The 55,348-nt window shown below is 43.4% G+C and carries 37 protein-coding genes; 19 read left to right on the top strand and 18 right to left on the bottom strand.

Features of this window, described 5'->3' with window-relative positions:
* Positions 1-163 precede the first annotated feature (163 nt).
* The 5 genes from J8M00_RS22115 to J8M00_RS22095 all read left to right on the top strand — a co-directional run bounded on the left by J8M00_RS22115 (position 164) and on the right by J8M00_RS22095 (position 7,794).
* The gene (locus J8M00_RS22115; RefSeq protein WP_211012635.1) at positions 164-922 is read left to right on the top strand and encodes a class I SAM-dependent methyltransferase; all 759 of its coding nucleotides are present in this window, start codon (positions 164-166) and stop codon (positions 920-922) included.
* The gene (locus tag J8M00_RS22110) at positions 919-2,184 is read left to right on the top strand and encodes an MFS transporter (protein WP_211012634.1); all 1,266 of its coding nucleotides are present in this window, start codon (positions 919-921) and stop codon (positions 2,182-2,184) included. The genes J8M00_RS22115 and J8M00_RS22110 overlap by 4 nt, the downstream gene beginning before the upstream one ends.
* On the top strand, positions 2,171-3,469 hold the full coding sequence (locus J8M00_RS22105) for a CapA family protein (protein ID WP_211012633.1): 1,299 nt from the start codon (positions 2,171-2,173) through the stop codon (positions 3,467-3,469). Before J8M00_RS22110 ends, J8M00_RS22105 begins: the two co-directional genes overlap by 14 nt.
* A 189-nt stretch (positions 3,470-3,658) precedes the next feature.
* Positions 3,659-4,705 (top strand): efflux RND transporter periplasmic adaptor subunit, encoded by a 1,047-nt coding sequence (locus J8M00_RS22100; RefSeq protein WP_211012632.1) that lies wholly within the window; start codon positions 3,659-3,661, stop codon positions 4,703-4,705.
* The gene (locus tag J8M00_RS22095) at positions 4,702-7,794 is read left to right on the top strand and encodes an efflux RND transporter permease subunit (RefSeq protein ID WP_211012631.1); all 3,093 of its coding nucleotides are present in this window, start codon (positions 4,702-4,704) and stop codon (positions 7,792-7,794) included. Before J8M00_RS22100 ends, J8M00_RS22095 begins: the two co-directional genes overlap by 4 nt.
* 121 nt (positions 7,795-7,915) lie before the next feature.
* Here the strand turns inward: J8M00_RS22095 and J8M00_RS22090 are convergent, their stop codons facing one another.
* Positions 7,916-8,110 (bottom strand): hypothetical protein, encoded by a 195-nt coding sequence (locus J8M00_RS22090; protein ID WP_211012630.1) that lies wholly within the window; start codon positions 8,108-8,110, stop codon positions 7,916-7,918.
* Positions 8,111-8,940: 830 nt separating this feature from the next.
* Here J8M00_RS22090 and glmU point away from each other — a divergent pair.
* The 7 genes from glmU to thpR all read left to right on the top strand — a co-directional run bounded on the left by glmU (position 8,941) and on the right by thpR (position 19,582).
* Positions 8,941-10,302, top strand: a complete 1,362-nt coding sequence (gene glmU / locus J8M00_RS22085; protein WP_211012629.1) for a bifunctional UDP-N-acetylglucosamine diphosphorylase/glucosamine-1-phosphate N-acetyltransferase GlmU — start codon at positions 8,941-8,943, stop codon at positions 10,300-10,302.
* A gap of 134 nt (positions 10,303-10,436) precedes the next feature.
* Entirely contained in the window at positions 10,437-11,681 is a 1,245-nt protein-coding gene (locus J8M00_RS22080) for an HlyD family secretion protein (RefSeq protein WP_211012628.1), read from the top strand.
* Positions 11,682-11,709: 28 nt separating this feature from the next.
* Complete coding sequence (locus J8M00_RS22075; protein ID WP_211012627.1) at positions 11,710-13,839, top strand: peptidase domain-containing ABC transporter; 2,130 nt, start codon at positions 11,710-11,712, stop codon at positions 13,837-13,839.
* A 200-nt stretch (positions 13,840-14,039) separates the two neighbouring features.
* Positions 14,040-15,260, top strand: coding sequence for a lanthionine synthetase C family protein (locus J8M00_RS22070; protein ID WP_211012626.1), 1,221 nt, complete (start codon positions 14,040-14,042; stop codon positions 15,258-15,260).
* Positions 15,261-15,270: 10 nt separating this feature from the next.
* On the top strand, positions 15,271-18,417 hold the full coding sequence (locus J8M00_RS22065) for a lantibiotic dehydratase (RefSeq protein WP_211012625.1): 3,147 nt from the start codon (positions 15,271-15,273) through the stop codon (positions 18,415-18,417).
* A gap of 116 nt (positions 18,418-18,533) precedes the next feature.
* Positions 18,534-19,055: a hypothetical protein gene (locus J8M00_RS22060; RefSeq protein WP_211012624.1), complete on the top strand. Its 522-nt coding sequence runs from the start codon at positions 18,534-18,536 to the stop codon at positions 19,053-19,055.
* Entirely contained in the window at positions 19,055-19,582 is a 528-nt protein-coding gene (thpR, locus tag J8M00_RS22055) for an RNA 2',3'-cyclic phosphodiesterase (RefSeq protein ID WP_211012623.1), read from the top strand. The genes J8M00_RS22060 and thpR overlap by 1 nt, the downstream gene beginning before the upstream one ends.
* Here thpR and J8M00_RS22050 read toward each other — a convergent pair.
* Genes J8M00_RS22050 through J8M00_RS22040 form a run of 3 tightly spaced genes read right to left on the bottom strand, consistent with a single transcriptional unit; the run spans position 19,572 to position 22,190 of the window.
* Positions 19,572-20,222, bottom strand: coding sequence for a pesticin C-terminus-like muramidase (locus J8M00_RS22050; protein WP_211012622.1), 651 nt, complete (start codon positions 20,220-20,222; stop codon positions 19,572-19,574). The genes thpR and J8M00_RS22050 overlap by 11 nt on opposite strands.
* Positions 20,201-20,884 carry a hypothetical protein gene (locus J8M00_RS22045; protein WP_211012621.1) on the bottom strand — a complete coding sequence of 228 codons (684 nt, stop codon included), beginning with the start codon at positions 20,882-20,884 and terminating at the stop codon, positions 20,201-20,203. The genes J8M00_RS22050 and J8M00_RS22045 overlap by 22 nt, the downstream gene beginning before the upstream one ends.
* Positions 20,885-20,906: 22 nt before the next feature.
* The gene (locus J8M00_RS22040; protein WP_211012620.1) at positions 20,907-22,190 is read right to left on the bottom strand and encodes a LysM peptidoglycan-binding domain-containing protein; all 1,284 of its coding nucleotides are present in this window, start codon (positions 22,188-22,190) and stop codon (positions 20,907-20,909) included.
* Positions 22,191-22,367: 177 nt separating this feature from the next.
* Here J8M00_RS22040 and J8M00_RS22035 point away from each other — a divergent pair, with 177 nt between their 5' ends.
* Positions 22,368-22,664, top strand: coding sequence for a DUF6482 family protein (locus J8M00_RS22035; protein ID WP_211012619.1), 297 nt, complete (start codon positions 22,368-22,370; stop codon positions 22,662-22,664).
* Between the two features lie 33 nt (positions 22,665-22,697).
* Here the strand turns inward: J8M00_RS22035 and J8M00_RS22030 are convergent, their stop codons facing one another.
* From J8M00_RS22030 to J8M00_RS22015, 4 genes are all read right to left on the bottom strand, one after another.
* Entirely contained in the window at positions 22,698-24,689 is a 1,992-nt protein-coding gene (locus J8M00_RS22030) for a hypothetical protein (RefSeq protein WP_211012618.1), read from the bottom strand.
* Between the two features lie 158 nt (positions 24,690-24,847).
* Complete coding sequence (locus J8M00_RS22025; RefSeq protein WP_211012617.1) at positions 24,848-25,597, bottom strand: LytR/AlgR family response regulator transcription factor; 750 nt, start codon at positions 25,595-25,597, stop codon at positions 24,848-24,850.
* An 89-nt stretch (positions 25,598-25,686) separates the two neighbouring features.
* The gene (locus J8M00_RS22020; RefSeq protein ID WP_211012616.1) at positions 25,687-26,991 is read right to left on the bottom strand and encodes a sensor histidine kinase; all 1,305 of its coding nucleotides are present in this window, start codon (positions 26,989-26,991) and stop codon (positions 25,687-25,689) included.
* A gap of 3 nt (positions 26,992-26,994) precedes the next feature.
* The gene (locus J8M00_RS22015) at positions 26,995-28,374 is read right to left on the bottom strand and encodes a sigma-54-dependent transcriptional regulator (protein WP_211012615.1); all 1,380 of its coding nucleotides are present in this window, start codon (positions 28,372-28,374) and stop codon (positions 26,995-26,997) included.
* A gap of 210 nt (positions 28,375-28,584) precedes the next feature.
* Between J8M00_RS22015 and J8M00_RS22010 the strand changes: the two genes are divergently transcribed.
* From J8M00_RS22010 to glmS, 5 genes are all read left to right on the top strand, one after another.
* On the top strand, positions 28,585-29,847 hold the full coding sequence (locus J8M00_RS22010; protein WP_211012614.1) for an efflux RND transporter periplasmic adaptor subunit: 1,263 nt from the start codon (positions 28,585-28,587) through the stop codon (positions 29,845-29,847).
* A gap of 24 nt (positions 29,848-29,871) precedes the next feature.
* The gene (locus tag J8M00_RS22005) at positions 29,872-30,573 is read left to right on the top strand and encodes an ABC transporter ATP-binding protein (RefSeq protein WP_211012613.1); all 702 of its coding nucleotides are present in this window, start codon (positions 29,872-29,874) and stop codon (positions 30,571-30,573) included.
* Between the two features lie 15 nt (positions 30,574-30,588).
* Complete coding sequence (locus J8M00_RS22000) at positions 30,589-33,000, top strand: ABC transporter permease (RefSeq protein WP_211012612.1); 2,412 nt, start codon at positions 30,589-30,591, stop codon at positions 32,998-33,000.
* A gap of 351 nt (positions 33,001-33,351) precedes the next feature.
* Positions 33,352-34,128, top strand: a complete 777-nt coding sequence (locus J8M00_RS21995; protein ID WP_023398964.1) for a DeoR/GlpR family DNA-binding transcription regulator — start codon at positions 33,352-33,354, stop codon at positions 34,126-34,128.
* A gap of 30 nt (positions 34,129-34,158) precedes the next feature.
* Complete coding sequence (gene glmS / locus J8M00_RS21990) at positions 34,159-35,979, top strand: glutamine--fructose-6-phosphate transaminase (isomerizing) (RefSeq protein WP_211012611.1); 1,821 nt, start codon at positions 34,159-34,161, stop codon at positions 35,977-35,979.
* A gap of 340 nt (positions 35,980-36,319) precedes the next feature.
* Here the strand turns inward: glmS and J8M00_RS21985 are convergent, their stop codons facing one another.
* From J8M00_RS21985 to pabB, 10 genes are all read right to left on the bottom strand, one after another.
* Positions 36,320-37,099, bottom strand: coding sequence for a class I SAM-dependent methyltransferase (locus J8M00_RS21985; RefSeq protein ID WP_211012610.1), 780 nt, complete (start codon positions 37,097-37,099; stop codon positions 36,320-36,322).
* 297 nt (positions 37,100-37,396) lie between these two features.
* Positions 37,397-37,570 carry a hypothetical protein gene (locus tag J8M00_RS21980; RefSeq protein ID WP_211012609.1) on the bottom strand — a complete coding sequence of 58 codons (174 nt, stop codon included), beginning with the start codon at positions 37,568-37,570 and terminating at the stop codon, positions 37,397-37,399.
* Positions 37,571-37,581: 11 nt separating this feature from the next.
* Complete coding sequence (locus tag J8M00_RS21975; RefSeq protein WP_211012608.1) at positions 37,582-38,136, bottom strand: DUF6932 family protein; 555 nt, start codon at positions 38,134-38,136, stop codon at positions 37,582-37,584.
* 506 nt (positions 38,137-38,642) lie between these two features.
* Positions 38,643-39,962 carry an MATE family efflux transporter gene (locus J8M00_RS21970; RefSeq protein WP_211012607.1) on the bottom strand — a complete coding sequence of 440 codons (1,320 nt, stop codon included), beginning with the start codon at positions 39,960-39,962 and terminating at the stop codon, positions 38,643-38,645.
* Positions 39,963-40,259: 297 nt separating this feature from the next.
* Positions 40,260-45,827: a beta-ketoacyl synthase N-terminal-like domain-containing protein gene (locus J8M00_RS21965; RefSeq protein WP_211012606.1), complete on the bottom strand. Its 5,568-nt coding sequence runs from the start codon at positions 45,825-45,827 to the stop codon at positions 40,260-40,262.
* Positions 45,828-45,864: 37 nt separating this feature from the next.
* Entirely contained in the window at positions 45,865-46,212 is a 348-nt protein-coding gene (locus J8M00_RS21960; protein ID WP_211012605.1) for a hypothetical protein, read from the bottom strand.
* Positions 46,213-46,242: 30 nt separating this feature from the next.
* Positions 46,243-47,844 (bottom strand): AMP-binding protein, encoded by a 1,602-nt coding sequence (locus J8M00_RS21955; protein WP_211012604.1) that lies wholly within the window; start codon positions 47,842-47,844, stop codon positions 46,243-46,245.
* 279 nt (positions 47,845-48,123) lie between these two features.
* Entirely contained in the window at positions 48,124-48,858 is a 735-nt protein-coding gene (locus J8M00_RS21950; RefSeq protein WP_211012603.1) for an SDR family oxidoreductase, read from the bottom strand.
* A 166-nt stretch (positions 48,859-49,024) separates the two neighbouring features.
* Positions 49,025-49,858: an aminotransferase class IV gene (locus J8M00_RS21945; RefSeq protein ID WP_211012602.1), complete on the bottom strand. Its 834-nt coding sequence runs from the start codon at positions 49,856-49,858 to the stop codon at positions 49,025-49,027.
* A gap of 167 nt (positions 49,859-50,025) precedes the next feature.
* Positions 50,026-52,173 (bottom strand): aminodeoxychorismate synthase component I, encoded by a 2,148-nt coding sequence (gene pabB / locus J8M00_RS21940; protein ID WP_211012601.1) that lies wholly within the window; start codon positions 52,171-52,173, stop codon positions 50,026-50,028.
* Positions 52,174-53,576: 1,403 nt separating this feature from the next.
* On the opposite strand from pabB, the gene J8M00_RS21935 reads away from it, so the two are divergent.
* Positions 53,577-55,073 carry a cytochrome-c peroxidase gene (locus J8M00_RS21935; protein ID WP_023398976.1) on the top strand — a complete coding sequence of 499 codons (1,497 nt, stop codon included), beginning with the start codon at positions 53,577-53,579 and terminating at the stop codon, positions 55,071-55,073.
* Positions 55,074-55,348: the final 275 nt, after the last annotated feature.

Below are 55,348 nucleotides of genomic sequence, written 5' to 3'. Positions count from 1 at the left end.
GGTACTGACGGTACAAAAAAGGATTAACAGAATGAATATTAAAACAAATTATAACTTGGAGGCTGTCATGGTAGAGCGCGTAATCATCATCGACTAATTGTTTTTATTGTAGTGGCCTGAGGTGTTGAACACCTCAGCCCTATCTTTTATTAAGGAGGAAAATATGATTGAGGAAAAAACGCAAGGTGATTGGGGTAGTATGCTCAATGAGTATTATCAACTTACCAGACACCCATTGCCAGGCGAGTTAGATTTCTGGAAAGGGCAGATCAGTAAAGGGGATTCGGTGATTGAAATTGGTGCCGGGCAAGGTTTCATCACAAAACACTTAGTTGAAAAGCAACCGAGCCAGCTTTTATTGGTCGAGCCTTGTGAGTCATCAGCACGGTATCTAGAACCGCTTTCCAAGCAAACCAAGTTCATTGATATTTCATATGACCTATTTGAAACATGTGAAAACCTGCGTGTATCAGATTGCATCTTATTTCCATATGACTCGTTACCCATGGTGAATTTTGACTCATATGATCAGTTTTTTGCCAAAATCAGAGATAATTTAACGGATAGCGGTAAATTTGTATTCCATATTAGTACAAAAAAGTGGAACGAAGAGTACATTAGCAAGTTTGAAAAGACTTACCGTACCACTAAAACATTTCCTTCTGGCCGTAATGTGACCATTCTTGCATGGGCCGAAAAACATTCAGATAGCGGCTACACCAAATTCTTCTGCTTTATTGATTGTGAAACCCGTGAGTCCGAATACTATCAGATGACTACTAATATCATTGATGAGCAATTTGTTCAGTCAATGTGCCACAAGCATCAACTGTCTATTTCTGATGTAAAAACATCATTTGATGGCTTGCCTGGAGAGGATGATTTGGTGATCACCTTAACCAAACAAAGAGCGGCATCATGAATGCAGATATCATCAAAAAGAGAAACTTCTTCTTATTGTGGCAAGGCAGCTTGGTCAGTTTTATCGGCAGTCAATTGCATTTGATAGCCTCACTGGCGTGGTTGAAGTCACACCCTGAATATACCTCCGCGATCCCGCTTTATTTAATCGCGGCTTCGTTACCGATCGCATTAATGGGATTGTTTGGTGGCGCGCTGGTGGATCGCAGTTCAAGTAGAAATGTGGTTATATTTGGCGATCTTATATCGGGTGTATTAGCTGTGTTACTGGGCGCACTGTTTATATTTTCAGACTTGTTTGCCAAGCAATGGTTATTGATGGCATTAATTTTAATTACGATAGGAATTGGGGTGTGCCAGTCACTACACAAACCTGCCACACTTAAGCTTATCAAACTCACTGTCGCTAAGGATGAATTGTGTGATGGGCATGCTTGGTATGAGTTTTCAAATCGTATTTCAGCCCCTATCGGTCATGCAATTGGTGGTTTTTTTATTACGATTGTGAGTTTTGGTGCGTTATATCTGGCGAATGGACTTAGTTTTATTGCATCAGCCTGGAGTGAATCAAAGATATCGCGTTCACTAGAACAAGATGATAAAGCCAATGAGCAGAAAAAATTGAGTCTGAAAGACGTTTTTTCTGGGATCGGTAAAATATTAAATAACTCACAGTACAGCGGAATTAAATCTATTGTTTTGTTGGTTTTCATGTTGAATATATTTGTTGCGCCTATACCTGCATTAATGCCATTTTTGGCAGTAGATATATTAGGCATGGAAATTAATTGGATTGGTTACTTGTTTTTTATTTTAGGTCTTGGTTTATTTGTTGGTGTATTAATTTCTAGTAAAATATATAACAAAAAAATGCTCGGCTTTTGTATTGAGGATTTGCAGATATTTATTATGTGTAGTGCTTTTTTGTTGCTGTATTCTGCAAGCAATTGGGTCGGTGTTGGGTTTGGGTTGTTTTTGGTTGGTTTGATATCTAGCTCGTTAAGTATCCACCTAACAACGCGATTGCAAGAAATGATCCCTGTGGATGCTACGGGTGTGGTAATGGGGTTTATTGTTTCAATGGCATACATCTGCACACCTTTGGCACTGTTGGGTGTTGCAATTGCGCTTAAGTTGGTTACACCTCAAGCACTTACTTTGTTCTTTTTATTTTCTGCGTGCTGTTTAGGTGTGTACATCATCATAAAAACAGTAACAAACCGAACGGATTGGATTGGGGGATCTGAAAATGCCAAAAATTAATGTCATTGCAGCAGGTGACTGTTTTATCAATAGAGATCTACCCAAAGGCACTGAGTTTGAGCAGTTGGCTAGGTTTTTTAACCAAGCAGATGTACGGTTTTGTAACTTTGAGTCCACCTTATGTGACACGACGAATACATTGTTTCCAGCAGCCAGTTCCGGAGGGACATGGGCTCAAACTCATCACCGTATTTTAGATAACTTATCTGCTTTAGGTATAAACACCTTGTCTTTGGCCAACAACCATATTATGGATTATTCGCATGCTGGGTTGCAGATGACGACAAAGCACCTTGTCGAGCGGGGATTTAAAGTGGCTGGAGCGGGCAACAACCTCAGAGAAGCTGCTGCGCCTACCTACCTTGAAACACAAGGGGGGCGAGTGGCGATGGTTGCAGCAACGACAACCTTTCATGATCATAATCGCGCAGGTGAACAAACGCCTGACCTGTCGGGGCGTCCAGGTTTAAACCCGCTGAGAGTAGAAACTGTACATCAGATATCTGCTGATGCCTTAGCGGTGCTGAAGCAGATAGCGCAATCTACAGATATCAATGCCGAGCTGGCCTATGCCGCGCAAAAAGGCAGTCTCATTAGTGACGATCCGGATCAGGTATTTTATTTTGGAGACTATGACTTTCAGCAAGGGCCAGAAAGTAAAAGTATCCATACTCTCAATGCCCATGATGTCGAGCGTATCTTCCAGTCTATTGACGAGGCAAAGAGCCAAAGTGATCTCGTTATGGTGAGCTTACACTCTCATCAAATGAAATTGGGAGATGCACATACCCCCCCTGAATTTTTGCAGCATTTTGCTCGCCAGTGTATTGAGCGAGGCGCACACATCTTTCTTGGTCACGGCCCGCACCACAACCGTGGAATGGAAGTGTATCAGGGTTGTCCAATCTTTTATGGATTAGGCAATTTTATATTCCACAACTTGACTGTCGCCAAGCAACCTTGGGAGATGTATGAGCTACTTGGCTTAAGACATGGGAATCGAGTGACAGATGTATTGGATCGGCTCGATGGCAATGGTAGCAAAGGGTATAAAAAGCACCGTGAATATTGGACTTCATTCTTACCGGTGTGTGAATTTGAGCATGGCAAGATGACGAGTCTTAAGATTTATCCATGTGACCTTGGCGAAGGGGAGCACAGGCATACGTTGGGTACGCCTAGGTTGAGTTCAAGCCTAGCGAGCTTAGAAATGTTTGCACAACTTTCCCGTCAGCTGGGTACAGAGTTACAATTTGGTGAAGACCACCTAACTGTTTCAATATAATCATCAATAATACAGATGGCATTGCAGTGCCATCTTTTTCTTTGTGATCGATATCATTCCTGATAAATATTTCAGTTACTTTACATGTTGCTTTTATGTTAAATTTATAGTGTGCTAGGAAGATAACACTGAGGGAATATCATGTATCAACGACCACTTATACAATCACTTAGTTTATTGATACTAAGTATGTTTATTTCTTTTAATGCGTATGCAGAAAAGCAAGTGATGGTCGCAGAGGTAAAGGATTGGCAGCAGGGCGCTACAATACCACTTTGGTGCCACGCTCGAGCACTTCATAAATTTCACATTACCAGTCATAGCGAAGCGCAGCTCAAGTGGATTAAGCCTCGCGGCAGTTATGTCGAGCAAGGTGAAGTCATCGCACTACAAGACGCTTATTACCTTGCCAAACAAAAAGAACTTCTGGAGCTTGATTTACAAACTGCCAAGTTAACCTTCCAACTAGAGCAAAGCGAGTATCAGCGGCTTCAGGATTTAAGCCGAGATCATACGTCTGAACAGCAGCTGATGTTGAGAGCAAATAAGGTTAAAGCTGCTCAATTGGCAAAGCATCGACTGAAATCACAACTATCAGTGATCTCGCATAAAATTGAGAAACTTAGCCATACGGCACCAATTTCAGGGCAGATCATCCAAATTGATGCCCAACCAGGGCAATTTCTTAGCCAAGGGGAGCTGTTAGCTATCATTGAGCCGCAACAAGCCCAAGAGTTGAGTTGCGATATGCCAATGCACGCGTATCAGGCAATAGGAGGGGGCCAAGGTTTAAAGCTCGCAACCTTTAATGCTGTAGGGCTGAGCGCAATGCACTTTTTGCGAGGCAGTAAAATATCGTCCGAAAATAAGCAAGTCGTAAATTTTATCCTCGGATACGATATGACTCCAGAGGTTGGGCTACTGGTGGGGGAAAGTAAAAAAGTTCACATCAGCATGGAGCAGGAAAATTTAACTCAAATTCCGCATGATGCATTGCAAATAGACTCCGCAAATCAATTTGTATGGCGTTTAACGAATGGTGTTCGTGTTGAACGGATCAAAGCTGAGGTGGTATATCACCTGCGCGATCAGGTTGTTGTCAGGTCTGCGCTCAAAGTGGGTGAAAAAGTCGTGACTGTAGGAAAACAAGGCTTGAATGAGCAAGATCTTGTCGAGGTCTCTGAATGGAATGCTGGAGCCTTAACTCAGGCTCAAAGGGAAATTGATCAACTATGACAACACCACGACCTTTTATCCAATCTGAGCAGGTGATCCGAGTTATTTTGTGTTTGGCACTGATGTCAGTAGTGATTGCTGGCTATCAGGTTTTCTCGCTTAAAAGCGCTTTACTCCCACCCATCGAAAAGCCACGTATAACTTTGCATACTAGTTGGCAGGGGAAGGGGGCCGATGAAATCGAGCAAACTCTAGTGACGCCTTTGGAACAACAATTGCGAAGTTTAAATGGCTTGAATCGGATCGAGTCAGTGGTATCAGAAAGCTTTGCAGCCACAGAGTTATTTTTTCATCCGGGGAGCGATCTTGATCAACTGTATCTAGAGGTATTGTCGCAAATTAATCAAGTACCAAATTGGCCAACGCAAGTGCTACCTCCGCGTGTGATCAACCAGTCTTCTGGTGCGAATTTGACCCTGGCTTCGGCTATGTTGTATGGCGAACAAATGCACACCAAACAAGACTATATTCATGTGATGGAGAAAATTATAGAGCCAGCACTGGCCAAGGTTCAGGGAGTTGCACGTATTGAAACTGGCTTTAATAGTACTGAGCAACGCATTGATATTCGATTTCAGCCGCAACAATTGACCCAATTGGGCTTAACCACTCAAGATATTGCAGCGGCATTGACTGCACTAAAAGATCAGTCAGGCGGTCAAATGGTAATTGGTTCCCATGATTACAGCTTGCACTTTAACGGGCAAGTACCACTGGAGGAGCTGGGTAATGTGAATGTCGCTGTGCGTCAGGGGCATGTGATCCAATTACACGAAATTGCCAAGATAGTGCGTCGGCCTGCATCGCCATGGGGTTATGCGGCGTTTAAAGGTAAGCGCGCGTTTTATTTTACTCTTGAGCCAGGTGCAAATATAGATTCATTGGCCACCATGGCAGAGGTAAAAGCGGTTTTTGAACAGCTTAATGACGATGTTTTACCACGATACGGCATGCAATTGTCATTGAGCCGTGATGACGCCAAATCTATTAATTCCGCTTTGCTGCAAGTCTATGGCAACTTATTACTTGGTATTGCACTGGCAGGCATGATGTTGGTGCTATTCTTTGGCGATTTGAGGTCTGTCGGCTTGATCATGCTTGCCGTGCCTGTGTGTTTGTCTCTGGTTATATTGGGGATGAAAATAGGAGATTTTAGTCTCAATGTAATATCTTTGGCTGGCATGGCATTGTCAACCGGTTTGCTATTGGACGCAGCCATTATTGTGATTGAAAATATAAATCGTCACCTAGCTTCAGGCAAAGCTGTGCATATGGCTATTGCACAGGGGACACGTGAGGTTCGAGGTGCCATTGTCTCTTCTACGCTATCAAGTATTCTGGTGTTCATACCTATGGTTATGATGGAGTCGGTAGAAGCACAATTATTTGTTGATTTGGCTTTTACTGTGTCCAATGCATTGTTGGCTTCAGTCATCGTTGCGCTGGTGGTTTTGCCTGCGGTGGCTCGATATTTTCTACGTCAGCGGCCCGTTCTCAAAGCTACCCGCAAAGATGTAAATGTAAGGTGGCATAGTGCGCCAATACATCACACAGGCGTGCGCCACGGTGTATTATTTTTAGGATTGCCTTTGGCCGTAGTGCTGAGCGTGGTGTGGTTGCCTGATTTTGATGTGCTCCCCAGTCCAAAGCAACAGAAAGTCAATGCTGTAGTGGTGTTTGAAGCACCACTATCTAGTCAAGCTGCTGAGCTGCAAATCGCGCAAAAAATTCAAGCGCGTTTACTGCATGCGCAACAAACAAAACTTGCGCCAGAATACGGCGCATATGGCATGTTTTGTAGTACTCAGCTGTGTCAGTTGTATTTTTACCCCGGTGATGACTGGGATATGAGCCGTTTTAGGAGCTGGCTAAAAACGGATATTTTGGCCGATTTACCAGGCACTGTCAGTTATGTGATGCAGGCCAAGTTATTGAATTTTGCCTTACCTGATAACCGCACTATTGAACTGCAATTGTCAGGTGCTGCACTACCTGAATTGCAGTCGATGGGAAAAACCTTAATGTCTCAGCTGAGAAGTTTGTATCCGCTTGCCAAAATAACTGAGAAGTCGCCTTTGTCTAATCATATGACACGCATTGAGTTCACAGTGCGACCGAATGCACTTGCACGTTTAGGTTTAACCAGAGCGACACTGAATGATTTTTTGGTCACGCTGACGGATGGGTTGTATTTAGGTCACTATTATACGCAAGGTGCATCCTTACCCATGTATTTAAGTGGTGAACAAGTAAAGGATGTCGACAGTTTATTAAACACCGCCATTTTGGTGCCCGATCATGGCTTGGTATACCTGCACCAATTGGTAACAACACAGATGGTACAGGTGCCATCAGAGTGGCTTAGGGTGAATGGCGATCAGGCTGTTGCATTAGCAATCGAGCCGCCCGAAGGAGTGGCGGTTGGTCCATTTGTGGAAAAAATGAAGGCGAGTGTACAAGCGCAGTTAAATCAGCTAGATCCGCAGCAGACGGTATTGGTATCGTTCCAAGGGAGTGCCGATAATCTCAGCATATTTCTGCGTGAGTTTCTGTTACTAATTTTGTGCGCGTTAGCCGTGTTAAGCGTGTTGTTGTGGTTAACACTTAAATCTTGGCAGCTCGCGTTAGCGGTTTTAATGAGTTTGCCTATGGCTTTATTTGGCGGTGTTTTGGCACTCAATGGAGTAGATATTGTTTATGGACAAAGCCTAGATATGATCACCATGATTGGGTTTATCATCTTGCTTGGTTTGGTCATCAATAATGCCATTTTGATTGCAGAGCAAGTACGCATTGGCCGGGCGAATGGATTAGCGCAAGCCCAAGCTATTGTATGCGCGATTAAAAACCGCAGGCGACCGATATATATGAGTACGGGAACAAGTATTCTAGGTATGTTGCCACTATTGTTAAGCCCTGCTGAGGGCGCTGAAATTTATCGCGGGTTAGGCGCTGTGATTGTCGGGGGAATGACGATTAACGCGATACTTGGCATGCAGTTTATGGCTGCCCTGTTATCGACGCCTTGGTTTGCAAATGCGAATATTGATAAACCCGCGAATCAAATTAAACAGGCGGTACAACAATAACGCCAAGTAAAAATGGTGCTGTGCTGGGGTCGCAAGTACAAAAAAGGCGGTTTGGAGCGAGCTCCAAACCGCGATTGTATGGGGCGGCTGGCCAAGTGCGGCTGGCTAAGTGCGACTGCTATTAGTGTGCAGGGCATGCACCGTTGCCGAGAGAAAAACACAAATCATCACCGTGGATTTTGTTAACACGACAAGCACCACCACCACCAAATGACGGACAGTCTGTACCACCACCAATTTGATCTGTGACATCAATAGGTAGACTAGCTTTTTTAGAAAGGGCTTTGAGCTGATGCTTTTTCAATGTTAGTTTCATTTTTGTATTCCTGCTGTTGGTTATTAATTAACCTAACTGTATATGAGGTATATCAGGAATTTAACTGACCGTTCTTACAGGTATAAATGATGCCCATTTTTTCCTTATATACAGGCGAACATTGGCTGGTGATTTGAGCTTTGAGTGATGAAGATGAGATAAAAAGGCCTTGCTTCCTTGCGAAGCCTATTAGGACACTCAGTACTAAATTATCAGCTTTGCTTTGATACAAAGCTGAGACGAAATAGCTTCCTTACTCATTCAATCCTTGAACGACAGATAGTGAGAGCTTGTGTCCTTGTCTTATGTTGACGCTCTTTTCTTATTATTATGCTGCTCTGTTATTGCTATATGCTGCGCTCCCAGGGTGGTAACCGCAGATTAAAGCAATCGAAGATATCTGCATTTGCTATAACAGAACCTCTGTTATTTCAATGAGGTAAATAATACTGAGTTTTTAATTGGAGGAAAGCCGTCAGTTATTACAGGTATACAAAAAGCAGGATTTGATCAATAAAGTTAGGGCTATCACGTGGTTATCTATGAAGAATTGAGAAAGCCTCCAGAGCCTATTCTTACGTAATATAAGAGCATGCGCATTTGCAAGGTTGTTAGAATGTGTGGCGATTTTTCTCACCATTTTATATCAATTCTTTGACGTAACTTATCTTTATGACTATCAATCTGGATAAATCGAGTTAAAATATCGGCAATAATTTCTGAACGATATTTCACCCTGCGATTGAGTTTGGTTGGGCACACGGAGTGACAACCTTAAAGTGAGAGGTATAAGTGAAGAAATCTTAAGCTCAAAAAAGGATTCATCACTGATGGCATTAAATACAGTTATTCTCGCTGCGGGTAAAGGTACTCGTATGCGCTCTAAATTACCTAAAGTTCTACACTCTATTGCTGGTAAGCCAATGGTTCAGCATGTAATAGATAACGCAACAGCGCTTGGCGCTAAGGCTACTAACCTAGTTTACGGCCATGGTGGTGAGCAGCTAAAAGCGCGTTTATCTCACAATCAGGTGAACTGGGTATTGCAAGAAGAGCAATTAGGTACGGGTCACGCAGTGGCTGTTGCCAAAGAGTATATAGGTGATGATGACACCGTACTGGTTTTGTATGGTGACGTACCACTGACTAAGCAGTCTACGTTAGAGAAATTGTTGGCAGTGACGCCTAAAGCAGGATTAGCTGTGCTGACAGTGACACTGGATAACCCAACCGGTTATGGCCGAATGGTACGTGAAAACGGCAAGTTAGTAGGTATTGTAGAGCAAAAAGATGCTTCGCAAGAACAACTTAAAATCCAAGAGATCAACACTGGAATTATGGCTGCCAACGGAGAACTGTTGAAAAAGTGGCTTGGTCAGTTGTCTAACAATAATGCACAAGGTGAATATTACCTCACAGATATTGTGGCAATGGCACATAATGAAGGCGTTGAGATCAATTCAACACAGCCAGATGATGAGATGGAAGTTGAAGGTGCTAATAACCGTGTTCAGTTGGCTGCTCTAGAGCGTGCTTATCAGGCACGTCAAGCAACCGAATTGATGATTAATGGCGCTAGTTTAGCTGATCCTGCACGCATTGATGTACGTGGTGAAGTGACTACCGGTGAAGATGTTGAAATTGACGTAAATGTCATTTTCGAAGGAAAAGTTGTCATTGGCAATGATGTACGCATCGGTCCTAACTGTGTGCTAAAAGACTGTACTATTGGTGATGGTGTAGAAATTAAAGCTAACTCAGTGGTCGAGGAAGCACAGGTTAAAGCCAATTGTACACTTGGTCCGTTTGCGCGATTGCGCCCGGGTGCCGTGATGGAAGAAAATGCCCACGTTGGTAATTTTGTCGAGATGAAAAAGTCACGACTTGGATCTGGGTCGAAAGCGAACCACTTTACTTACCTTGGCGATACGCAAGTTGGCGAGAAAGTGAATATTGGTGCTGGTACAATTACCTGCAATTATGATGGTGTGAATAAATCACAAACAATCATTGGCGATGGCGCATTCATTGGCTCAAATTCGTCATTGGTTGCCCCTGTAACTATTGGTGCACAAGCTACTGTCGCAGCTGGCTCCGTGATAACAACCACAGTACAAGATGAACAGTTGGCTGTTGCACGAAGTAAGCAACGAAATATTTCTGGTTGGCAAAGACCGGTAAAAAAATCGTAGCGATAAGATGAAAAGGGGAATTTATTTCCCTTTTTTTGTACCAGATTCCTTTCTGGATTCTAAAGTGATACATTAGCGTAGGGGTTAATTAATATTTAACAATAAAAACAATTAATTCGGGTGTACAAGTTATTATGGAAAATCTCTTTCGCAAAGAAGTACTTGAGAACAAGCGACACCGATTAGAAGGAGCTGTGAGCTTAGTTCAGCCACCTGTGTTTAAAACACTCACCTTTCTGATCTTATTTGTAGTGATCGTCAGCATTATTTACCTAACTTTAGGAAGTTACGCCCGTAAAGAGCGGGTTACTGGCGTTTTAGAACCCAATACAGGGGTATTAAGCATGGTTGCTTCACAGGAAGGGATCATTGCAGAAGTATTGGTTGAAGAGGGGCAGTTTGTTGCTGCAAATCAGCCCATCTTGCGTATTGCATCTGCCAAACACAGCACCCAAGCGTTAGAGCTGAATCAAACGCTACTCAATCAATATTCATTTCAATTGAAAAATCTTGAACGTTTAATAGCTCAACAAGAGCAACAATACCGCCTTGATTTGACCGAGTTAGAACAACAAAAAACGACAGCGCAAAAACGCTTAGTGGAATTAAATCATCAGTCGCAGACATTTACTAAGCGATTGGAGTTAAATGAGCAAATGGTGGGTCAAATCAGTACTTTAAAAGGTACTGGATATATTTCAGAGTTGGAACTGCAAAGACAAAAAGACACCTTATTATCGCTGCAACAGCAATCGTCGAGTATTCGCTCTGAAAAATTGAGTCTACAGGCGCAAATAGAGCAATACGATACGCAACTAGAAAAGCTGCCACTGCAACATGCAGAGCGTATCAATCAATTAAATTCGCAGCGTGCAGACATGGAAATCCAGCTTTCATCAGTCGAGCAACAGCGTTTAGGTGAGCTGAGAGCACCGAAAGCAGGCGTCGTGACAGGTTTATTAGCCAAAGTGGGGAAAAATGTAGTCACTGGAGAGCGTTTGCTCAGTGTGATCCCCGAAAACAGTCAGATGCAAGCGGTTATTTATGTGCCTACTTCAGCCTTTGGTTTTATAGAGTCGGGACAAGAAGCTAAATTGCGTTATCACGCCTTCCCATACGAAAAGTTTGGAATTTATGGTGGGCAAATAAAACAAATTAGTAACTCATTGATTTTACCTGAAGAAGCCATTGTTCCAGGCATGATAAGTGAGCCAGCTTATCGTGTCATCGTGACGCTATCTGAGCAAAATATACAGGCATATGGTAAGTCGACACCACTGCGACCTGGCATGATGTTGGATGCAGATATCATTATCGAAGAGCGATCACTGCTACGTTGGTTGTTTGATCCGGTATTTAGTATTAAAGGACAGCTATAGCTGCAATAACGATAATAAAAGGCTTTATATGCACCAGGAAGATAACTCACCGGTACAAAAATTACAGTTTTGGTCAAGGAATTCGCTACCGGTCATTTTGCAATCAGAGGCGGCTGAGTGCGGCTTAGCGAGTCTGGCAATGGTCGCGGCGTATCACGGTTACCACAGTGATCTCACAACACTGAGACAAAAGTTCAGTATTTCCATTGAAGGCGCAACGCTGCTCGATATCATGCATTTTGCAGAGCAATTGGAACTCAGTTCTCGACCTCTGCGCATAGAATTAGAAGATCTTGATGCGCTACAAACACCGTGTATTTTACATTGGGATATGAACCACTTTGTGGTACTCAAAAAAGCCAATGAAAAACGCATAGTGATCCATGACCCCGCCTCGGGCGAAAAAACTTTTACTCTTGAAGAGGCGTCAAAGCACTTCACGGGTGTTGCGCTTGAACTAACACCGACAAAGAGCTTTGAGAAACAAGAAAAGAAACCTAGTTTAAGGTTTGCCGACTTCTGGAGTCGGATAACTGGCCTTAAACGTTCTCTAATATTGATCTTTTTACTGTCTATTTTGCTGCAAGTATTTACCCTTGCCGCCCCCTATTATATTCAACTTGTCATCGATGATGTGGTTTTGACTGGTGATACCAATCTCTTAACAGTGTTGGCGACAGGCTTTTTCCTCGTACTGGTGTTTGAAATTGCTACCAATGCGCTGCGTGGGTTTACGTTGTTGCACTTTGGTAACCAAATGAATATTCAGCTGGGAGCTAATTTGTTCCATCATTTAGTGCGTTTACCTATCTCTTATTTTGAGAAGCGGCATATGGGGGATGTGGTATCACGTTTTGGCTCACTGCAACAGGTAAAACAGATCCTGACGACAGGCGTAATTGAAGCCATCATAGATGGTTTAATGGCCATTATCACATTGGCGATGATCTTCTTTTACAGCCCCACGCTGTCGGTAGTTGTATTGACCGCCGTCATTGCCTACGCGCTTGTGCGGATCGCCATGTATAAACCATTTAGGAATATTAGTGAGCAAGAGATCATGGCGCGAGCGGAGGAAAACTCAAACTTCATGGAAACCGTACGCGGAATTCAAACGATCAAGCTCTTTGGCTCGGAAGTGAAGCGTGAAGGACAATGGCAAAACCGCTATGCCAATGCAATTAACCAAAGCATTCGTCTGGGTAACTTCCAAATTGGATACGATGCCATTAACCGCGCGCTCTTTGGAATTGAAAACATCCTTGTGGTGTATTTGGCTGCGCATCTAGTACTAGAAGGTGGATTTAGTACCGGGATGCTCTTTGCGTTTATGTCGTATAAGCGTCAATTTATGGACAAGACAGCCAACCTTATTGAAAAGCTTATCGAGTTTAAAATGGTTGGGTTGCACTTTGATCGTATCGCAGATATCGCCTTGACTGACAAAGAAACGTTGCAGCCCGAGCAGCTTAAAAAACATGTCGTTGAAGGTAAAATTGAGCTGAAAAATATTTGTTTTGCATACTCAGATGCAACACCTGATGTCCTGCACAAGTTAAGTTTAGATATCGCACCAGGTGAGTCAGTAGCCATTACCGGCCCGTCAGGCTGTGGTAAATCAACGCTGCTTAAAATTATGCTTGGGTTAAATCAGGCTAAAAGCGGTGATGTATTGATTGACGATGTGCCGATTGATCAAATCGGGGCGCGTCAATACCGCCAGCAAATCGCGGCAGTGATGCAAGACGATGAATTACTATCTGGGTCGGTCGCGGACAATATTGCGTTCTTTGATACACCCATTGATATGGAACGTGTCGTGTATTGTGCGCAACTTGCTGCAATTCATGATGATATCAGTCAAATGCCGATGGGCTATGACAGCTTAATCGGTGATATGGGCTCATCGCTATCTGGTGGTCAAAAGCAACGTATTATTTTAGCGCGAGCGCTGTATAAGCAGCCCAAAATTCTCTTTATGGATGAGGCGACAAGCCACCTTGATACGTCTTTAGAGTCAGACATCAACGAAGCGGTTAGTCGATTGGATATGACTCGAGTGATCATTGCGCACCGCAAAGAGACGATTGCCTCAGCAGATAGGGAGATCCGATTACAAAAAGTACACGCGGAAGAGCTTGAAGCACAAAGCGAGTAGCTTGTTTTTGCGAAGTTCACCTATACCCAGAAAGCATTGCGTATAGGTGAAAGCAACAGGCTGCAGGAAACACATATAGATACAATATAAGCGGTATAAATGAGGATAAGAAGAACGCTCTCTATTGAGCTACCTCATGATTTAAGTTAGCTTTTATTGATACAAGAAAAAAAATAAAGATTTATTAATTAAGGAAGACCATGTCAGAGCAACTACTAATTACAGACAGCCAACGGCAGGAAATTGGTGACATCATCACTGTTCTAGCGCAAGAAGTCAGCCGTAATATTCAAACCGACACAGAATTAAAAAACGGTCTACTGAGCGGGCTTGCTGGACAACTTTTGTTTCTCTTTAAAGCGCATCAGTTGGATCCTAACTCCGTTGATGAAGCACTTTTCTCAGAGAAGCTGGAATTATTACAAGAGCAGTTAGCTGAGCAAAGCTTTGAGTTGAGTACGGGCCTTGCGGGTCAAGCTTGGGTATTAGAGTATTTGAATCAAGCGGATCAAGATGATTATGACGCCGAGTTGCTTGAAGATGTTGATGAGCTGTTTACACAAGCTCTAGATTACAACCCGTGGCCTGGTGAAATTGAAATGGTGCTGGGCTTATCTGGCTATGCGCCTTACGCTGCCAGACGTAGTAAGTACTCAGACCAAACTAAATTGTTCGATATTATTGTGTCTGGACTTGAGAGCACCGCGACGTATTTTGACAACGGTCACATCGCTTGGTCACAACCTAAAGAATCAGTATATCGATTTGATACTGATGACAAAGAGAAGCCTGAGTTCAATTTGGGGCTTGCGCATGGTGTACCTGGCATGATCGGGGCGCTCCTACCGGCACTGAAAGTCCCATCACTACAAGCGCGCGTTGCTAAATTGGTATCAGGCGCATGTGATTGGCTATTGGAAAACCAAACTGGGCACAATCATGCGCCTTCGTGCTATGGCTCATGTGCTGGCGAAGATGAGCCGAACTCGCGTTTGGGCTGGTGTTATGGTGACATCACGATTGCCTTGATACTGGCAAGAGCGGGTCAGGCGTTAGATCGCCCAAGCTATGTTGATCGCGCGCTGGAAATTGCCTTACATGCAACTAAACGAGACGCTAAAAGCGGCTATATCAATGATGCAGGGTTATGCCACGGATTTGTTGGGCTGGCACTTATCTTCCAAATTGTGAATCAATGCATGCCAAACCCGCAGTTAGTGAAAGCAACGCAATACTGGGTTGACTACAGCTTAAATGAATACCGTGAACGCGGACTTGAAGCTTTGTACTCGTTTAACGGCTTGACCAAAGAGCATGAAGTTGACTACGGCTTTTTAATGGGCTTTGCGGGCATAGGGTGTGGGCTAGTTAGTTTGTTAGATGACGATGTTAGTTGGACAGACTGTTTGTTGATGGTATAGGAGTACAAATATGTCTAGCAAACAATTAAAAAATGATAACTTTTTTGTAATACGTACACCGCGTTTGGCTTTAGAGCAGCTGGTGGCATTTGGCGATGAAAACCAAGACACAAACACGCTTTTAAGTGCGTGGTTGGCGACACCGGGTGTGGAAGAAGCGATTTATCTGGCCAGTCCTTCGCTGCTGGAACGCATCGAACAATGGCGCACTAAACCAGACTCTAAGCAGGGTAAAAAAGTCGCTCATGCACTGATTAAATACATGGTACGCATGTGTTCGCGCCCTACGCCATTTGGTTTGTTTTCAGGTATTCACCAAGGGAAGGTGGATAGCCAAACCACTTTAACACCAGCGTCGCACACTAAAGATACACGCAAAACCCGACTCGATATGTTTTATTTGTCGGCGTTAAAAGAACATTTTATCAAACATGCCTCTCGCTCAGATCACCTGACTTACAAACCAAATTCATCACATTATTTTATTGCTGAGCAGTGTCGCTATATTGAGACTTACTTGTCTGATGACACCATGCAGTATCGGCTGAGTGCCGTTGAAAGCGATGAGTATTTTAAGTTTGCGCTGGAATTGGCTAAGCCAGGTTTAAGTTTCAATGAACTAGTTACGCGTTTTCTTGCTCACTATCAAGAAGCGGATCAAGAAGAAGTTGAAAGTTATATTCAAGACCTGATTGATGAAGGTGTGTTACTGGCTGATATTCCACTACCATTGACTGGCGATTCACCAGATCAGGCATTACTTAAATCTATTGAAGGCATTAAAGAGCTGGATGCGGCAGATAAGCTCGCAACGGCACTGAGCCAAATAGAGCAACTTGATAACGCACGCAGTGGCGAGATCGCGCCGTATAAGCAGCTGTTGTCTCACCTTGAAAGCTTGCCGGTGAAGGCACAAGAAAACAAATTATTCCAAAGCGATATTTATCGCGAGTTTGAGCAGTGCCAAATTTCTGAAATGGAAATCAAGCGTGTGCAAAAGCAATTGGAAGTGATTGCTGGATTGACTATCACCAGCCCTAGTTCTGGTTTAAGTCAGTTTATGACGCAGTTCAATAGCCGTTTTGAAGGCCAGTTTGTGCCTCTAGATGTGATTTTAGACGATGAATCAGGCATCGGTATTTCTACCGAAACAGGTTATGAAGCACCGTTAGTGGCTGGGTTAAACTTGGCACGCAATGGTTCTAGTCAGGCGACAGCGCCTGAAGTGAGCATGATTGAAAACATTGTTGAACGCGCGCTGAGCTTACCTGAAAACCGGGGTAAAGATTGTGTGGTGTTGAAGAGCAAAAAGCTTAAAGGAAAAATAAACAACAAAGACGCAGTTAAGAATTTTCCATACTCTTTTGGCACCATGCTGAGCCTGTATCAAGATGATAGAGGTAACCCTGTTTACAAATTTAATGGTTGTTATGGTCCTTCTGCAGCAAACTTATTGGGTCGATTCTGCCACCTTGATGCGCAATTAAAAGAGTCAGTCACCGAGCATTTAGCGCATGAACAGTCACACAGTGAAGACGTCATTTTTGCAGAAGTGGTGCATATGCCTGAAGGGCGGCCTGGTAACGTGATCGCTCGACCGCACTTGAGACAATATGAAATTGTGTTTATGGCTGACAGTGCATTGAGTGACGAGTTCCAAATTCCACTCAGTGATTTACATGTGTGGGTTGAAGGTCAGAAAGTGAAGCTCTGGAGTAAGCGCCTAAATAAGCAAGTTATTCCACGTTTATCGAGTGCACACAATTACTCTGCGCGCAGCTTAAGTGCATACAAGTTCCTATGTATGCTGCAACACCAAGAGGGACGTGCGCCGCACTTTAGCATGCCATCCAGCACAGAGCGTGCTTCATTTGTACCTCGAGTGATGTTAGATAATCTGATCCTCAGTGAGAAGATTTGGCGTATTGAGCGTACAGAGTTGGAAGCGATAAATAAAAAAGGCCAATTCAATCGCCAGCAGCTTGACGAGTTAATGAATAAATATCAGTTGGATGCGCAAGTAAGCTTTGCTATGGCAGACAATGTGTTGCAGCTGGATTTACGCAACCCGGATATGTTTGCCATTTTATTGGGAGAAAGCAAGGGCCAAACGACAGTCGAGCTAAAAGAAGTATTGACGAGTGCTTATCGCTCTCGTGTTGTGGATAGCGCTGGTCACCATTATAACAATGAAGTGATAGTGCCGTTTTTCAACGAACATGCTGTGGTACACAGTCATTTCTCAGATGATCCTATTGCAAATATTACCGCTGCGCCGATCAAGCGTCGTTTTAGTGCTGGATCCGAGTGGCTTAGTTTAAAAATTTATTCAGGTAACTCATTGGTCGAACAGTTATTGACGGATGAATTATTACCTTTGATTGAGCAAAATGCAGAGCTATATGATAAGTGGTTCTTTATTCGATATGGTGATCCTGATTGGCATATTCGTCTGCGTTTCCATGGTGATCCGCAACTATTGTGTGGTCAATTGTTGCCGCGCTTAAATGCACTGCTTGATCCAAAAATTGAATCAGGAGAGCTTCACAAGGTTGAGCTAATGACCTACGAACGAGAAGTTGAGCGTTACGGTGGCCCTGAATCAATGAGCTTGGTTGAATCACTGTTTATGTTTGATAGCCGATTAATTGCTCAATCATGTGCATTAGTAGAAGAGTATGGTGAAGATATTCGTTGGCGCGTTGCGCTGGCATGCACCCATCGACTGTTGAGTATGTTTGAGTATACGGATGAAGCGCGTTTTACTTTGGTGAGTCAATTGCGTGAGGGTTTTGGTCGAGAGTTCAATGAAACCAGTACGTTGCGTAAGCAGCTGGGTAACCGTTATCGCGAATACCAAGAGAAGCTAGACGATGATTTTATCAAGTTAGTACCCGAACAGGCGGCTCAATGTGATGAAGCGCAATCTGCGATATTGAATATTTTAGAGCAATGGCAAAACAGTGCAGCCCCGGTGATCGAAGTTTTAAATCGTCAGATCACAGAAAAGCAACTGAATTGTACTCGAGATTCATTGCTGAATTCACTATTGCATATGCACAACAATCGCATGTTCAAGGCGTATGGTAGAGAACAAGAGCTGGTAATACACGATCTATTGCGTCGTAAGTACTTTTCCGCAGATAAAAAAGCATAATTGCGAATGTGAACGAAAAAGCGCTCACTTGAGCGCTTTTTTTGTGCTTTACATATAGGCACACTAAAGTTAAAGCCATGCAGAATAAATTACAGTCTAAAAAAATGAGGAATAAAATGATGAAAACTCTGCGTTGGTTGTTATGTTTGGCATGTATATACAACCCGTCTATTTGGGCGGGTGAGTTGGCAAGCGAACTTAAAGTGTTTAAGCCTTATTTGGGAACTTGGCAAGCCAGCTTTAGTATGTCGGCAGATGCGCCTGCAGTGCAAGATGTTAGTCGCTGGGAGCGCGCACTCAATGGAACCGCTATCAGAACATTGCACTCAATCAATTCAGGCGACTACGGTGGCGAGTCTTTGATCTTTTGGGACAAACAAAAGCAGTCTTTGGTGTTTTACTACTTTACCACCGCGGGGTTTTACACTTCAGGGCGCATTGAAGTGATCAACAAGTATGAGTTTGCGGCTTACGAGCAGGTTGTTGGCAATCAAAATGGTATTACCGAAGTCAAATCTACCAGTCGCTATGAAGATGGCAAATTTACTGTTGCAACTCAATACTTTAAACAAGGAAAATGGACACAGCCAGAAACCCGTACTTACAGGCCAAGCGATAAAAGCGTGGTATTTAAATAGTGGCAACTAAGCGATTATTTTTTGGAATTGGCTTGGCAAAAAGCGACGCTTTAGATATTCAAAGCTGGCTGGATCAGCATGTGAGTGCAAATAAAGCACCCACATTGATGCGCAACTGGCATCTGACTTTGGCTTTTTTGGGCCAAGTGGACAGCCGGCAAGAAGAGGTGCTGGTGGAGTTCGCAGAAACACTCGCTCCGCCGCCCTTTCAACTGCACTTCTCGCAAACCGGCTACTGGTCACACAACGGGATATTTTATTTGCAGCCCGATCACATAAATGCACATCAGTTATTGCAGTTAGCTGAGCCATTGCGACATTGCGCGGAGCAGCAAGGGCTGTATCGTAACCCCCATCCGTTTTCACCGCACATCACATTATTTAGAAGTGTCAAACCGACACCTCAGGTACACAGGCCTATCTTGCCTTTTTCTATTTCTGTGACGCAGTTTCACCTTTATCATTCGCATTCAATGGCAGATGGACTGCATTACACGCCTATCCACACATTTAAACTTAGCGCTTAAGCCACGCGAGTGCCTTGGTAAGCATAAAGTGACTTAGCTTTTGCAACATGCCGGTATGGCCACACTGTTTAAATAGGCGCTCTGTGGCTTGGTTGCGGGCTGTACTGACATGTTTTCGGTGACATTCTTTAGCGGCATCCTGCCAGTTTTCACTGCTGATGGCGCGCAATAAGTTGGGCCATGCTCGGCTCAAGTTAGGAGTACCTAAATTGTATGCCATGTCGAGTAGTGCGAGCTGAGCATTGGTTGGCATACGGCGAAAGGGGATATAACCATTTTTTGCACTAAATAGCGTTTCTAATTCCGCTTCAAACTCGGCAATCTTTTTCTCCAGTAGTTTGATGCACTCTTCATGTGGTAAGTAGAGTTTGCAATGTGGTTCGTACCAGCTGGCTAGCCGTCCTGGCTGGAGACGTGTGATGGTCTCAAATTCTTGGCACTTAAGTGCCCGGCTAGCGGCTTTATGCGTGGTCTTTTCTCGCAATGCTAATTTATTGAGCGCACTGGCGCTGGTGATATGAAAACCAGCGCCAAGGGTTACATTGCCCCGCGTATCAAGATACAAATGGGCAATGACTCCTTCATACAAACAAATATGTTTGGCTGCTTTTCTACGATTTACTGTATAGCGCTGGAACAATTCGCTACCTTTTTTACATCCGATGCTTTATTAACTATGTAGCATTGCTTGAGTAGAGAGCAATAGCAAGTATTTACTTCTATGTCATGGGCCATGTCGCCAATTTTCTCCCATAAACTGTTGTTAAACTGACTTCGCGCCATAGAAAACAGCACTAAATCGTTGCCATCGGCTAGCAGTGCATTATTGGGGTTACTGGTCACATACCAGCCAAACTGCTTCATGTAGTTGATGTCGGCATTGTCAGCTTGCGCCTCTTTGAGTGCAGATTGATATGCATTCAGATTGCAGCAGTCGTTTAGTAACTCGACTAAGCTGCCATACTGTGTGTCGCGGTAGGAAAAACTCATGGATTTGATCAGCGCGGGGCCGGTGCCAGAATTTTTGACTTTAACTGTCATATGCGCACGCTCTGCTTCAATATCATAATCACTGTAGCTGACCTGCAACCATGGCCATGTTTCTGCGTACAACTGCCTTTCAGCAGCAGTTACTTGCTCCTGTGCGGCTTTGGCTTGCATGTAGGTGGCGTAAAAGGAAGCCGCTGAGATTAAAATGGCACATAGCGCCAAGATACTGTTCATTTTTGAGCGTGATAAGCGCAATTTCAGTTTGGGCTTAGTGCTGGGAGGCTCAGGTATTTGGTCTGGATGAGAAGACATTATTCATTTCCTTTTGATGCGATCAGGGGGCAGCCAAAAATATGGTCAGCTGCTTGCCAATCTGCAATGTCGAGTCTGATAGTTCATTCCATTGCTTTAGCTTGTTTACCGAGACATTAAATTGCTTAGCAATACGCCATAAACTGTCTCCGGATTTGACGGTATAGGTGTAATGTTGATCTGCCAATACCGGCAATACAAGGCGTTGCCCTATACGTATGGTATCTGAGCGTAATTGGTTGAATGACTTTAATTGACTGACGCTGAGCTCATAATTGGCGGCAATGACACTGAGGCTATCACCACGACGAACTGTGTATGTTTGCCACTGGTTACTAGGCATGGTCGGTAGGTTTTGTGCATAAGCGGCCCACTCTTCGGTTTTATCTATGGGCATGATCAATCGATTGGGACCACCGAGCAAGGCCGGAAAACGCGCGTAGCCGGTGTTCAATTTAGCCAACATAGACCAGTTCGGATCTCTGTCTAAAATCGTCGCAGCAGGCAAAGAAACGACGCTGATCGCCGGTTGGTTTGCAATGGCTGGAAAGGGCATAAGCTGTTGTTTAAGCAATTGTGTTGCTGCGATGAGCTTAGGCACGTAATGACGCGTTTGGCGCGGTAGTTTAAGGGCAAAAAAGTCGGTTGATTTTCCCGCTTTACGATTGTTTTCAATAGCCCTTAAAACACGTCCTTCGCCAGTGTTATAGGCGGCAATAGCGTGGTACCAATTGCCATCAAAGCGCTTGTGCAAATAGGTCAAAAAATCCAGTGCAGCATTGGTCGAATCAATGAGGTCTTGACGCCCATCATACCAAGGGTTTATTTCAATACCATAATGTTTTGCAATCAAAGGCGTGAGTTGCCATAGGCCTGAAGCGTGTTTGTGTGAATAAGCCTGCATGTCAAAGTCGGTTTCAATCAAGGGCATCAGCGCTAACTCAATAGGGAGTCCACGTTTTTCGATTTCAGTGACAATATAGTACAGCAGCGGATCTGCGCGCTGGCTGATGGTATCCATATAGTTGGGATGTTGGAGGTACCAATTTACCCGAGTCAGTACCCGAGGATGACTTGATGGAGCGAAACTGATTTGCTGGCGGATCCGCTGCCAAACATCTTCAACCTGCATTGGCGCGATGGGAAACTCTGAAGCTACAGTCTCTTTGCTCTGCTCTGGTAAAGGAGTCGGCTCGATATGTAATTCTGGCAGAGAGTTTTGGCTATGAACTGTCAGGTCGTCTTGGGTGGATTGGCAAGCAGTCAGTGATAGTACCCAAGCAATAAGTAGCGATCGTTTAAGCATGGTGGCGCCGTATTGTTGTTATTTTTGTGGCACTATTTTATAAGTTAGTGAAATAAATACACAAGTTAAAAAAATTGGTACACCAAGCTTAATTTACATAGTTTCTGTTTATTTTTTGAACTAAACTGGGAGTGAGTGCGTTTAAGTAAGTAGTTCCATTTAGCAAGAGGTGTTTTTATGGATCGCACAGAATTGAAAGAGCAATTTGAGCATAGTTATATGGACCCTATTATTCTTAGCTATGCAGACTCCAATCATTATTTGGCTGGTGGTTTAGATGTATTAGGTAATTATCATCTGATCACAGACAAACAGGGTAAGGTAGTGACCTACAACTCATTGCGTGAAGCTGAGGTTGAACTGGCACATCTCGGTGCTACAGAAGCCACACTCGATATGGAAACTGCCTATGATGAAATGGTCGGCAGCATCAGTGATGGCCATTGCCGCTTTAAATTACCTTTAGTGCATTGACCTTAGTCGCTTAATGGGGCGCTATGCCCCAATCTACAATTGTCCCAGTAACGAAACGGCGACAACCGGGTCAACACGTTCATCAAAACGCCTTGTGCCTAGGTATGAGCCACTTCGATTATTTGCGTAAAAGTTTTGCACATAGCTGTACTTGGCCGTGTTGAGCGCAGTAACGGATATATGCATCCGTAAATCAGTGAATAGTAGATACTCTGCAAACGCATTTACTTCTATTTGGTCTTTTTCTATGTATATTTCGTCAACGTAATAATTGGTCTCTTTTTCTGGGATGTACATATCAAGCCCCCAGCTGTAGTGCTGCATATCTTGACGAAACTCGATATGAGCACTCTGGGGCGTAAGGCCATCGACTGGTCGACTGCCGGTGAGAGGGTCGTCATACTGAGCACGAGCATAATCATAGCTCACGCTCAATTGGCTCCCTTCAAGCCAGTTCTCAGTTTGCCAGGTCGCACTGAGTGACCCACCAAACTGACTCGCCTGGCCCGCATTGCCGATCATAGTGTCGCCATCGGGCAATTGTAGGTATTCATGTATGTCTTTTTGCCATTGGTGAAATACATTGAAATTCATCACTAGGGTATCGGCTAGGCGAATATTGAACTGGGTCGCCAACTCACTGTACTGGCTTGGTCTCAGTTGCAGGTTGCCAGATTGAGTGCGGTCGAATTCAGCATCTTGGCTCTGTACAAAGTCATCAAAATCGAGCTGATCTACGTGATGTTGAGCGGTAAAAATGACATCCCAATTCGATTGAGGGTCGTAACTTAATCTAGCTACAGGTTTGATAAAGCCCAAATAGGTTTTACTGCCTTGCTGAGCGCTACTGGATAACGTTGTACGCTCCGTATTTAAGCGAGTATACAATTGCCATTGATCGCTTAGTTCAGTGGTGATGGCTGCATAAGGTTGATAGCGTAACTCAGTGACTTGGCCTTGCTCAAATCCACCGTCGTAATAGGTTATTGCAGTTAATTGATTGCGACTGATTTCAATGCCCATTTCTGGTGCATAGTGCATGTTAGGCGCGCTAAAATTAAACTGTACTACTTGCTCTTGCTGAACCTTGTGCTGCTGATATACATCAGCAGTCGCGCTGTGTTGATATGTGACTTCATTGGCGTCGGTCACATTACGATTGTGCAGTGCAATAAATTGCCATTGACTATTTTGGCCGCTGTGTTGCCAGTTAACACTCATTTCATACTCAGATTCAGATAGATAGCTATCAAACTCCCAGGGAAGTTGCCGAGCATTGTTGCGACGTTGTGCTATTTGAGTGCCGTCATTTGTCGCTTTAATTGACAGGGCAAGCCGCGTGTCTGTGAGATTACGCTGACTGGTTAACGAAATTTGGCGGCTATTGAGCTTTTCAAAGAAGTCTTCATGACCATTCTCAAGCGTCTTACCGAGTTCATCGCGTTCATCATACAGTGATGTGGATTGATAGCGGTCATCTTGATAGTGCATATTGACCTGATGTTGCCACACATCTGCAGGTAACGAAATTTGTGTTGCTAACTCACTGGGTCGATAAGCTTGATAAGCTGACGTGAGTTTACTGCGCGCTTGCCAGTGTGCGCTGAGTTTAGGCGCACGGGTGATCACATTAACCAATTGATTAAATTGATTTGCAGTGCCAAAGGGATGACCGCTGTTGTATAGATGGATAGCGGCAATTTGGTCACTTGGCAGCTGTCTTAAAATATTCGTGAGCGACTCAGACTTAGAAACAGCAGCAGCGCCATTGATCAGCACATTGCCTGCGGCAGCACTGAGCCCACGCTGTGAGTTTGATTGCGATAAGGTAAAGCCAGGTAGTTGGTTGATTTTATCTAACGCATTTTGTCCATATAGGTTGTCGAGTGCCGAATCAGTAAATTGTATGACGGCAAATTGCTCACTGTGCATAGGCGGTATTTCTGATGCAGCAGAGGCACCAAAATAACACGCACCTAGGCAGTATACACTGAGTGAAATGGCCCGGTAGTTACGAAATGTCATGGTTGATTGAGTCCCTTGTCAACTTACTTGCTGAACTTATTTGAATAAATCAATCTATGCTAATCAATAACCTAGGGATAGCTGGTCGCTTTTTGGGACGAATGGACTGGTATTGTTCACTCGTCCCAAGTGGCGTGGGACGAGTGCCATGCTGGCTGTTAAGCTACATGTTTGAGTTTGGCTTTGAGCGCGGGCTTAAATGCCTTGCTCAGCGCAACGGTTTGGCCGCTTTTGAGTAATACCAGTCCGCTGCCTGAAGGCTTGATTTGAATACGCTCAATGTAATTCAAATTAACCAGATGAGAGCGGTGGGTACGGATAAATTGAGAGTTGGGCAGCTGCTGCTCAACTTGCTTTAACGTGATGCGTTTAAGGAAATGCTGATGCTCAGTATGCAGCTCAACATAATTGCTGGCAGAGTTAATATGGGTGATATCGGCATAACTCAATAGTGCGGTTTTGCTGCCTGCATCTACTTCAAATACATCGTGTTGTTCAGTTAAGTCTGTGCGTAAAAAAGTATGCCAAAGATAGCTGATCACGCCTAATACCAATGGATGCGATGGCGCGAAATAGAGCATGGTATAAGGGATCGGATCGCAAAGTACCAAGAAGTCAAAAATGGCTTGATAAGTCATTGAAATGCAGAGCATGAGCGAGAGGATGCCAATCAGTTTTTGTTTAGTTAAAAGCTTGGCGCCGTGGTATTGGCTGAGTAAACGAAATACGATAGGTGTCAGCACATACCAGATCCCCCATTCTTGTAAAGCCCATCCAGGTCGATTGTTGATCTCCTCAGCGGGTGGCATAGCCCAGTCGTAAAGTACATAGGTTGCTGTCATGAAAAAGATGAATGCACTCCAACCTGCACAGGAGATCAGCCATTCCTTTTTAAGTTGTTCAGTCATCATGTAACCCTAAATCAGAAACGCGGTAGTAGTTTACTAGAATTATTCTATTTGCCTATAAAAATGTGATGATATTTTAAGCAGCTTGTTTAACCAAATACACAGCGAAAACAGGCGCCTTTTGGACGATTTAAATAAATAAGCTCACCACCATGTTGAACCATTATCTGTCTCGATAGGCTGAGGCCAATACCTGAGCCTTGCTGTTTGGTTGAAAAAAACGGCACAAACATCATTTTGCTGGCTTGTTCACTGACGCCCGGACCATTGTCACTGATATCGACACACAGCTGACCTTGTTCGTTAACTAAGCTTGTTAGTTGGATTTTTGGGGCGATATGTGTGGTTGTGGTCATCGCTTCAATGGCATTTTTACCAAGGTTGATTAGAACTTGCTCAATTTGCTTCACATCGAGTGTGCACATGGTGTGTGTTGCACATGTCACCTCAAATTGCACGTCGGGGTGTTGAGCTGTAAACAACTGTTTTATCGAATTTAGCAGCTCATTCAGGTTTGTGGGCTGCAACTTGGGGGCAGGTAAATTACTCAATTGCCTAAACTCTTGTATAAACTCACTTAAATGTGTGCTTCTGGACGCCAAAGTCGTCAGAGCAAGGGATAAGTCTTGTTTGTCTTCCTGCTCATCAAATGTCAACCCCTCGGGAAGTAAGGTTAAGCAAGTTTGCGCCATAGATGCCAAAGGTGTAATTGAGTTTGCGACCTCGTGTGTCAGTACTTTGGTTAATTGTTTATACGCTTGCTGCTCTTTGGCATTGAGTTGTTCAGTAATAGGTTGCAGTGTCACCACTTTGTATTCTTGATACTGTACGCGCAAGGTACTTACTTGTATATACAGGGTGTCTGGCTGCTCTTTGTGTTGCCACGTAAAGGTGCCATGTTGGTTCGTATTGGCCTCTGAAATGAATTTATATACCTCGGCACTTCCTGCATTTAGTGATTTTAAATGTTTGATTTTAATTCCCAGCTGCTTACTTGCTGCGGTACTTTGCTCAATCACTTGCTCATGTTCATCACAGATCAACATCGGTAGATCCATATGATTGAACACCGCGTTGATAAACTGAACTTGTCGTTCGGCATCTATTTGCGCGGCTTGCATATGCGCTCGAGCTTGCTCGTAACTTTTGCGCAGCGGGTGAGCCAGCGGCAATCCGAGCGTGTGATCGCCATTGGCTAAAGCGCGAAACAGTTGCTCGGGATATCGCAATGTTTGTTGAAAGAGGCGACTGATCCAAGCTATTTGCATGATGGCAATAAGTAGCATGACCGCCGTAACTGCGCTCACGCCGTAATGAGTAATGGATAAATAAAGTAAAGCGCCACTAAACAGTAAACTGATTGTGCCAAGCATAGCTTTAATCTGTATATCCATATGCTACAGCCCGTACTTATCTAATCGGCGATACATCGCGCCTCGAGTCAGCCCCAGTGCTTTGGCTGCATGACTGACATTACCTTGGTGGTGCTTTAGTGCCGCACGGATCGTGCGCTGTTCAATAATTTCTAGATCAAAGGTATCTGGCTGTAAAGCCTCTGTGGGCGTATTAGCCGTTTGCTGTGGCGAAACCAGTACGTGATGGATGGCAAGTTCGCTGCCTTCGGATAAGATCACCGCACGTTCGATGGTGTGTGCTAGTTCACGCACATTGCCGGGCCAGTGATATGCACAGAGTGAACGCATGGCACTGGTAGGCAGGGTTAAATCACGGCGGTACTTTTGCTGATAGATATCGACATAGTGCTGCACTAGCAGTGGGATGTCTTCTTGACGTTCTCTGAGCGGAGGAAGACGGATTTCAATGGTGTTTATTCGATATAGCAGATCTTGGCGAAACTGCCCATTTGCAACGGCTTCAGGGAGTGCTTCATTGGTTGCACATATGAGGCGAATATCAGTATCAATGACCTTATTAGCGCCAATTGGGGTGATCTGCCTGTTTTGGATAGCAGCAAGCAATTTTACCTGCTGTGCGAGAGGCATATTAGCGACTTCATCTAAAAATAAGCTGCCGCCATGAGCCAGTTCAAAACGACCGACACGATCTGCTTTTGCATCGGTAAATGCCCCCTTCTTGTGGCCAAAGAGTTCACTTTCAAATAAGTTTTCTGATACAGCACCCATATCAAGACTAATAAATGGCATGTGCGCACGTGGGCTTTGGGCGTGAATGGCGTGTGCCGTGAGCTCTTTACCTGTGCCACTTTCACCTGTAATTAAGATGTTTGCGTCGGTTTTAGCTGCTTTCTCTAAGGTATCAAATACTTGCAGCATAGCGTCACTCTGACCCAAAAACTCACTTTGGGGGGAGCTGAGTGCCTGACTGAGTCCTTGCGTTTGTCGTGATAGCTGACTGAGTGCTTTTTTGTCTTGCGCATGTGCAAGCGCGGTGGCAATGACTGTCAGAAGTTGATCGTTTTGCCAAGGCTTGGCAACAAAGTCGGTTGCGCCATTTTTGATGGCTTCGACGGCGAGCTGTACGTCACTATATGCGGTCATGAGTACGACGGCTACGCTCTGATCTTGGGTGTGGATTTTTTTTAGCCAGTAGAACCCCTCTTGGCCACTGATGGCATCTCGATCAAAGTTCATATCGAGTAAAATGACATCAACAGAATGGCTGTTAAGTAGTGGCTCGACGTCAAACGGGTTGTTTGTCGTAATGATTTTTTTATGATGTTTTTTCAGCAGTAATTTTGCTGCAAGTAAGACGTCTGTGTTGTCATCGACGATAAGAATGGTGCCTTGCTTGTCCATGCGTTGAGCTCGTAATTGTTATTTTTTGACCTTTAGAGCTTAACGTAAAACCCATTTAACTGTCCAATTATGGACATTAAGCTGTTCTGTTTTCGGACACTTATAAAAATAGCATTTAGAGAAATTATTTATTGCTTTGATTTATAAGGAATTAATTTTTGGCATTAAACTTGTTGTAGTTAAGGTATCGAAGCCAAAGGAGCCGATACCATGGACAAAAAAATTACTACGCCGACACGTCGCAGATATTTAAAACCTGTAATTGCAACGACGGTTGCACTGCTGATCGGGTTTGGTGCGTACAGCATGAGTCAATCGGCGCAACAACAAGGGCAGTCTCAAACGGTGAATATGGCTGGCCTGACGGTCAGTGAAGTTGTCAGCGGGGGGTTTAAAGATGCACTGAGTGTGCGTGGACAGGTCATCCCTAAAACGACCATTTTTTTAGATACTGTTTCGGGTGGCCGTGTTGAAGCGCGATTGCTAGAGCAAGGCACTTATGTTGAGCAAGGACAGCCTTTGGTACAGCTCTCTAATACCAATTTACAGTTGGACGTAATGAGCCGTGAAGCACAGGTGACTGAGCAGTTAAACTTTTTGCGCAATACGCAAATGACCATGACCACCAATGCGCTCAATTTAAAGCGTGATTTATTAGATATTGAATTGGAGATCAGCCACTTAAAAAGGAAATTAACGCAATCAGAAGCCCTCTTGATCAAAGGTTTGATCAGCCAAGAGGAAGTCGATGAAGTGCGCGAAAACCTACAATATAACCGTGATATTCATGCGCTAACTATAGAGCGCCAAAAACAGGAAACCAGCATTCGCAAAGTGCAGTTAGCACAGCTGGAGGACAGTGCAAAAATGTTACAAGAAAACTTGCAATTCGCGCGTAAAAACCTCGAAAGTTTGCAGATCACAGCACCTGTATCAGGTTATCTAAGCGAGTTGGATGTGCAGGTTGGCGAGTCCAAACAAGCGGGGGCGCGCCTTGGTCAAATCGATATCCCAGGTGAGTTTAAACTGGCAGTCAGTTTGGACGAATTCTATCTCAATCAGGTGTCGCTAGGCATGGCTATCGAGATTGCACATGGCGACCAAATGCTGCATGCACAAGTAAGCAAAATTGATAGTCGCGTCACTAATGCACAATTTCAAATTGAAGCTGCATTGCCTTCTGGGACACAGGATATCAAACGTGGCCAAGGGTTAGATGCACAACTGATGTTTAGCAACGATCAAAACCAAGCGACTTTGCTGCCACGAGGCGCTTTTTTTAGCACCAGTGGCGGTCACTGGGTGTTTGTGCTTAATGAGAATGGCACCCAAGCGCAGCGCCGCAACGTACAGTTGGGCAAAAAGAATCAACACTATTACCAAGTAATATCAGGCCTTGCACCGGGAGAGCACGTGATCACCTCTCACTATGGCAACTTTGATAAAGCCCATGTTTTAAATCTCAGTAACTAATAAAAAGCATTAAAGGACAGGAAAATGATTAAGCTCTCACAATTAAATCGCGTATTTAGAACCCATGAAGTTGAGACAACAGCACTCGATAGTATCAATTTAACCGTCAGTGATGGTGAGTTTGTTGCCATTATGGGCCCTTCAGGTTGTGGAAAGTCCACCTTATTATCCATTTTAGGGCTGTTAGATGGCCCTTCAAGCGGTAGCTATCTGTTTGACGGTACCGAAGTGTCCGGCTTTTCTGAACAACAGATGGCAAACTTACGAAAAGCGTCAATCGGATTTGTCTTCCAAAGCTTTAATCTGATCGACGAGTTGACAGTGTTTGAGAATGTCGCGTTGCCCCTACAATACCAAAATGTATCAAAAGCAGAACTAAATCAGCGCGTTGAAGAGATTTTAAAACGTGTTGGTATTGACCATCGAGCTGATCATTTACCGCAACAGCTCTCGGGCGGTCAGCAGCAGCGTGTCGCTGTCGCACGGGCCTTGGTGATCAACCCGAAACTGATTTTAGCCGATGAGCCAACTGGAAACTTAGACTCCAAAAACTCTCAAGAAGTGATGGCGATGTTACGTGAGCTAAATCGAGAAGGTACCACCGTGATCATGGTGACACACTCCGAGACGGAAGGAGACTATGCAGATAGGGTTGTCCGGCTATTAGACGGTCGGATCTTGGTGGACAAAGCCAGTCAAGTAACTCAACCAAGCCATGTTGCGTAAGTAGTAGGAGGCATTATGTTTTCAAGTTATATCACCACTGCTGTGCGTGCATTTGCCAAGCATAAACAACATTTTGCGCTAAATGTATTGGGGTTGAGTCTAGGGTTGGCAGCCGCCATTATGGTAACTTTATTTGCAGTTTATGAATTTTCTTTTGACCGTACACAGCCAAATGCGGAGCGGGTGTATCGAGTACATACAGATTATCGCAGCTGGGGTTTGCAATTTGTTGGGACTGCAGGGACTGATGCGCCATTTTTGATGAAACAGCAAACTCAGGTTGAAGATGTTTTGTTGCTTGCTGATGCCGACAGTTTAGAGTTTTATAATGCGCCGTTGGCTTTGACTGTTAAAGTCGCGGACAGACAAGTGCAGCTGCCTGATTTTTATTCTGTCAGCAACAATCTGCTCGATTTTGTGACTCTAAACGTGTTGGCGGGATCGGTGCAAGATGCCATTTCATTGCCGGACCAATTAGCGCTAAGTCAAAGCTCGGCGATCAGCTTATTTGGCCGCACTGATATAGTGGGCGAACAGCTGAATCATGGTTCTGGCAGTTATACTGTCGCTGCTGTATTTGAAGACTTACCAGACAATACGCATTTTTACTTTCATACGTTGACTGCGCTGCCCAAACATGCCGACCCGGACGTTCATGGTTATGTGTATATGCGCTTGGCACCGAATGCCGATGCAACTGCCATTGAAACCGAGCTTAATCGTACTTTTACCGAAAGACAGCAAGGTCGTAGAAAAACTTTATCACTGCATATGATACCGCTGCTCGATGTGCACTTTAATAGTCGTGGCCCCTTTGAAATGAAGCAAGGTGGCTCAAAGCAAGTTATGTGGGTGAGTGTGGCATTGGCCGTGGTCTTGCTATTGGTGGCGAGCACCAATTTTATTAACTTAAATATTGCCGCTGCGGCCAAGCGTGCCAAAGAAGTTGGTGTGAGAAAAGCTTTGGGGGCGAGCCGTTTGCAACTTGTTCAGCAGTTTTTGACTGAGGCTATATTGGTTGCGAGTGTCGCTGGTTTAATTGCATTTGCATTAGTGGAAATTGCGCTGCCCAGCGTAAACCAGTTGTTGAATAGACAGTTGAGCTTAGACTTTTCTATGTGGTTTTTAAGTGGCGTTATTGTCGTAATTTTATTGGTTGGCGTGCTATCTGGCTTATATCCTGCGCTGTTCATTTCTTCTTATAGTGCAAAAAGGGTATTGAGTGGCGACCTGCAACGTGGAAAAACCGCAATCTGGGTACGTAAACTGACGCTATATTTACAAAGTGTGTTATCAATTGCGTTGATCATCGCTGCAGTGACCATCTACAAACAAATGGCGTTAGTGAATGACTTGGAAGTGGGGTATGGCAAAACAGAGCGATTATTGGTTAAGGACCTGCCAGCTGAGTTAGTCTTTAAAACCGACAATAACCGTCTATTTGATACCATTCGCAGCATACCTGGTGTTTCTCAGGCCACCGCCAGTAATACCAATTTAACCGTTGATATGAATGGTGAGTTGCACTTAACTTGGCCCAATGGTGAGCAAGTGGAAGGTACGCAACCGACTGTTTCAACCGGATTTTATGCAGCAGAAACACTAGGCCTTACCGTGTTGGCTGGGCGTGACTTTTCTCCTCAGTATGGTACGGACTGGGCGCATACAGATGAGCAAGGTATTACCCGCTATGCAATATTGATCTCTGAAAGTATGATGCGACTTGCAGGTTACACGGATCCGCAAGAGGTCATAGGTAAACAAGCGACAGCGCGCCGAGGCCGCACTCAAGTGAATATAGTTGGTGTTGTTGCCGACGTGAAACTGGGCTCTGCGAAGCAAACTCAATTGCCGATATCATTTCGTGCTGGCGTCATTAGCCACTCGTCTGCAAACATCGTGGTCAAGTTGGATGGCTCGGTGGCTGCATCTGACGTGGCGCAGCAATTGCGAGCAGTAGTGACAGAACAATTAAAGCTTCATGAGGTATCTGTCACACGTATAGAAGATGAGTATCAGCAAGCACACATTAGCGAACATCGTGTACAGCAGTTAGTTTTGTTCTTTAGCTCGTTGGCGGTATTTTTAACCTGTTTGGGTGTGTTGGGACTCGCGTCGTTTTCTGCGCTTCGCAGGCAAAAGGAGGTTGCAGTTCGAAAGGTGCTTGGCGCTTCTCGTATTAGTATTGTTAATTTGCTTGCGAAAGAATATTTAGTGTTAATCATGGCTGCAATGGTATTGTCATTTCCGTTAAGTTATTGGTTCTTGGATGGGTGGCTGAATCACTTTAATGAGCGTATATCACAGGCAATTTGGATATATCTGTTCAGTGCAAGTTTTGTGGCAGTGAGCACTTGGTTAACTGTTGCAACGCTGGCGTTTCGGGCTGCCAGTATACGACCGTCTTTGATTTTACGTTACGAGTAATAGGAAGAAGCCAGCGCCGGGGCGCTGGCTTTTTCTGATTGGCACACCAGTGTGCAAATTGCCATTTTTAGGTCCATGATCATCACAAAATGCCTAGACACATCGTAGCCAATAACCCCTCTGACTTTAGCACCTTTGATATGACTGTCTGGGGGCGCAGCAACGCATATTAGAGGTTGCGGAGTACCGTTTTCATTGGCATGTCATTCCTTTATAAATGCTGCGGGTAGTCGCCGTGAGTGACGGCTTCATAAAATTGTAAATTATTTAAACAAATTTAAACTTGAATAACCTCCAATGTTTCGTCTAGAATACACATAAATTTCGAAACGAAACTTATGTGAAAGGTAAATGACCAAACGTAACACTCAACAGCGCCGCCATACCATTGTCAGTCGTGTAAATAACGAAGGTGAAGTCAGTGTAGAGGCTTTGGCTGCTGAGTTTGAAACTTCAGAAGTTACGATTCGAAAGGATTTAACCGCACTTGAAAAAAGTGGCTTACTACTACGTCGCTACGGCGGAGCGGTCGCACTGCCTAAAGAGATTGTTGCCACAGATATAGATAAGCAAGATCCATTGCGTAAAGTCGCCATAGCAAAAGCCGCTGCGGCACTGATCCGCGACCACAATCGAATTATTATTGATAGTGGTAGAACGACCGCCGCGATGATCCCTGAACTGGCGAAGAAGCGCGGTTTGGTGGTCATGACCAATGCCATCAACATTGCGAACCGCTTATTATCACTTGAGAATGAACCCACTCTTTTGATGACCGGTGGTACATGGGACCCGCATTCGGAGTCATTCCAAGGTCAAGTCGCCGAACAAGTGCTACGCTCTTATGACTTTGATCAGCTATTTATTGGTGCCGATGGCATTGATGTGGCGCGCGGTACCACCACATTTAATGAGTTGATTGGATTGAGCAAGGTAATGGCAGAGACCGCAAGAGAAGTCATTGTGCTGGTTGAATCTGAAAAGATTGGTCGCAAAATTCCAAATTTAGAGCTGCCTTGGCAGCAAGTCACAACCTTGATCACCGACAACACCTTGGCACCTGAGATGCGCCAAGCGATCGAGGCTCATGGCGTAAACGTGATCTGTGCAGAGATCACACAAAAATAAACACACTAACGTGCAACAAATGGAGAGATTATGTGTGGCATCGTAGGAGCTGTGGCAGAGCGCCCAGTTAATCGAATTTTAATTGAAGGTTTAAAACGTCTTGAGTACCGTGGCTATGATTCTGCGGGCGTTGCGCTGAGCAATGCGGGTGTACTTAATACGGTAAAAGCAGTTGGTAAAGTTGCGAATTTAGCAGCGGCGCTAGAGCGCGCTGAAGTAAAAGGTACAACTGGTATTGCACATACACGTTGGGCAACACATGGTGGTGTAACCGAAGCGAATGCTCACCCACATTTATCAAATGAACAAATTGCGCTGGTACACAATGGTATCATCGAAAACCATGAAGCACTGCGCAATGCGTTAACAGAAGATGGCTATACATTCTTATCGGATACAGATACGGAAGTCATGGTGCACCTGATCCACCAACTACGCCAGCAACATGGCAGCTTACTTGAGTCAGTTCAAGCGGCAACAAAACAGCTTGAAGGTGCTTACGGTACAGTGGTATTCGATAAAGAAAACGACAATGAGATCATCGTTGCACGTTCAGGCAGCCCGTTAGTGATTGGTTTAGGCCTTGGCGAGAACTTTATTGCATCAGATCAGTTAGCTCTTTTACCAGTTACGCGCAGCTTTATCTTCTTAGAAGAGGGCGATGTTGCACGTATTACACATGACACGGTTGAGATCTTCGATATTGAAGGCAATCCAGTTGAACGCGAAGTGGTTGAGTCTAACATCACGCAAGACGCTTCTGGTAAAGGCGAATACCGACACTACATGCTAAAAGAAATTTACGAACAGCCGCTGGCCGTACGTAACACTCTTGAAGGCCGCCTTGAAAACGATCGCGTTGCAATCGATGCGTTTGGCGACAGCGCGAATCAGATTTTTAAAGATGTAAAACACGTTCAAATCATCGCGTGTGGTACGTCATACCACTCAGGCATGGTTGCGCGCTACTGGCTTGAGCAACTTGCAGGCGTGAGTTGTAATGTCGAAATTGCATCAGAATTCCGTTATCGTGAGTCGTTTGTTCACGAAAATAGCCTACTTGTTACTATTTCTCAGTCTGGTGAAACGGCGGATACTTTAGCGGCATTACGTTTAGCTAAAGAGCAGGGCTACATGGCATCAATGACCATCTGTAACGTACCTGGCTCTTCATTGGTGCGTGAGTCTGACTTGGCATTTATGACCAAGGCAGGCGCGGAGATTGGTGTTGCATCTACTAAAGCTTTCACGACGCAACTTGTTGGCTTATTGATGCTAACTGCATCGATCGCGCAAGAAAAAGGTCGTGACCAAAGTGTTATTGTTAATGCTATTAAGACTTTACCAAACAAGCTAGAAGAAGCGCTGAGCATGGCTGAAGGCATTGAGGCGTTGGCGGAAGAGTTTGCAGACAAGCATCATTCTCTGTTCCTTGGCCGTGGCTCACAGTATCCAATCGCAATGGAAGGGGCGCTTAAGTTAAAAGAGATCTCTTATATTCACGCAGAAGCGTACGCAGCGGGTGAATTAAAGCACGGTCCGCTTGCACTGATTGATGCAGATATGCCAATCATTGTTGTGGCACCTAACAATGAATTGCTTGAAAAGCTTAAATCAAACGTTGAAGAAGTACGTGCTCGCGGCGGTATTATCTACGTATTTGCAGACAAAGATTCCGCATTTGCTTCTGATGACACAATGCGTGTAATGAACGTGAACCACGTTGAAGACATCATCGCGCCAGTTGTCTATACAATCCCACTACAGCTTTTGTCGTACTATGTTGCCGTGATCAAAGGCACTGATGTTGACCAACCACGTAACCTAGCTAAATCTGTAACGGTTGAGTAATTAGGTATTTAGGGGTTTAAAAAGGCGCGTAAGCGCCTTTTTTGTTGCTATGCATTAATTACATATTCTCACACTTAAACGAGCATAGGCCGATATTTCAAATTTTCCGAAATAGCTAGCAAACTAACCGTTTTTTAATCTTTTGATATTTATAGCAAAAGCTCAGAGAGCACATTAGTGAAGTAGGCTGCTGGTCGCTACCTTGATTAGCTGCGCGTTGAAGTATGACTTTTCATGGGTGTTAGCGACAAATTTTGTGCAATTATGGCTGTCGGGCTGAATGACTATCGCTATCAGACTAAATTGAGCCTAATAGCGATGTAGTGGCGCACCAAGTAAACTACTTTTCAGCAAGGACCAAAATGCCTTTAGTTGTTGGAGATATTGCCTGTTTTGTCTCTCGGTCGACTAGAAGGACTCGACTAAAGCCGTTATTTAGCAGCATCTCATGCATTTCTTCAGGCTCCCAGTAATGGAGAGTGTCTTTTAAAGTAAATGACTTTTCCTGATCTTGCGTTTTTAATAAGTAATGAATATCTGAAGTGTGTTGCTGTACTTCGGTGTCAATTGAGTTTTTGATGTTGATTGACAAGTCGATGCCATCAAAGCTTGAGGCATGCTCAATATCATGTAAGTAGTCACCTTGAGCTAACAAGTTGATCGGGTAATAGTAATCAAAAATAAATATCCCTTTGGGCTTTAAATGATCAGATATGTTTTGCAAAACTGTGGGGGCAAGTTCTGAGTCAACGTAACATAAAACGGAGTTGTGTGCATAAGCGCCGTCAAACAGAGTATCAGATTTAAACGATGCGATGTTATCAACTATGAAGGTTGGGTTAGCACGCCCTTCCAGTTTACTCTCGGCTCTTGAAATCGCTGACTCGCTCAGGTCAACACCCGTAATATCGTAATTAAACTCAGAGAGGATGAGTGCATGGCGACCATAACCGCAACCTACATCAAGCAACTTTGTCGTCGGCTCACTGTTAACAAACTTAGAAAAAAGGTGGTGTAAATAATCACACTGCTGTTGCGTGTTCAGTTGGGGAGACAGAATGTGCTCTTGGACATCATCTATGTTGTTAATCTCATCTATAAGCTTAGTTTTATTAAGCATTTGATTACCCTTTTTATTTTAAAGAGAACTTTTAATCTACTAAAACCAGTGATGTGTTTATATTGGTGTGTTTTCTGTGTTGATTTTAGTTTTGGTGTTTTTTTGAATTTAATATAATTTAACTTTATTTTTTACTGTAATATCTAACCGTGTTTTTAATTGTTTGTTAATTTGTCTGTTAATGCTTGTTGGTGGTTTTAAATGTGGGGGATATAAGGAAGTGGCACTACCACATTTTGTTTTTATATGAATGTGATAGTGCAGTTGTTTACACCATGATTAGTGTAAAGTCAGACTCTATACGTTTAGAGTGTTAACACTTAGGTCAAGCGTGTCAGAACGTTGATTATCTTTCTGTGCTTCGTTGTTGATCTCTACGTTCTTAACTGAATTTAGTTCACCGCCCCATGCTTCTACAGCGTTTTCTTGTGAAACTAAAGTGCTTGTATCTTTACCAAAACAAAATGACATATTTAACTCCTTTAATTATTAATATTATTTAAATTGCCATGGGTAATGCTAATAATACCCCTCAAGCAATCATATTCTCTAGAATGAGAATTTAGTATCGTCCACTTTGAAGCTATATTAATAGCCGTATCCAGTGGACCAAGAAGTCCATGAAAATGAACTTGAATTCTGTACTTTTTAGATATTGATTCTTTATCAAATAAATGGGCGTTACTTTCTAAGTAACCTTCTAACTCTTGCCTGTTATTTATTCTTTCTTTTGGATGCCAGAAGATCAAAATGTCTAAATCATCTGGATCAGGCTTTGTTGAAATAAAAGACCCACCTATAAAAATGCGTGCAATATGGATTTCACCGTATTGCAAGTCGTTTATCAAAAGGCGTAAGTTATCTGATAGCCTTTTCCTTAGAGCGTTCTGTGCAAATAATCGCTCTAAACTTTGCCATGAGATTTCGTAAGGAGAGCTGTATTTTAATACTCCGTCTTCGTTATGTATTAAAGAAGGTAGCAATCCTTTGTTATTGAAACTAAGCTCCTCAAAGGGAACTTCATTAAAATATTCCATACACCACTTTATTATTAATAATGTCGTTTTCTCATTTATTTATTCCAAAGATTAATTCAATAATTTTAAGCTGTAAAGTGTGTTTTATAATTATTTTTAATTTGATTTGAAATAAATATATTCAAGCTGTAAATAATGACAGTGATTTTTTATTTGTCTTATTTTGTTGCACTTTTATGTCATTTTAAACTTGTTTTTGGGTGTTTTTTAACCACTGTGTTCGCGTTTTTAAATTGGTGTTGTTGGTTTTTTACTCTGTTTTGGTTGGCTTATTAAGAAGTGATGAGTTCATTGAAAGAAGATAAGGTTTATTTATAAGTTTGATGCTGGAATACCTTGGCCTGTTTAATTGTAAGCCAAGGCATATACTTATCTGAAATTTGAGGTTTTTTACACAGTTAATTTGCTTTTATTTATTTGAGGCCGAACTAAATAAGAAGACGTATTTACTCAAACTCAACAGCGAAGCAATACGCCTAAAACGAGTTTATTAGCCAGTACGTTGCTTATATTTGGATCGTACTCCAGCGCCCTTGATGCCATATTTTGACAAAAATACCCGCTTGAATTGCGCGATACGCGATATTCAAACACCAAATTGCCAATAGTCCCATGCCAAAGTGATGGCTGGCTATCCAAGCTGCCGGTAAGAACACCAGCCACTGGATACTAAAGGATATTTTTAATACCTGTTTACTGGCACCTGCGCCAAGCAGTGAATTAAGCAAGATCACGCCGACCGCATCAACAGCCAATAGCAAAGATATGAGTTGTAAAGGCAATCTAGCCATGTCGACTAGGTGTTGTTCGTGGACAAAGGCGGATAACACGAGGTCGGGAAACAGCACCATGGGTAAGCTTATAGAACACATAAACAGTACCCCTATCATTGCAGTATCCCACCCCCAGCGCTTCGCCTTTTCAGGCGCATCTTGGCCTAATGCCTGTCCAACTAAAGAGGCTGCTGCAATGCCAAAGCCGATACAGGGTATGATCATAACCAGCGTAACATTGACCAACACATTCGCTACCGCTAGCTCGTCAGTGCCTAAGGTGCCAATAATAATGAACATGACTGTTAAACCAATGGCCCGAAAAAGTTGTTGTAGCCCTTGTGGCAACGAAAAATTTATAATCTGTTGGAGTTGCGCTTTGGTTGGCAGCTGCTGGAAAAAACCAGCTGGTTTCGAATATTTAAACCCGAGATAAAAGCAGTAAATGGTGCCAATAAGCAGAGATAGGGAGGTTGCCACACCAGCCCCAGTTACGCCCATTTTTGGGAAGCCCAAATTGCCAAAAATCAATAAATAATTGAGTATGACATTACAGACTAGCATTAAAAATAACGAGTTCATGAACAACTTCGGCCGCTTAATACCGCTCCAGTAACCTCTAAATGACAAGGTCATTGCGACTGCTGTGATGGCTAAAACGCGTACCTGCAAATAGTCATTGCCCAACAAGATGACATTGGGATCATCATGAAGTGATGGGAAAAACAATGGAACCGTATAATAGAGAACAATGGACAATGGGATGCCAATAACACCGCTGATAAGTAGCGCACTATTGAGTGGGATGGCGGTTTCAGAGTCATTGCCTTTACCATGCAAGCGAGAAGAAATGGTCAGTACTCCACTGGTGAGCCCGATCAGTAGGGCAAAGGACACAAAGTTAACTTGAGAAGCAATACCGACGGCCGCTAGGGCGTCCGTACCTAATGTCCCCACCATGGCCATGTCAATCACAACCATAACATTTTGAGACACCATGCCTGCAATGATAGGAATTGCAAAGCAAATGATTGTTTTTACTCGATCTAGCAAAACGATCTCCAGCTATCACCCGAGCTTATTTTTAGGGTGATTTATAACATGCCTGACGCGGAGCAATCCGAGCAGGGTTGGTACGAAATAGCTCTATCGCACCTAAAATAATCGAGGGCGAAAAATAACCTTTGTTGCCTTATGACTGTGAAGTGCTCGCCAAAAAAGAGTGCTATTAGCCGCTATTTTTTAACACCTAAAAGCGTACATAAAAAGCTATTTTTTGCCCGTTTGTTAAATCAACCCATCAAGCATGACAGACATTGTCCTGTCAGTGATGGGTTGATGGCTTTGCAGTTAACTTGTTATTTTCTCTTCTTCAGCTGATCTCCAAGAGTGGTAAACTTCATTGCTGAGCGCGAGACATTCCATTTTGTAAATTCCCACCACTTCGCCGTTAACCAGCAGATCACTTTGCCAGTTAATGATGCGGTTGCCGCCGACATCCAGCACATTCATATCGCCATTAGTGATGAAGATGGACTCGTGTTTTTGTAGTGCTCTTTGTAAGCGAATTTCAAGCGATTTCAGGATCCCCACTCCTTCTTTGAGAGCGCTATCTTGTTCGGCGTTTTGAGGTGACAGCAATTTGCCCATTGAGCGCTGATGCTGTCTGCACCCTTCGATGAGGTGGGTCACATCAATGACGCCGGCACTATTGTCGTTGAAAATAGTGTCCGAATGATTCGGCATAAACCATACGCCGGATTGGTCCCAGGCAGATGTCGCAGTGCTGATAAATACGTTGTCACCATTGTGTTTATTCACGGTACTGCGATCACATGGGCTGGCATCATCAGCCAAGGCAGAATCAGATAACGGCGCATCAGCAGAAGAGGAAATCTGTTGAATGGTAACCTTGGCCTGACAAATATTTTTATCAAACTGGGTTACGCGGGTTGAGAAGGATTTTGACCCTGTGATCTGATCATCATTCACTTCGGTACAGAATAACTCTGCGCTATCGTGTTCGCAAAAAGCATCAAATTGAATGGTCAAAGCCTGAGTATAATACTCAGATGCATTTGTGCGGTGCAGCTCTGAGGCTTTAATTAATTGCATCGTTGACTCAATTAATTGCACGCCTGTTATATGGTCGAGCGGGTGATCATTAAAAAATGGGTGGTCCTTGCAAACGATGGAGTCAGCTCGCAATGCATTGGCGTCGTGAAGATCAGGTTTGATGTTCTCGATGATGATGTTGCCAGCGTGCTGTTTAAGATTGTTGGTGATCTCTTGCAAGGCTTTTTCATCATACTCTGGCACTTGTGGGGCTGCGCGCTCGCTCTGTATAGCTGTTTGTGCAGAGGCTTTGTTCAGTAACTCGGATATCTCATTGATGGTTGATAGTGGTAACAGCTGAGCTGGTTCTAACGACAGCGCTGGAAACGCTTGGATAATGTCGTTTGTGAGCTTGAGTCGAGTAATGGAGTCCACACCTAGCTCAGTCAAGTCGAGAGACGGATCCAACGCTTTGATGGCGTGATCTGTATGACGGGAGACCATCTCTTTTATCGTGTCGCTGAGGTTGTTTTGGGCTGAACTCTGCTGCTTGGCTGATGACCTAACCACTGGCTTTTTGGTCACAATAGCGCTGGTTTTGCCGGTTTTTTCTTGAAGCAGTTGGACTATGTCATCAATGGTTTGCAAAACCAATATCTCAGTGACCTCTATCGCACAATCAGGGTACATCTTGATCAATTGATTGGTTATCTTTAAACGCAGAATTGAATCAACACCAAGCTGGTCCAAGTCCACAGATGTGTTGATATTTTGAATTGGCAGTTCGGTACTCTCTGAAACGGCACTCAGAACATTCTGCGTGATGTCATCAGTGATCGTTACACGGGCTGTATGTGGTAAAGGCTTCTGGGTGTGTGAAGCATCAATCATATCAGTTTGCACTGTGCTGAGCTTGGGCAAATCTGGTAGCCAATAACGACTTTGTGTAAATGGATACGACGGTAAGTTGATGCGTTTGGGGCGCGTGTTTTTATGCAGTGAATGCCATGAAGAAGGAGTGGCGCCACGTACCCAGAAGCTTGCGATTTTATGCAGCTCCTTAACTTCAAACCAATGGTTAAAGGCGGTTGTTAGCCCTTCATCAGAATCCCAATTAAGCGATTCTAGCTCTTTATCTACCGCCCCTCTGTAGAAGTTACCGCGCTTCGATGTGCCGGATAAAAATTGATATAAAGCATCCATTAATTTCGTTGGCGAATCAACAATGATAGCCAAGCGTTCTTGCATGTCATGGCGGCCTACTTGCAAGGTATAGGCAATATCAAGCAGCGTTTGCTGGCTATCAAAGGTGTCATTGATACTTTGCCTGATCAGGTGACTATGCAATCCGCTGGCAACCTCCATCAGCTGCTCAGGGGTTTTAGCCGACAGTAAAATTAACTGTGCAGCAGCTTCATGGTTGCTGCTTGCCACGACGTTATCTGCTATTGGCTCTTCAACGACTACGTGGGCATTTACACCGCCAAAGCCGAACGAGCTGATCCCTGCACGCAAGGGGATCGGCTCACCGCTCGCATCTGTCAAACGCTGCCAAGGTTGAGTTTTATCAACCACGTAAAATGGGCTTTGTTGCAGTGAAATAGATGGATTAAGTTGGTTGAAATGCAGTACACCGGGCAGCGTCTGATGCTTCATTGACAGCAACACCTTAATCAAACCAGCGATACCTGCGGCAGACTCGCAATGGCCAATATTGGTTTTTGCTGTGCCTAGACCACAATATTGATGTGGCAAAGTGTCAGATAAAGCATTAAACGCTTCTTTTAAAGCTTCAGTTTCAATCGGATCACCTAGAGGCGTACCTGTACCATGGGCTTCTATATAGCTCACAGTTTCCGGGGCTATATTTGCAGTTTGGTAGGCTGATTTAATCAGTTGAGCTTGACTGTCGAGATTTGGTGCGCGCAACGAGTTAGATTTGCCATCATGATTGGTCACAGCAGACTTAATGACGCCATAAATTGTATCATTGTCCTTGATTGCCTGATGGTAGGGCTTGAGTAACACGGCGCCGTATCCTTCTGCACGCACGAATCCATTGGCCTTTTCATCAAACGTTTTACATGAGCCATCAGCCGACAACATGCCTGCGCTGTGGGCTGCTTTGTAGACGCGCGGTGTTAAAATGAGATTTATCCCCCCGGCGACGGCAAGGTTACAGGTGCCGTTTTTAATCGACTCAACGGCGTGATGTACAGCAACCAAAGAGCTTGAGCAGGCTGTATTGATAACTTCACTTGGACCATTAAAGTCAAACCACCTTGAAGCGCGATTGGCTATCATGCTCATATGAACACCTGAGTCCAGATAGGCACCATATTTCTCTGTGAGTTCAGGCTGCGCCAAGGTTAGCTCTAGATAATCATTGTTGTGGGCACCGATAAATAGCCCGACATTTTGATCGGCTAATTGCTTGGGGTTGTGTCCTGCACTTTCAAACACGCTCCACGTCATCTCCATCACTTTACGCTGCTGCGGATCCATACTATTGGCTTCAAGAGGAGAAATGCCAAAAAACTCCGCATCAAAGGTATCTATGTCGTATAAAAAGCCGCCTCGGTTTGGAAAGCCATTGAGTTCAGACGCTTTTTTATCCCGTGAGAACGCTTGTCTATTTGTTGGTATAGCTGAAATACTGTCGTTTTGGTGGATCAAGTTGTCCCAAAAGAGGTCGAGATCGGTTGCGCCGCCAGGGAAGTGGCCACTCATCCCAACGATGGCTATCGCGTCTTTGCCCTGTTCGCTATATTTGTGCTGATCTGTCTCTTGATGCTGGCATGCATCGACAGCGTTTTGCACGCCCGTCGGTTGACTAAGTGAGCTTAGCGCTTCGTGCAAGTAGCCTGCAAGCTGGCTAAAGCTCGGGTATTTAAACAGCATGACCGGAGCAAATGCGGTTTTAAAGACCTCTTCAATTTTTTTAGCAATGACGACGTATTGAATTGAATCCAACATAATGGCGCTTAAGTCATCAACATTGGCAAGATCCTGTTGAGTTAGGTTTAGTTCAGGTGCAAAAACCGTATTTTTCAAAGTCTCTATGATAGCTGCGATGTTAGCACTGTCAGGCGCTGTTGCAGTATTTGTTGCTGTCGTTTGGTGCGCTGTATCGCAATAATATGCAGGCAGTGTATCGGCTTTGCGCAAGTTTCGACATGCCTGTTTTTGGATTTTTCCGCTGCCCGTTCTGGGGATCGTTTTTTCAGGCACTAAATGAATTTCATGGGCTCTGATACTGTGATTTTGAGCAATGGCCTGTTTAATATCGGCGACGATGTCGTGATAGTCTGCTTGACTTAACCCATCCTTGACTTCTTGTACCACAATGACTTTCTCTTCGTTATCGATCACTTGTGAAAAGACAATCATGGCAAGTTTAAGGTAGTCTACATGGCGCTTAATTGACGCTTCAATATCAATAGGGTGGTGGTTTTTGCCATTGATGATGATGACGTCTTTTTCCCTACCAACAACGTAGAGGTAGCCGTCTTCTACAAAGCCTAAATCACCTGTTCTAAGGAAGTTTTGATCTGAATTTGCCACTTTTGCACTGAAGGTCGAGCTTGATTCATCTGGTCTATTGAGATACCCCGCAGCAATGGACGGTGAATGCACTAATATTTCGCCTACCGTGCCTTTTTTGCATGGCGTCAGCGTGCCTTTTTCGACAATCACCACAGAAGTGTCACCACTTATCTTGCCGCAACTGGCCACGGTTTTAGCCTTATTGGCTCGTTCAGTGGGCTGGACTTTGTCTTGTTCCAAAGATTCTATGTCTAGTGACATAAAACGCTCTTTGCTGTTGATGTCGCCGGATACAACAGAGCAAACTTCAGATAGGCCATAACAACAAGTCACGGCATTGGGGTTGAGGCCGAGGCATTCAAAGCGTGTATTAAAATTCACATAGCTATCGTAGTTAAAAGGCTCGCCTCCACAGACAATGGCCTTTAGGGACGCTAACGGTTTTTGCTCTGATGATAAAAACGCATCGATGTTTACTTTGTTCACGCAGTAATCAAGGGCAAAGTTAGGCGCAGCGGTGTGGGTTGCCTGATACAGTGAAATACGTTCAAACCACAAATTTGGCTGCAACAAGAAGTATTTAGCATCAAATATGACGCTAAATGCGCCTCTTGATAGCGGCGCTAAAATTCCAAACACTAAGCCAAAGCTATGAAACTGGGGCATCCATGAAGTGATCCGACTATCTCCGTTGATCTCCCATTGTTGCGCGCCGATATTTATTTGTGACTCTAAACTTTGGTGAGGAATTTGCACCCCTTTAGGTTGAGAATTTGACCCAGAGCTATAGAGCAAAATTGCGAGATCGTCGGGTTGCTTAGGACGTTCGGGCGTGAGTTCTTGATCTGCACAAATGAGCTGATTGATGTCTAATATGTGCGTGTCTTTTAGCTTTTCAGATCCAGTAAATTGTTGAGATATTTCCGTATTTGTAAGAATGCAAGTTGCTGCTGAATCAGCAATGATGCGGTCTAGGGTCTCGGACAGCTTGTCTTTTTGTGTCAAGTCACCAAGGGGGATCGGGATGATGGCTAGGTTCGCATACCAACATGCCAGCAGGCTGTAGACATACTCCATCCCCTGCGGAAACAGAATGATGATTTTTTGCTGTGATCCCAACATATTGGATAGCGCACTTCCAAGTTGCTGAGTGTGTTCGATTAAATTTGCCCCTGTGATGACGTCTAAGGTGTTGTCATCTGTTGGTGTAGCAAAGAGCTCTTTTTTCTCAAACGGAGCGATAAAGTCAATCACAGACTCCCAATGAGGGGCGCCACATGTGTCAATGAGTTGTTTTTTTTCTTGTTCTTGTTTCATTATTTATCCTTAAAATACGACATGGGGGGCGGTGTTTTTATGACCCCAAAGGTGCGCAATTTTTAACTTGGTAAGCGCTCAATAACATCCGAGCGAGGGTGGACATATTTACCGGAATATTTATCGACTGTGTCGAGCGATATCGTGGCTTCTTGATACAGTGAAGAGCCGTTATTGCCGCAGTTGAGTCATTGTTAATTTTGCCATGCCCATGTACAGATACACCGGGGGATATACCCTGAATCGCTTTATTTACGTTGTCTGTGTTGAATGTAAAAAGACGTATCACGGCATCCATGGTTGCTAGCATCGCTAGGCGAAACAGTACAGCCGCGCTTTGACCTCGCTGTTGTTTCAAATACCAATGTTTTAGTTGGCTATACATGGATACCATTACCTACGCCTATCTACTCACTTAAGCTTGTAACTTATGACGTTGTATTTTTCCTGACGGCGTACGCGGGAACGCATCAATGAATGTGATGGTTTCGGGGCAATACTGTGCGTCGATTGTCATTTTTATATGTTCTTTGAGACTGATTTCTAATTCAGAATGGTCGCATTCAGCAGACTTATCCAAAATGACATGTGCGTGGATCGATGATTTTGCTCGATCTTGTACCACCGCACATTCCGCAACTATGTCATGGGTAGACAGTGCATTTTCCAATTCCAGCAAATTAAGACGTCCAGAATCTGTGATAACCTCGTTTTCAGCTCTACCATGAAACCAGTAATGTCCTTGTTCATCTCTGAGCACACAATCATCGGTGACATTCCAGCCATTGATCACGTAATTCTTTTGTCGCTCGTCTGAGAGGTAGCGACAACCTAGTGGACCGCGAACTGCGAGTAACCCAACTGTATTGATGGGCAACTCTTGGCCATTTTTGTCAACGACCTTCGCTTCGTAACCGTAAATTGGCTTGCCTATTCGGCCTCGCTGTATGTCATCAATATCTGGACCTAAGAAGAGAAACAGCATCTCGGTACTGCCGATGCCATGGAAAAGCGCAATGCCAGTCTTATCTTTCCATGACTGCCAAATGGAAGGCATAACGTGCTCACCGCTGGCAGTACAAAACCTCAAACTGGAAATGTCGTAATTGTCACATTGCGCTTCCATGGCTTGGTAGGCCTGTGGTGAGGTAAACATTAAAGTTGGGCGATGACGTTCGATATTCTCTAGTAACTCAATAGGCGTTGGGCCTTCCAATAACACTGTTGAAGCCCGGCAGTAGAGCGCGGAAAGTAATAGTGAACCTAGGCCAAATCCAAACGCCAGCGAAGGGCTACCTATTAAGCGATCATTTTCAGTGATTTTAAAAACACGTTGTCCCGCAGCCTGACACGCGATCAACATGTCGCGGTGATAATGAATGACCGCTTTGGAGTTATCGGCGGTAGTCCCTGAAGAAAAGCCAATCAAGCAGCAGTCATCTGCTGCCGTCTCTACATTGTGAAACTCGGTAGATTGGCGATTTAATTTTTCGTGATCTGACAGTTTGGCATCGAAAGCGGTAACTTCGCTGAGCATATCAGTCATGTTTTTAACTGTGGTGAAACGTTCTTCAAACCTGTCATCACATAAAGCGACTTTAATCTCAGCTTTGTGCACCACTTTGACAATTCTTTCTGGCTCAAGGGTCGGTATGACGGCCACTGTCACCGCGCCAGCCTTAACAATACCCAGCCAGCAAGCAACCATCATGATGTTGTTTGGCGAGTATAGTAATACCCGATTACCAGGTTTTACGTCTAATTCGTTCACCAAGTAGTTGGCGACTTGGTTGGATTTATCCAGCAGTGCTTGGTAAGTATAAGATTCATCGGCAGTAATGACTGCGACTTTATCGCCATAACCTTCTGCTACCGCATTATCCAGCATTTCAGTCACACAGTTTAGGTTCTCAGGTAAATCGAATTTATCTAAGTTTATGATATCTGGCAGGTCTTTTTCATCAGGGCTATTCTCTTGAATAAAGTTATCACGATAGGCCAGCTCTTTATTGTTCATTATTATGTTCCAGTCCAAAAGTTTGTTTGTTCTTAATTTTTCTCTTGCACATCGCAGGTTAATAAAGTGTATTTTTATTTGTGGTACTGACTTATCCTGCGCAGCGCTGGTTAGCAAAATGTGTTGCAATGTTTGTTTGGTTAAATAGGCGTGTGTGCATGTGGCATTTGTTAATGCGATGTGTTTTACACAGCGGCGGATAGCCGCCTGAGTGAACCTGCAATAGCCACTCAACCAAATTAAAATCATTATATTACAATTACTTAGTCTTATTTGGTGTTACCCGTTTCGGATCATTGCATATACTTCGTCTGGGGATACCCGTTTCATATCAAATACCTTTTTACTCATCCCAGCGAGAATATCTGGGGTATCAGCTTCTATACCCTGCAATGCCTCTAGTACGAGCTCATTTGCACTCATCTTGCCTGTGCCTCGCCCTTTTGTCATATCTGTATCGACCAAAGGCGGAACAACCTCATAAACTTTGACTGTGGTGCTTTCCAATTGGTAGCGCAGCGCTTTTGTGAACATGCGAAACGCGGCCTTTGAGGCGCAATAAACGGGTGCAGACTGTTTTGGAACGGCTGCGAGTAGGGATGTGACATTGACAATTGCCGCCTCGCGCTGTTGCAAAAGTACAGGCAGCATGCGGTCAATCAGTTTCATTTGTGACGTCACATTGGTATTCATTTCTTCATCGATCAGGTCAATGTGACTCTCTAATTGTGTAAAGCTGTAGTTCTTTTGAATGCCAGCATTATTGATAAGCATATCGAGATCTGGGTGATGAATATGAATATACTCAACCAACTTTTTCTGTTCTTCATCTTTGGTGAGATCACATTGAAAGTAATCAATGTTGGGAAGCTCTTTTTGTATTGATTTTAGCTTATTTAGATTGCGGCCGCAGATGACTATGTTATTCGAGCGTTTAGCAAGTTCTCGAGTAAATTCCAGGCCAATACCAGAGCCTCCTCCGGTGATTAATACTTTTTTTCCTGATAAATCCATGATGACTACCTAATACTTTCCTTACAATTTTCTTTGTATTTAAAACCCTTTCTTTCGGCATATCTAAAAGATGTTATTTAAAAGCCTATAGGGCTATTTATTATCAAAGTAAGACTTAAGTTATACTCGGCTGATATTGGGTTCAGAGAGTTGGTTTTATAATTTTCTATTGGTTTATTAATCCAGTGGATTGATCGATACTATCCGCCGATATCTCTTTAAACCTATTCTGTAGCTGTCTGATGCAGCTGTGCTGCGCGTCATAGGTAACGTTATTTATACTAGCGACTGCGCGTAAACCAATCATGGCGTTACTAATAAAGCAGTATTCGTATTTTTCAATTTCATTTATTTTTATTGCGGACTCTATGACCTTGTAATTAGCAGCTTTTGCGCTCTCTATTAGCAATTTTCTTGTGATACCGGGTAAAATTCCCGTTTGTATCGATGGGGTTACAAGGTTATTGCCAGTACCAAAAAATATATTCCACGTTGCGCCCTCAGTTACTATGTTATCGCACAACATAAGTGCATCTTGCGCGCCCGCATCCTGGGCTTCAACTCGCGCTTTTAGATTGGCAATGATGTTTGATGTTTTTTGTAAAGGACACGTGCGCTGCGCTTCAATAGTTGCGATCTGGATAGGTGTAGCATTGATACGTTCAACTTTTCTCCCAGTGACCAAGATATTGAATTTCTGAAAATCCCCTGGGTTTGATAGGGAAAAGTTTGCAGGAAAAATAGTGACGCGAACACCACCATAGTAGCCTGCGTCTTGCTGATCCAAAAAAGCCAAAATATTTTTTAATATTTCTTCTTCATTTGGACTTTTTCCAAAGATTGCCAATGAGTCACCGATCAAGCGCTGCAAGTGGAACGTCAGGCCTTTTACTTTCCTGTCTTCGACTAAAAAGCTAGTGAAACAAGCATAACCATATAAAGCCAGAGACAGGGTATCTGGATCTGGATGCAATGTGTTTTCATTCAGTATTGTTGTCATAAAATGCCTGCAAATAGCTGCTACGAGACAGTGCCATGTTTTATTTTTTAGTGATTACTTAAGTTTCTGGTTAATCCTATTACCTAACGATTTTGGGATGCATTAAAAATTTATCCGGCTAAAACCGTTAGGCAATGAACCTCAAAACGACGCAATATGCTGTACTTCTATTCGACAGCTTCCAAAGCTTCTTCTAAATTGAAAATCTTCAATTTATTGCCATTCACTTCGCTGCGAATATTGTCACTTGCTCCACCGAAAAATTGCCATAGAGGTTTTAGCAATGCTTCTGTTTTGAGCATGATCTCATTAAATTCGGCATCAGGTTGAGATAGGTATGTGATAGCACCACCTGCACCAAATCGCACTTTGTCTCCGTCATAGGACAAGGTTCTGATACCAATATTGAGATCTGCTACTCGGTTGTAGCCTAAGTAGCCAATTGCACCACAGTAGACACCACGAGCACTTTTTTCCAAGTCATCAATGATTTCCATGGTTCTTAATTTGGGAGCTCCGGTGATCGAACCGCCGGGGTAAGTTACCCTAATTAAATCCATTAAACTTTGATCATCTGCTAAATCTGATTCCACCGTGCTGACCATCTGGTGTACGGTTTTATAACTCTCAATGCCCATTAATACGGGGACTTTCACAGAGTTTTGCTTTGAAACACGGTTTAAATCATTACGCATCAAATCGACAATCATAAGATTTTCTGCGCGATCTTTTCGTGATTCTGACAACTGTTTGGCTAACGCCTTGTCTCGCTCTGGATTTGATGAGCGCTTGCAGGTACCTTTGATAGGTTTTGCTTGCACACGTCCTTCAGACGATACAGATAAAAACCTCTCTGGTGACGTGCTCAAAATGGAGGTGCTGTCACTTTGAATAAAGGCACCAAATGGGGCTGCATTGCCTTTACGCATATTTTTGTACAGATCATAGGGGTTAAAATCTGCTTTAAATGAAAAGTGGTTTGTTAAGCATACTTCGTAAGAGTCACCTTCAACGATGGAGTCCTGAGAACGTTTGATTGCCGATATGTACTCATCGTAACTGGCGTCCATTTCTAGCTCTAATTCATCCATCAAAACTTTTGAAGTGGATAATTCTTTATGCCTGCTTAATTCAACTTTGTTTATTTTTCCTTCCATGGTTTCTAACCAAAGTTGAGCTATATGGCGTTCATCAGGCGCGGTGTTGGTCACCAAATAAACTTCATTTGTGTGATGATCGAATCCAATGAATTGGTCAACATGCATCCAAATCATGTCTGGGATGTTATTTTCAAACTGTTTGCTCGCACCAAAAAGGGCTTTCATTTCATAGCTAAAATAGCCAACTAGGCCACCTACAAAACTGAAAGGTAAGGCTTCTGTACCTTCAACCTTTGTCGATGACAGCAGCTTATCCATCTCTTTTAGCTTGGTATGGCCTTGCGCAAAGTCTTTATCATCTTCATTAATTTTATAATTGATGATTTGATCTTTATTAACACAGCCCATAAAAGAAAAACGAGATTTTGAATCAGATAAAGATTGGCTATCTAACCAAAAGCTGTGTTTTTCTTTTGCAAAAAGTGAAGAAAAAATGTCTTCAGGCGCACTTTTTAAACGCAGTTTTTTACTGATTATTTGTTTTGTTTCTGATTTTTTTTCAGGCTTGGATTCTATTTTTTCAATGTTATTTAAATCCAGTTTAGCCGGAACTTGAATGCGCGCTTTTTTATTATGTTCGTGCGCCAAGTCTCTAAAGTTGGTGATCAACTGATGACCGTTTTCAGTAAGAATAGATTCTGGATGAAATTGCACGCCCCACTTAGGTAGTGTTTTATGCCTCAGACCCATAATAATGCCGCAGTCCGTTGAAGCCGTTTGGATTAAATCTCCATTTTTTGGCAGCTCAACCATCAATGAGTGGTAACGTACGACCTCAAAGTTTGGCGATATATTGGCAAACATAGGATCATTTTCATGAACAACATTTGAAGTTCGACCATGGTATGGCACAGGGCAATGCAGAATTCGACCGCCGTGTTGGTGTGCAATACCTTGAAAACCTAGGCAAACACCAAACACCGGAATGTCATTTTGAGCTACCGCATTTCGTGATATCTGAAAATCAGTTTGTTTGGTAACACTACCGGGCCCTGGTGATACTACAATACAATCAAAATCCATTGACTGAGATACTTCATCCCAAGAATATTGGTCATTGCGTATTACCGTTGGCATTTCACCAAAAGTTTCCCCAATATAATCAGCAAGGTTATATGTAAAAGAATCATAGTTATCAATAAGAAGACAGTGCAAAATTAGATACTCCTTTATTTACGTTGTTACATTTATTTTTTTATTATTTTAAAGTTATTGTTTTTATTTTATTTTTAGGGGCAGGAGAAATGCCATGTCCTTTCATCACTCCTACACACTAAACAAGTACTATGCACATTCTTAAATACGGTCAAAAAACTCCAATCGAAAAGCTCGCTTTTCAAAAAATATAGAAGCTTGATTAATACCCAGCATTAATTTATTGAACTTACTATTAATGAAAGTCTCTGACACAAATGCAAACTAATGAAAATCAATGGCTTAGCTTTTAAGTCCACACTTTTTTCGCTGTAATTTGCCTGAGAATAAGCATTGATATTGTGAAAAATCTTGCAATCATCACTCAGTTAAAACCACCTCATTAGCGCCAATAGCTGACGGTAAAATAGTTGACCAGAAGTACCTTACCTCCTTCAACTGTCACAACTGACAGTTGCAGTTATCGCCCAGATTACTGAAGATTTTGCTTCAATAAAAACGCTGTTCATGACCACTCAGGTGCAGCTTTTTAAGCGATATTTGCTTTGATGCTGCTAAATTAATTTATTCTTTTGTTCAGGATAATAGGAAGATTAATGTAGCACCTACTTGATAAGGATGACAACCCGTAATTTTATTTTTGTATGAAATTTTTAATCTAGAGTTTTTTATTATTTTTGATAATTGTTTTGGAAATGTGGATGTTTGTTGTTTGTTTTTATCTTGGCTTGAACTCGATTTTTTCTCTATGGTTTTGGCGCTCTGCTCTCTGTTTTTTAAGTGGTGGCTTTCTATTCTTTAGATGTTTTTATGGCGTGTTTTTACGTCAATATCAACGTTCTTTTTAAGATGTTTTCATATTATTGAATTGATTTTTTTGATTAATAATATTTGATTCTAAGGTGTTGATTTTAATTGCTTTTTATTTTTTGTTTTAGCTTTTTGCTTTGTTCTTTTTTTGTATAGTTTTTCCTTTGTTTATTTTGAGCTTTTGAAATTGATTTTTGTTTTTTTTTTGGTTTTTTGTTTTGTGTGGCTTTTAGGTGTTTTAATTAAGTTTTTTTGGTGTGCTTAAAATCAGGTTTTTGGCAATGAAATAAGGTGGGTTTTTGTTGCTTATTGTTGCGTGTGTGTGGTGTTTGTTTTGACTTTAATAAGGTGGAATAAAAAATTAAAAAGGGAATATCTTAGTATACCTCGTGTCCTTATAGGGGTTGAAAAATTATCCTAAAGCGGTACTATGCATGTTTATTTAACAACGGGGCCATAAATACTTAACCGTCACGCGAAGTTGTTAATGGGGATCTGTGGTTATGCAAGCTTGTTAATGGATATTGTTATATTGCGGATAAATGAAGGATAGCGTTTGTAGGTACTGAAAGGTGCTAATTAAGGAGTTGATTATGATAAAAACTAAAAAACATCAATTTTTAATAATGACACTCAGTGTGTCAGTAGCGACACTATGTGTATCATGTGTATCTGGCTTGTCGGAAAATCCAACGAAAAGCACTGAGTCTAGTGCTGATGCGTTAGTAAGCATAACTCCAGAGCCGGACGTAGATGCATTAGAGCGTTTAGGTAAGCACGTTTTTTTCGATGAGATCTCATCGCCAGATGGACAGTCTTGTGCATCATGCCATGCACCTGAAGCAGGTTGGACATCACCAGATGCTGAAATTAATGCGGGGTCAATTGTCGTACCGGGCGCCGTGTCACACCGTACAGGTAATCGCAAACCTCCTACGGTAGCTTATACCAGTAGCGCTAAGAACTTTGGCGTGTCGCAGTTTGCTTGGGGTCCAGAAGAGTGCGAAAAAGAAAAGTATGGCTGGCTGTGTCAGGGCGGACTGTTTTGGGATGGTCGCGCTACCGGCTTTATGGTCGGTATGGAAGTGTTCGACGGTTCTTCAGATGAAGTAAAAGCTGCCTATAAACGATTCCTCGGGCCACTTGTTGATCAAGCGTTGGGGCCATTTTCCAATGATGTGGAGCACAATGTGCCTGATGGCAATGACAACGACATGCCAGGGGCCGAGTTTGTTTGTCGTCATGTGGCAAAATCAGAGTATGCGCGTTTGTACGAGCAAGCTTGGAAAGAGAAAATCGACTGTGAGCAAACAGGTGTAGATATCAGCTTTAAGCGTATTGGTGTGGCTCTTTCGGCATGGCAGCAATCAGATGAAGTTAACTCCTATAGCTCTAAACGTGACTTTGCAGTGATGAATGATAATGATGATACGCCGGGTGTCTCTCCATATTCAGAGTTTACCGATTTAGAAAACCTTGGTAACGATTTGTTCTGGGGATTAAAAACCAAACTGAACCCCACAGGAAAGGATGCTCAGTGCGCCGAATGCCACAACAGTGAAGCACGAGACTCCGTCGGTAACGAATTACATAACCAATTCACCGACAATACGTTCAATCACCTTACTTTGCCACCTAACTATGAGGCATCAAACTTTGATCCTGATCGACCGGATGTTGGTCTTTCTGAGCACACAAGTAAGACACCGCTTACAAGTGGCCATGCTGGTCACTTCCGTACGCCTACTGTTCGTAATGTTGATATGAGATCAAGCGATGGGTTTACAAAAGCCTTTATGCACAATGGTTATTTTAAAAATTTAGAAGACATTGTTCATTTCTATAATACGTCTTTGACGAAAGTCGATCCTATCAAGTGTCCTGCAGGGACAACTGCAAAACAGGCGCGAGAGAGAGACTGTTGGCCTGAGCCTGAAGTGAATACGTCAAACTCCGCGAGTAGTGAAATCATTGATTTGATGGGAGACCTCGGTCTTACCGAAAAAGAAGAAGCGGCACTGGTCGCGTATTTGAAGACCTTGACAGACACCAAAACGGTTCAGCCACCGACACTAGCTGGTCAAGATTAAGCGTGTCTATCACTGACCTCAGTCTAAAAACTTGGAGTAAGCACGTTGCACAACAACGTGCATTCCCTAATATAGGTATTTGGCGATCGGTGATTAAAGTGAGTTGGGTAAACCAGCTTGTATAAAAATCGTCTCTCGTATTTTTTGAGAGACAACAAAAACCCGCCGCAAGGTGGTTAATATAAAAATTGCTGTTAGCCAATTTGATTGATTAGATTTCAAGGAATGAATTACTTAATGAGCTTAGTGACTAAACTCATTGGGTATTCTTCCTT

The organism is Pseudoalteromonas luteoviolacea (assembly GCF_018100925.1).
GTDB lineage: Bacteria > Pseudomonadota > Gammaproteobacteria > Enterobacterales > Alteromonadaceae > Pseudoalteromonas > Pseudoalteromonas obscura.
The sequence above is the reverse complement of the archived record's forward strand: the minus strand, read 5'-3'. Positions and strand labels throughout refer to the sequence as shown.

Excerpts from the sequence above, each read along its gene's own strand:
- J8M00_RS22115 (WP_211012635.1), top strand. The coding sequence starts at position 164 with ATGATTGAGGAAAAAACGCAAGGTGATTGGGGTAGTATGCTCAATGAG.
- J8M00_RS22080 (WP_211012628.1), top strand. The coding sequence starts at position 10,437 with ATGGAAAATCTCTTTCGCAAAGAAGTACTTGAGAACAAGCGACACCGA.
- glmS (WP_211012611.1), top strand. The coding sequence starts at position 34,159 with ATGTGTGGCATCGTAGGAGCTGTGGCAGAGCGCCCAGTTAATCGAATT.
- J8M00_RS21965 (WP_211012606.1), bottom strand. The coding sequence starts at position 45,827 with ATGAAACAAGAACAAGAAAAAAAACAACTCATTGACACATGTGGCGCC.
- J8M00_RS21955 (WP_211012604.1), bottom strand. The coding sequence starts at position 47,844 with ATGAACAATAAAGAGCTGGCCTATCGTGATAACTTTATTCAAGAGAAT.
- J8M00_RS22090 (WP_211012630.1), bottom strand. The coding sequence starts at position 8,110 with ATGAAACTAACATTGAAAAAGCATCAGCTCAAAGCCCTTTCTAAAAAA.
- J8M00_RS21950 (WP_211012603.1), bottom strand. The coding sequence starts at position 48,858 with ATGGATTTATCAGGAAAAAAAGTATTAATCACCGGAGGAGGCTCTGGT.
- J8M00_RS21995 (WP_023398964.1), top strand. The coding sequence starts at position 33,352 with ATGACCAAACGTAACACTCAACAGCGCCGCCATACCATTGTCAGTCGT.
- J8M00_RS21945 (WP_211012602.1), bottom strand. The coding sequence starts at position 49,858 with ATGACAACAATACTGAATGAAAACACATTGCATCCAGATCCAGATACC.
- J8M00_RS22065 (WP_211012625.1), top strand. The coding sequence starts at position 15,271 with ATGTCTAGCAAACAATTAAAAAATGATAACTTTTTTGTAATACGTACA.
- J8M00_RS22110 (WP_211012634.1), top strand. The coding sequence starts at position 919 with ATGAATGCAGATATCATCAAAAAGAGAAACTTCTTCTTATTGTGGCAA.
- J8M00_RS22035 (WP_211012619.1), top strand. The coding sequence starts at position 22,368 with ATGGATCGCACAGAATTGAAAGAGCAATTTGAGCATAGTTATATGGAC.
- J8M00_RS22075 (WP_211012627.1), top strand. The coding sequence starts at position 11,710 with ATGCACCAGGAAGATAACTCACCGGTACAAAAATTACAGTTTTGGTCA.
- J8M00_RS21960 (WP_211012605.1), bottom strand. The coding sequence starts at position 46,212 with ATGTATAGCCAACTAAAACATTGGTATTTGAAACAACAGCGAGGTCAA.
- glmU (WP_211012629.1), top strand. The coding sequence starts at position 8,941 with ATGGCATTAAATACAGTTATTCTCGCTGCGGGTAAAGGTACTCGTATG.
- J8M00_RS21935 (WP_023398976.1), top strand. The coding sequence starts at position 53,577 with ATGATAAAAACTAAAAAACATCAATTTTTAATAATGACACTCAGTGTG.
- J8M00_RS22020 (WP_211012616.1), bottom strand. The coding sequence starts at position 26,991 with ATGGATATACAGATTAAAGCTATGCTTGGCACAATCAGTTTACTGTTT.
- J8M00_RS22015 (WP_211012615.1), bottom strand. The coding sequence starts at position 28,374 with ATGGACAAGCAAGGCACCATTCTTATCGTCGATGACAACACAGACGTC.
- J8M00_RS22000 (WP_211012612.1), top strand. The coding sequence starts at position 30,589 with ATGTTTTCAAGTTATATCACCACTGCTGTGCGTGCATTTGCCAAGCAT.
- J8M00_RS22030 (WP_211012618.1), bottom strand. The coding sequence starts at position 24,689 with ATGACATTTCGTAACTACCGGGCCATTTCACTCAGTGTATACTGCCTA.
- J8M00_RS22070 (WP_211012626.1), top strand. The coding sequence starts at position 14,040 with ATGTCAGAGCAACTACTAATTACAGACAGCCAACGGCAGGAAATTGGT.
- J8M00_RS22100 (WP_211012632.1), top strand. The coding sequence starts at position 3,659 with ATGTTTATTTCTTTTAATGCGTATGCAGAAAAGCAAGTGATGGTCGCA.
- J8M00_RS22025 (WP_211012617.1), bottom strand. The coding sequence starts at position 25,597 with ATGACTGAACAACTTAAAAAGGAATGGCTGATCTCCTGTGCAGGTTGG.
- J8M00_RS21980 (WP_211012609.1), bottom strand. The coding sequence starts at position 37,570 with ATGTCATTTTGTTTTGGTAAAGATACAAGCACTTTAGTTTCACAAGAA.
- J8M00_RS22060 (WP_211012624.1), top strand. The coding sequence starts at position 18,534 with ATGATGAAAACTCTGCGTTGGTTGTTATGTTTGGCATGTATATACAAC.
- J8M00_RS22105 (WP_211012633.1), top strand. The coding sequence starts at position 2,171 with ATGCCAAAAATTAATGTCATTGCAGCAGGTGACTGTTTTATCAATAGA.
- J8M00_RS22095 (WP_211012631.1), top strand. The coding sequence starts at position 4,702 with ATGACAACACCACGACCTTTTATCCAATCTGAGCAGGTGATCCGAGTT.
- J8M00_RS22040 (WP_211012620.1), bottom strand. The coding sequence starts at position 22,190 with ATGCTTAAACGATCGCTACTTATTGCTTGGGTACTATCACTGACTGCT.
- J8M00_RS22005 (WP_211012613.1), top strand. The coding sequence starts at position 29,872 with ATGATTAAGCTCTCACAATTAAATCGCGTATTTAGAACCCATGAAGTT.
- J8M00_RS22010 (WP_211012614.1), top strand. The coding sequence starts at position 28,585 with ATGGACAAAAAAATTACTACGCCGACACGTCGCAGATATTTAAAACCT.
- J8M00_RS22045 (WP_211012621.1), bottom strand. The coding sequence starts at position 20,884 with ATGTCTTCTCATCCAGACCAAATACCTGAGCCTCCCAGCACTAAGCCC.
- J8M00_RS21985 (WP_211012610.1), bottom strand. The coding sequence starts at position 37,099 with ATGCTTAATAAAACTAAGCTTATAGATGAGATTAACAACATAGATGAT.
- J8M00_RS21975 (WP_211012608.1), bottom strand. The coding sequence starts at position 38,136 with ATGGAATATTTTAATGAAGTTCCCTTTGAGGAGCTTAGTTTCAATAAC.